This is a genomic window from Janthinobacterium sp. MP5059B, from assembly GCF_001758645.1.
Lineage (GTDB): Bacteria > Pseudomonadota > Gammaproteobacteria > Burkholderiales > Burkholderiaceae_D > Janthinobacterium > Janthinobacterium lividum.
The window spans coordinates 1-57,372 of record NZ_LRHX01000001.1 but is presented as its reverse complement, the minus strand read 5'-3'; the positions used below and the strand labels follow the sequence as shown (position 1 = coordinate 57,372).

Here is a 57,372-nt window from a genome sequence, read left to right as displayed (position 1 = left end):
GGAAGTGAGCAAGGCCCCTGCAGCCAAATAAACGCTCCTTACGCGGCCGGGGCATCCCGTCCTGGCCCACCTCGTATCCCTTCCGGATTTGCGCTGCGTCAAATGCAGCGCGCTCCCCGCCCCCGCCAGCACCGCGCCTGTGCAAGTCCGGTGAACCTGTAGCGGCCCACCTACTCTAAACCTTGCAAGCGATGCCAGCCTTGTTCCAGATACGCAATCTGGCGAGGCATGCGTTTCCACGACAGTCTTACACTGAAAAGGAACAATCATGACGGCTCCACTCCTGACTACCAGCAAGCTCGTCCTCGGCAGCGCCATCGTCTGCGCGCTGCTGGGCGGTTGCAACAAACGCAATGACACCAGTACCACCGCCACGCCCGCCGCCACCGAGCCGGCAACGCCGCCCGCCACCAGCGGCACGTCCGGCACCACGGGCACGACCAACCCGGACGCCACCACGCCAGCCACGCCAGGCATGACACCGGGCACCACCACCAACCCCGATGGCACGACCACGCCGCCATCCACCACACCGCCCCCCAACGGCACGACACCGGGAACAGGCACGGGCACAGGGACCACGCCGCCGCCACGCAACAGTTAGCACTCTGGCCAGACGAGCAGGCAAAAAAAAGAGCCTTCCGCGGAAGGCTCTTGAAATACCACGGCGCAGCGCAAGCTGCGCCTTGGCCCGGTATTACTTTTGCAGGCTGACCGATGTCGCCTTCGGCGTGCGGCGTCCCATCAGGAACAGCACGGCCTTTTTCAGCATGCGGTAGATGAAGCGCACCAGCAGCAAGGTCAGCACGCATTCGAGCAAGGTCAATATCATGGCCACAGCTACGGGCATGCGCGCGGCGCGGCGGTGGAACTTGGCCACGGCGCCATCGCGGGCGATCTCGATGCTGTCATAGAAGGTCGGCACGACCAGCAGGGTCAAAATCGTCGAGGTGATGGTGCCGCCGATGATGGCGATCGCCAATGGACGGTAGAACTCGCCACCCTCGCCCAGGCCCAGCGCCACAGGGAACATGCCGGCGATCAGCGCGAACGTCGTCATCAGGATGGGACGCAGACGCATGCGGCCCGCATACATCAGCGCGTCTTCGCGGCCATGGCCCTCTTCCTCGCGCTTGCGCGCCGCGTCCAGCAGCAGGATGGCGTTCTTGGCGACCAGGCCCATCAGCATGATGATGCCGATAAAGCTCATCAGGTTGAGGGTGTTGTTCGTGATTACCAGCGCCACCACCACGCCGATCAGACTCAGCGGCAAGGACATCATCACGGCCACCGGCGCCGTAAATGAACCAAACTGCATGACCAGGATCAAATACATCAGGCCGATACCCATCACCAGCGCGATCAGCATTTCCGTGAACAGTTCCTGCTGGTCCTGGCCAGCGCCACCGAGCGCCAGGCCGTAGCCGGGCGGGAAGTCGATGGAGTTGGCCAGCTTCATGGCATCGCTCGTCACTTCGCCATTTGAGCGGCCTTGCGCATTGGCCGACACGGTGATCGTGCGCTTGCCATTCTTGTGCTCGATGCCGGACGGGCCCTTGCCCATGGTAATGGTGGCGATCTGGTCGAGCGGCACCATTTGCGACGTGCCCGTCACGCTGATCGGCAGGCGCTCGATGTTTTCCGATGCCACGCGGTCATCGGGATGCAGGCGCACGGCCACGTCGCGCGTCTCGCCCGTCGGATCGACCCAGTCGCCCACTTCCACGCCGGCGAATGCCACGCGCAACGATTGCGCCGCATCATTGACGGAAATGCCCATCGAGTTGGCCAGGCCGCGGTTGAGCTCGATCTGCAGCTCGTTCTTCGGATCTTGCTCGGACAGGCCCACATCGACGGCGCCGGGAATCGCGCGCAGCTTGTCCATGTAGGCGTTCGTGATCTCCATGAGTTTGCGCGAATCCGGGCCCGTGAATTCCACCTGGATCGGCTTTTGCGAACCATTGCTCAAGTCATCCTGCACCACGTATTCGGCGCCCACCAGGCGCGACATCTTCTCGCGCAGCTCGACGGCGATTTCCTTGGCCGAACGCTTGCGGGTATTGCGCTTGCCGATGTCGACATATACCCGTCCACCGCCGGCATTGATGGAGCTGTTGGTATCCTTGGTTTCAGGCAAGGTACGCGCCAGCACGGCCGCCGCTTCCAGCTTCAAGCGCGAATACTCGATGCTGCTCGACGATGGCGTGCGCACATTGATCATCAGATTGCCCGAATCGGATGCCGGCAAGAAACTCGTGCCGCCATGCGTGGAGTGCAGGACGATGGCGCCCACCAGGCTGCCGAAGGCGATGACGGCCATCCAGCGGCGGTGATGCAGTGCCCAGGCGATCACGCGGCCATAGCGGTCGGCCTGATGGTCGAACCAGTGGTTGAATTTTTCCAGCACGCGGCCGATGCCCTTTTTCGGCGCCGAGTGTTCCTCGACCGGGTCGCCCCAGTAGGCCGACAGCATCGGGTCGAGCGTAAACGAGATGCCCAGGCTGACGAGCACCGAGCACGTCACCGTCAAGGCAAACGGGCGGAACCATTCGCCAGAGATGCCTGGCATGAAGGCCACGGGAATGAAGACGGCGATGATGGAGAAGGTCGTGGCAGCCACGGCCATGCCGATCTCGGCCGTGCCTTCCAGCGCGGCCGTGCGGCGGTCCTTGCCCATCTGCATGTGGCGCACGATATTTTCGCGCACGACGATGGCGTCATCGATCAGCACGCCGATGGCCAGCGACAGGCCCAGCAAGGTCATGAAGTTCAGGGTAAAGCCGCACAGCCACACGGCAATGAAGGCGGCAATCACGGACGTCGGCAGGCTCAGCGCCGTGATCAGGGTCGAACGCCACGAATTCAGGAAGGCGTAGACGACGAAAATCGTCAGCACGGCGCCCAGCACCAGCGATTCGATCACGTTGTTCAGGCTATGCTGGGCGTTTTCGCCGCCATCGCGCGTCACTTGCAGGATCGTGCCTTTCGGCAAGGTCTTGTTGATTTCCGCCACCATGTCGCGGATCTTGTTGGCCACGCTGACGGTGGACGCGTCGCGCACGCGGGTGATCGAAATGCCCACGTTCGGCTTGCCGCTGCGCATGCTCAGGCTATTGACTTCGGCAAAGCCATCTTCGATGGTGGCCACTTGCGCCAGGCGCACGATTTCCTCGCCGCGACGCTTGATCACCACTTTCTCGAAGTCGCTTGGCGATTCGATGCGGCCCACCAGACGGATGCTTTTCTCGTCCAGGGTGCCGCGCACCTTGCCCACGGGCGCATTCGTGTTCTGGTTACGCAAGGCGGTGACGACATCGCTGACGGACACATTGTATTCACGCAATTTTTCCGCCCGCAGCAGCACGGACAGCTCGCGTTTCAGCGAACCGCCCACATTGACCAGCGCCACGCCATCGACGGTGCGGAAGCGGTCCGACAGCACGTCTTCGGCCAGGCGCGAAATTTCCGCATGGCTTTGCGTATTCGACGACAGCGCCAGTTGCATGATCGGTTCGGCAGCCGGGTCGATGCGCTGCAAGATAGGCTCGCGCATTTCCGTCGGCAACTTGTAGCGCACGGCGGCAATCGCATTGCGGATATTGTCGGATGCTTCGATCAGGTTGGTATTGAAGGAAAACTTCAAGAAGATGCTGGCCGAACCTTCATTCGAATCGCTGTTGACTTCGGTCACGCCGGAAATGCTTTGCAAGGACTTTTCCAAGCGGTTCACCACTTCGCGCTCGACCGTGTCGGGCGATGCGCCAGGGTAAGGAATGCTGACGACGATGAAGGGCACTTCGACGTCCGGGTTCTGGTTGACGCGCAATTTCTTGAGCGCCAGCAAGCCAACGCACATCATGGCCAGGATCAGGACGATGGTGGCGGTGGGCCGCTTGATACTGAAATCGGAAAGGAACATGGCTTAGTTTCCTTTACCGGCAACGGCGGTGCTGCTGCTGGCCACGGCGGCGGCTGGCACGGCCTTGGCGGCCGTCAATTCCACTTTCTGACCATCCTTGAAGGTCGAGCCCGGCGTGCGCAGCACGGTATCGCCGCTGGCCAGGCCGCTTTGCACTTCCCACTGGCCCGTGCGCACGTCGCGCGCGCCGATGCGCAAGTTGACTTTATGCAAAGCCTTGTCCTTGACCTTCCACGTGTAGGTCACGTCGCCCGCCTTCACCAGGGCCGAATCGGGGATCATCAGCGCACTGACGGTTTCCGTCTCGATGCGCCCTTCCGCGTACAGGCCGGCCACGCGCGGTTGTTCCTTGTCATTGAAATCGACCAGCACGGCCACCTGGCGCGTGACGGCATTGGCGGCAGGATCGACGCGGCGCACCTTGCCCGCGAAATCCTGGCCCGGATACCCATTGATGCGGAACAGCACGGGCTGGCCCACCTTGACGACGCCGATCTTGTCGGCCGACACCAGGCCTTCGAGGCGCATGCTGGTTGGATCGATGACCTTGATCAATTCCTTGCCGATTTGCGCCGTATCGCCATTCGAGACCTTGCGCTCGCTCACGATGCCGTCGAACGGCGCGCGCACGAGGGTGCGCTGCAACTGCTGGCGGGCTTGCACGGCGCGGCTTTTCGCGGCGGACAGGTCGCTTTGCGCATTGTTGCGGCGGATTTCCGCGTCTTCCAGCGCCTGCGTCGACGTCATGCCCGAGGCGCGCAGGGTTTTCATGCGCTGGAACATGCGTTCGGACTGCTCCAGCACCTGGCTGGCGGCGCGGCTGGCTTCCTCGGCCGAATTGAGGCCGTCGCGGATGGACGTTTCGTCCAGGCGCACCAGCACGTCGCCCCGTTTGACGACTTCGCCATTTTCCTTCATGACCTGGATCACCACGGCTGACACTTCGGCGCGCAAGTCCGCATTGCGCTCAGGCTGCACGGAACCGGTGATGACAGGCCCCGATGCCAGCGCATTGCTCTGGATGGTCAGCAGGTCTTCCGGAGATACCAGCAGATTGACGGCAGCGCCCGCCTGTTCCTTGCCCCCCTTGCCAGCGCCTTTGCCAGGATCTTTGGACTCTTTGCCGCAGGCGGCCAGGGCGGAAGCGATTGCCAGAACAAACAGGGTTTTGCGCAACATGGGTAATTCTCCGGATAGATAGCACCACTACCGTTGCTGCGGCCCGGATAGGGCTGCAAGCGATAGCAAGCATAATATTTTTATTAAAACCACAAGCGCCAAAGTATCCATGAGCGTGTCCGGGCATGTCAATCGGCGGCTTCCTGTAATGCTTTAATGAATGGATGAAACGTAGTTTTTACGCCCTGAAACGCAAAACCCCGCCTTCAGGCGGGGTTTTGCGTTTCAGGGAAAGCGAACTTAGCGGGCAAAAACGGTGTTGATCAGGAAACCGATCGCCACGCCCGTGCACAGGCCGCCGGCGATTTCCACCAGGGTATGCCCCATGCGCTCGCGCAGCCAGGTGTGCGCCGGGCTGGCCGCTTCCTTGGCCAGGCGGTTGATGGCCGCCGCCTGCTTGCCCACGTGCTGGCGCAGGCTGTTGGCGTCGATGATGACGATGAAGGCCAAGGTCACTGCCACGCCGAAGGCGGGATGGGCTATGCCTTCGCGCAAGGCGATCAGGGTGGCCATGCTGGAAACAACGGCGCTATGGTTGCTGGGAAAGCCGCCATTGCCGACCAGACCGAACGCCCATTGCCGCGTGCGGACACTGTTGATCAGGAATTTGATCGGTCCGACCAGGATCCAGGTGATCAGGGGCGTGACGAGGTAAGCGATATCCACGGGGTATTCCTTCTTATATATATGTCTGTCAAGTGTGCGAGGGGCTGCGGCAGCCCGACGGGCGCGCCGCAATTATCGCAGATCATCCGCGCCAGCAGAACTGTCTATCGTCAGCCTATAAAACGCAGCCCCCGGCGGCAACTAATATAAAATCATGGCATATACAACAATTGACGTATATCAACACTGAGTGCGGCGCACACAGCGGCGCGGATAATCAAACGTCTTTCACACTTGCAACGGGGTCCTCATGCGGCATTTCAGAATTTCCTTTTTAGTCACTTTTATCCTGATGGCAGTGTCAGGCTGGTGGGGGTACAGCCATGGCGGCATGTCAGGCATGATCCAGGCGCTGTGGATCACGGGCGTGCTGGGCATCATGGAAGTGTCGCTGTCGTTCGACAATGCCGTGGTGAATGCCTCGGTCTTGCGTCACTGGAATGAGTTCTGGCAAAAACTGTTCTTGACGGTCGGTATCCTCGTGGCCGTCTTCGGCATGCGGCTGCTGTTTCCGTTGGTCATCGTTTCCGTCGCCACGGGCCTGGGTCTGGTCGACGTGTGGACCATGGCCACCACGACGCCGGACGTGTATGCCAAGCACCTGACGGACAACCATGCGCAAGTGGCGGCCTTCGGCGGCGCCTTCCTGCTGCTGGTGTTCCTGAACTTCCTGTTCGACGATGAGAAGGAGTTGCACTGGCTGGGCTGGGCCGAGGAAAAAGTCAATGCGCTGGGCACCGAAAGCCTGGCCGTGCTGATCACCATGGGCGCCGTGGCCGCCTGCGTGGCGATGGGCCCTGTGGATGCAAAATACAGCGTGCTCGCTTCGGGCATCGTCGGCATCGCCGTCTACATCGGCGTGAACTGGATCAGCGGCTTGCTGGAAGAAGGCGAACCGGACTTGCAGGATGACGCAGAAGAAGGCGCCGCGCCAGCCAGGAACGGCAATGGCGACCTGGTAAAAACGGTGGCGCGCGGCAGTATCGGCGGCTTCCTGTACCTGGAAGTGCTGGACGCCTCGTTCAGCTTTGATGGCGTGATCGGCGCGTTCGCCATCACCAACGATGTCGTCATCATCATGCTGGGCCTGGCCATCGGCGCCATGTTCGTGCGCTCGATGACGGTGTACCTGGTGCACAAGGGTACCCTGGACGAATTCGTCTATCTGGAGCACGGCGCCCATTATGCGATCGGCATCCTGGCCTTGATCATGCTGGCGTCCGTCAAGTACCATATTCCGGAGTGGTTCACGGGCCTGTCGGGCGTGGCCTTCATCCTGGTCTCGCTGTGGTCATCCTTGCGCTATCGCAAACGGCACGCGGCACAAGCTTGAAATCGGGGGTTCCGCCCCCAATTGAGGAAGTAATGGCACGAGCGCTTTGCGCTCATCCCATGCAGGTATGTTTAAGTAAATTACTGAAAAGGAGCACCACATGGCAATCAGTTTGCAAAAAGGCGGCAACGTCAACCTGAGCAAGGAAGCACCGAACCTGAAGAAGATCATCGTCGGCCTCGGCTGGGATCCTCGTTCGACGGACGGCGCCACCTTCGACCTTGACGGCAGCGCTTTCCTCCTGAAAAGCGACGGCAAAGTCCGTGGCGACTCTGACTTCATCTTCTACAACAACCTGAAGTCGACCGACGGTTCCGTCGTCCACACGGGCGACAACACCACGGGCGAAGGCGAAGGCGACGATGAGCGCATCGAAATCGACCTGTCGCGCGTGCCGGCCGACATCGACCGCATCAGCATCACCGTCACCATTCACGATGCCGACGCGCGCCGCCAGAACTTCGGTATGGTCTCGAAAGCCTTCATCCGCTGCCTGAACGCGGAAGGCGAAAAAGAAATCGCCCGCTACGACCTGTCCGAAGACAGCTCGACGGAAACGGCGATGATCTTTGGCGAAATCTACCGCTACAACGGCGAATGGAAGTTCAAGGCTATCGGCCAGGGCTTTAACGGCGGCCTGGGCCCACTGGCCCGCTCGTTCGGCGTCAATGCCTAAAATTCACACGCAGAAAGCCTGCCTGGCTTTCTGCGGTGAATTGGACTAGTGTCGTATCATCACTGCCGCCTGCACAGTTCAGGCGGCTTTTTTTTGGAGATTTATCATGCCAGTATTTAGTGTCACGGGCGACGTCGATCCTTTCCTCCACGTCAGCATGAAACAGGGCGAAACCATCTATTGCGAATCCGACGCGATGGTGATGATGGAAACGGCGCTGGACTTGAAAGGCAAGATGACGGGCGGCCTGGGCAGCGCCATCATGCGCCGCTTCGCGAATGGCGAATCGTTCTTCCAGCAGCATATCGAAGCGGTGCGCGGCAGCGGCGATTGCCTGCTCTCGCCCACCCTGCCGGGCGCCATCGAAGTGGTCGACGTGGGCGCGCGCCAGTACCTGCTCAACGACGGCGCCTTTGTCGCCGCCACCTCGGGCACGGAAATGAAGGTGCGCACGCAAAGCATCGGCAACGCGCTGTTCGCCCAGTCGGGCGGCTTCTTCGTCATGGAGACGGCCGGCACGGGACAAGTGGTGGTGTCGGGCTTCGGCTCCATGTTCCAGCTCGACGTCGAGCCGGGCAAGGATGTCGTGATCGACAATTCCCACGTCGTGTGCTGGGATAACAGCCTGAGATACGAGATTTCCGTGACCACGGGCGGCGGCGCCAGCGGCGGCGGCATCGGCGGCTTCCTCGGCAATATCGTCAATAGCGTCACCAGCGGCGAAGGCATCGTGCTGCGCTTTTCCGGCTCGGGCAAGGTGTTCATCTGCTCGCGCAACCGCGACGCGTTCCTCAAATGGACAGCCAGCGGCAAGGCTGGCTAGAGGCACCTGACCAAACCTGCTGCGCGTCGGCATAGGCAGCCTGCGATGCTCACCGTACTTGAGTACGGTTGCGCTTCTCGGCCACCTCTTCCTTCCGCTCGCTACGGTTTTGTCAGGCGCTGTTAGTTTGTTGCTCAACGTTGTAGTTCAAAAAAATTCTAAGGCCAGGTTAAGCCTGGCTGGTTAGACTCCCCGCGCGCGCACCTGCGCGCGGCTTTCCCTTTCTTTACCCGGTCCCCGTACATGCAAAGAGTCTGGTTCAACAAAACATTTTCCTCGGTCGGCACGGCCATGCGCCTGATCCGCGAGGCCGATATGGCCGCGACAAGCGGCGCGCCCCGCTATCACATCGTGTGCAGCAATACGAGCGCGCACGCGGCCGCCTTTTTGTCGGCCCACGAATACGCGGTCGAACCGTCGGGACTGACGGGCCTCAATTATGTCGAGTGGTGCCTGGAATTTTGCCGCGAGCGGGGCATCACGATTTTCTGGCCGGGCAAGGAAGCGGGCCTGATCGGCAGCGCCAGCGCGCGCTTCGCCGCCATCGGCACGCGCGTGCTCAGCGTGGCAAGCGAAGACACCCTGAATTTAATGCACGACAAGGCGCGCTTCTGCGACGGACTCGATCTGCCCATGGCGCGCCCGGCCGACTACCGCGCCGTCACCACGATCGCAGAATACGACGCCGCCTACGCCGAACTGCGCCCGCTGCATCGCAAGCTGTGCATCAAGCCGTCCGAATCCGTGTATGCCCTGGGCTTTGCCATTCTCGATGAAGAGCGCACCAGCGCCCAGCTGCTGCTGGCCGGCGCCGCCTACCAGATCAATGCGCAAGAGCTGCGCAGCGGCCTGGCGCAGATGGCATCGTTCAAGACCCTGCTGCTGATGGAATACCTCGATGGCCACGAATACAGCGCCGACTGCGTCGCCGACCAGGGCAAGCTCGTTTGCGCCGTGCCGCGCAAGAAGCTGCACGGGGGCGGCAGCGGCCAGCTGATCGAACTGCGCGACGACTTGCTGGCAGCCTGCGACAAACTCGCGCGCGACTACCGCCTGAATGGCGTCTTCAACATCCAGTTCCGCGAAGGCGCGAATGGCCTGGCGCTGCTGGAAATCAACCCGCGCATGTCGGGCGGCATCGGCATGGCGTGCGCTGCCGGCCCGAACCTGCCCTACCTGGCGCTGGCCGGTTTCGACCAGGGCTTTGACAAGCTCACCGTGCCCGCCATCCACGAAGGCATGCGCGTGGGCGAAGCCGCCTACGCCGTGGAGCTGCCATGAACATCGTCAAGCAGCAGATGCCCACGGGCGAGCTGACCTTGAAAGTGGACGAGGCGCGCTTTCCGCTGGACTGGCTGATCGGCTTTGCCGCGCGCGCCAACGCCAAGCGGGGCTTTTTGTTCCTGTCCAAGGTGCTGGGCAAGCACTGGCCCGTCACGCCGCGCGCCATGCAAGCCATCCACGACGACCTGGCCGCGCAGATCCCCCCCAGCCTGCCCGGCCCCGTGGTCTTCATCGCCATGGCGGAAACGGCCGTCGGCCTGGGCCAGGGCGTGTTCGAGGCATGGCTGCGCGCCAACCCGCATGGAAAAGCCCTGTTTTTGCACAGCTCGCGCTACCGCGTGGGCACGGTGCCCTTCTTCGAATTCGAGGAGTCGCACAGCCACGCGCCGCGCCAGTTCCTGCATTTATCGGACGCCGCCAGCGCGCTGTTTTCCACAGCCCGCAGCCTGGTGCTGATCGACGATGAAGCGTCGACCGGCAACACCTTCGCCAACCTGGTGCAAGTGTGTCGCGCGCGCTATCCGCAGCTGGAAAAGCTGCACCTGGGCGTGATCACCAATTTCATGGGCCAGACCGCCAACGCGGGCTTGAGTGAGCGTTTCGGCCTGCCCACCAGCATCGGCGCGGCGCTCTCCGGCCAGTACGCCTTCCAGGCAGGCGATGCGCCTGCTCCGGTAGCGGCCAGCGCGCAGCGCTTCGAGGCGAATGCGGAACGGGGCGCCAGCCCCGCGTTTGGCCGCATCGGCGTGGGACGCGCCCTGGCGCCGCCGCAAGGCCTGGCGGTGCAGCTGGCGCAGGAAATCGGCGCCGGCGACTCCGTGCTGGTGCTGGGCACGGGCGAATTCATGCACCCGTCGTTCTTGCTGGCGCGCGAGCTGGAAGCGCTGGGCAAGAACGTGGTAGTGCAATCGACCACGCGCTCGCCCATCCTGTCGTGGGGCTCCGTCGGCCACATCGTCAACTGCGACGACAACTACGGCGAAGGCATCGCCAATTACCTGTACAACGTGGCACCTGGCCAGTACCAGCACGTTTTCATCTGTCATGAAACCCCAGCCAGCCCGGCCCTCATGCAACTCGCCGGCCAGTTGAATGGCCGCCTGTTCCACTTTCAGTCAGAGACCAAAATTGAAGAAATTCCTGTTTGTTGATCTGGACGACACACTGTTCCAGACCCCGAAAAAATGCCCGGGCGAGACCGACCTGCAACCGGCCGCCTATCTGAAAAATGGCGACGCCTGCTCGTTTACGACGGCGCGCCAGCGCGCCTTCTTTGAATTCGCGCACAGCGGCATGACCCTGATTCCCGCCACGGCGAGAAATGGCGACGCCTTCCGCAGGGTCGACCTGCCGTTTACCAGCTACAGCGTGCTCGATTACGGCGGCATCGTGCTGCAGCCGGGCGGCGCGCTCGACGCGGGCTGGCTGGCCCTGATGCAGGACGACATGCAGACGGCCTTGCCCGGCCTGCGGGAAGCCATGCGCATCATCGACGATTTCCAGGCCAAGACGGGCATGCCTTCGCGCGCGCGCCTGATCGAGGACTACAACACGCCGTTCTACATCGTCGTCAAGGACCACGAAGCGCGCGGCGAACGCCTGGCCGATATCGAAGAGCAGGTGCTGCAGCAGTGGATCGCCACCGAAGGCACAGACTACTTCATCCACCGCAACGGCAACAACCTGGCCGTGCTGCCGAAGACCTTGAACAAGGCGCGCGCCGTGGCCTACCTGCGCGCGGAGCTGGAAGCCGAACATGGCCCCATCGTCAGCTTCGGCATGGGCGACAGCCGTTCGGACGCCCGCTTCATGGCCGCCTGCGACTACGCCATCATCCCCAACGGCACCCAGCTGGCGGCACTCACGGTGGCGGCGCTATGACCGACGGCACGCAGCATTTCAGCGGCAGCTACCGCCAGGAAGACGTGGAGTTTCTGCTCACGCCCATGGCGCTCGAGCCTATCCTCGACCTGGCCGAAAAAGAGCGCTTGATCCAGTCGGGCCAGCGCCACTACAGCGAAATGCTGTCGCCCGAATCCCTGCCCTCGCCCGCCTACCTGGCCCTGTTCCGGAGCGCGTTCGCGGCCAACCGCCTGCAGATGGCGCGCGACTGCCTGCGCCTGGCCGCCCTGATCGCGGCGCGGCGCATGGGTCCCATCACGCTGGTCTCGCTGGCGCGCGCCGGCACGCCCGTGGGCGTCATCCTGGGGCACTTGCTGCGCCAGGTGTTCCAGCGCGAATGCAGCCATTATTCCGTCTCCATCATCCGCGACCGCGGCATCGATGCGAACGCCCTGCAGCATATCCTGGCGCAGGGCCACGGTGACGCTTCCATCGTCTTCGTCGACGGCTGGACGGGCAAGGGCGTGATTTCGCGCGAACTGCGCCAGACCGTCAACGATTTCAACGCGGCGCATGGCACGGCCATCGACGGCGGCCTGTTCGTGCTGTCCGACCTGGCCGGCACGGCCGCCTGCGCCGCATCGGCCAGCGACTACCTGATCCCGTCAAGCATTCTGAATGCCACGGTCTCGGGCCTGGTCAGCCGCTCCGTGTTGAATGATGCCATCGGCCCGGACGACTTCCATGGCTGCGTTTACTACGCGCAGTTCGAAGCGCATGACCAGTCGCGCGATTTCGCCGACGGCCTGGTGGCCGACGCCGTGGCGATTGCCGCCAGCAGCGGCATCCCGCTGGCCGAAGCGAGCGATGCGCCAGCCATGGCGGCCCGCTCGCAGGCCTACATGGCCACGGTGCAGCAGCAATACGGCATCAGCGACATCAACCTGATCAAGCCAGGCATCGGCGAAGCGACGCGCGTGCTGCTGCGCCGCGTGCCCGAGCGCCTGATCGTGCGCGACACGAATGCGCCGGACGTGGCACATTTGCTGCTTCTGGCACAGGAAAAAGCCATACCCGTCACAGTAGAACCGGCGCTGCCCTACCAGGCGGTTGCCCTTATCAGGAGCGCAGTCGATGGATAACAACTCCCTACACCCGCAAAGCGAGCATAAAGCGGCGCTGGGCGCCTCCATGTATGTGCCGACCACGCACAAGGACTTGCTGGCGATCGCGAATGGCGACAAATTCAGCCATTTGCGTTCGGTCATACTTTGCACCGAAGACGCCATCGCGGAACGCGACCTCAGTTACGCGATGTTCAACCTGTCGCTGGCGCTGCAAAACATGTGCGACGAATCGGATACCTTGCGCTTCGTGCGCGTGCGCAACCTCGACGTGCTGGCGCGCGTGCTGGCCATGCCCGGCGCCGACAAATTGAGCGGCTTCGTGCTGCCCAAGTCCACGCGCCACAATTTCGCCGCCTACTTCGAGCTGGTGCGCCACACGCACCATCTGCTGATGCCGACCCTGGAAACGGCGGAAGTGTTCGACGACGAGGAAATGAAGCAGTTCCGCATCATCCTGTCGGCGCCGGAAGTGCGGCGCCGCATCCTGGCGCTACGCATCGGCGGCAACGATCTGTTGGCCCTGCTGGGATTGCGCCGCCCCACCAGCGGCACCATTTATTCAACGCCGCTGGGCCAGGTCATCGGCCGCCTGGTCACCATCTTCAAGCCACACGGCTTCCAGCTGACGGCGCCCGTCTTCGAGCACCTGTCGCAGGGCAGCTGGCTCGATGCCGAAGTGGCGCAGGACATGGCGCACGGCATGATCGCCAAGACGGCCATCCACCCGGACCAGGTGCCGCAGATCGAACGCCACTACCAGGTGGCGCAGTCGGACATCGAACTAGCGCTGCGCATCATCGATCCGGACAGCCCGGCCGTGTTCCGCATGCAGGAATCGATGTGCGAAGTGGCCACGCACAGCAGCTGGGCACTGCGCATCATCGAGCAGGCGCGCCTGTTCGGCATCCGCCATGCGGCCGATGGCGCCGCGGCGCCCGCCCCCCATTTGCACCACTCCTTGAATACTCAACTCTCCAGCGACGAAGGGACTGCACGACCATGACCAATTTCACACGCGGACAAAAAGGCAAACTGGCTGACCTGGGCTTGAATGGCCCGTTTGCCGTCACGCTCGATATCGTTTCGGGCTCGATGGAAGTGGACGTCAGCTGCTTCGGCGTCGATGCGGCCGGCAAGCTGTCGGACGACCGCTACATGGTGTTCTTCAACCAGAAAAGCGCGCCGGACAACGCCATCACGGTGGACTTGAACGGCCCCCGCTCCACCTTCCAGGTCGACCTTTCCCGCCTGCCCGCCTCGATCGACAAGCTGGTGTTCACGGCGGCGACGGAACAGGGCAGCATGCGCGCGCTGGGCAATTCCAGCATGGCGCTGGGCCAGGCGGCCACGTTTGCCTTCACGGGCAATGACTTCCAGGATGAAAAAGCCGTCATCATCGGCGAACTGTATCGCCGCGACGGAAGCTGGCGCTTCGGCGCCGTGGGCCAGGGTTTCGCGGGCGGCCTGGCGGCCCTGCTGAAGCACTTTGGCGGCAGCGAAGCGGGGGCATCCTCCCCGGCGCCGGCGCCGGCTTCCGTGCCCACGCCGGCGGCCCCGCCGCCGGCGAATAAAATCTCGCTGTCGAAGATCCGCCTGGAAAAACGCGGCGACAAGATCTCGCTCGACAAGCGCGACAGCGGCGGCTATGGCCGCATCCGGGTCAACCTGAACTGGAACCAGAACGCGTCGCAAGGCCAGGCGCCCGCTTCGAAGCTGGATACGGGCTTCCTCGGCAAGCTGTTCAACAAACCGGCCGGCCGTGCGGGCGGCATCGACCTCGACATCGGCTGCCTGTTCGAAATGAGCAATGGCAGCAAAAGCGCCGTGCAGGCGCTGGGCAACAGCTGGGGCGCCTACGACCGTCCGCCGTACATCCACCTGGAAGGCGACGACCGCACGGGCAGCATCAGCAGCGGCGAAAACATCTTCATCAACGGCACCCATTTCGACCAGATCAAGCGCGTGCTCGTGTACGCCTTCATCTACGAAGGCGTGCCGAACTGGGCCGCCACCGATGGCGTCGTGATGATCGAGATTCCCGGCCAGCCGACGGTGGAAGTGCGCCTCGACAGCGACAGCCAGCACGCCATGTGCGCCATCGCCATGCTGGAAAACCACGGCGGCAACCTGCAGGTGACAAAGTTGGTGGAATACTTCGGCGGCCAAGGTAAAATCACAGCGCACCAGGCCATGGACGAGCGATACAATTTCGGACTGAACTGGAAAGCCGGCCGCAAGGACTGATCCTTTTACCTAAACAACCCTACCATGACCCCTACGACCAAAAAAGTCACCTTCGCCTTCGCCATCTTCCTCGTGGCCGGCTTCCTGCTGCTGGCCGCCTACACGTGGATGGCCCTCAGCTTCTCGTACTCGGAAGGCGAACGGGCGGGCTACCTGCAAAAATTCTCCAAGCGGGGCTGGATCTGCAAGACATGGGAAGGTGAATTGCTGTTGACGGCACTGCCCGGCACCATCCCGGAAAAATTCCAGTTCAGCGTGCGCGATGAAGACGTGGCCAAGCAATTGACGGCGGCCGCCGGCAAGCGCATTCTCGTCACCTACAGCCAGCACAAGGGCGTGCCCACGCAATGCTTCGGCGAGACGGAATATTTTGCCGATAAAGCCGTATTGAGCCAGTAATAAGACAGCAATACGACCGCAAGTCCAGCAGTCCCGCGCCGGCCAGCCCCTTCAGGCCGGCGCCTCTCCTCCCGCCCGCCACCGATGCATTCTTAATAAGAAAACATTGGCACGCATCACGCATTCCCGCTTTCTTATACACTTGTGACAAGTCCTGGCTAAACAGTTTACAAATGTAGTCAATGTGCAAGATTCTTGCGCAATCGCATGGCATTTCGCCAGCCTATCGTTAGCGTGTATTCACCCATCAATGGAAACGTCATGCGCATGCCATTCACCGTCTTGGCCCTGCTGGCCGCCTCGCTCCCCCTGTCCATCCACGCACAGGACTTGGCCGGCATGGCCGGTTCCCTGAAAGTCAACTCGACCAACGAGCGCACCTTTGTCGGCGCCATCAGCTACACGCAGCCGGTGGGCAATTACAATGCGGTGAGCCTGTCGTATATCAACGAGGGGCATCCGGAAGACCATCACCGCGACGGCATGGCGGGCCAGGTGTGGCTGCGCACGAAAAATGTGGAACAGGGCCTGATGCTGGGCGCCGGCATCGGCCGCTACTTCTTCTTCGACACGGCCAAGACGGACGAGGCACCGCACAATTTCGACAATGACCATGGCTGGGGCTCCATCGCCAGCCTGCAGGCGCGCTGGCAATTCGACAACCGCTGGTATGCCTTGGCCCAGGTCAACCGCATCCGCCCCAGCGGCAAGGACACTACCACGCACCTGCTGATCGGCGCCGGCTACCGCTATGACGGCGTGCCGGGCGCCAAGCTGCACTTGCAGAACTGGGCGCACGACGACACCTTGACCTTATCGACAGGCCACACCATCGTCAACAGCTTCCGCTCCGAGTCCTCGCGCCCGTTCACCGTGGAATACCGGCGCGCGGCGGGAAAATACGTGGACTGGAGCGCCACGCTCATCGCCGAAGGCAGCACGGCGCTGGCGTACCGGCGCGGCGCGGCCGCCCAGTTGTGGCTGATCCGCTCGCTCAACGAAAAAGTGGAATTCGGCATGGGCGCCGGCCCGTACGTGGCGTGGGACGGCCGCGACACGCAAGGCCACGGCACGCGCCTGACAGGCTTGCTGTCAGCCGTAGGCCGCTACCACGTCAACCGCCGCTGGGTGGCGCAAGCGGCGTGGAACCGGGTGGTGACGGATTACCACCGCGATGCGGATGTGCTGCTGGTTGGGGTGGGACGGAAGTTTTGAGCGAGATGCAAACGTAACCCAAACCTAGGACTGGGGTCGGTCGCTGCGCGATTGGAACGCAGTCCATTGGACTGCGTTTCCCCATTAAGGTCCGACCCCGGGTGTTATCGGGTTTTCAGGCCTTCAACGTGAGCGCCAGACGGCGCCTGCGGATTCATTCGGCTGCGTCAGGCGCTCGATAACCTCGCGCGTCAAACTGGCCGAGCTGACCTGTTCTGCTTTCGCGCGGGCGGCGGTCAGGGAACTGGAAAACGCGCTTTGCGGCTGCTCCAGGCTGGCGCGCAAGGCGGCCAGTTCACGCTCTTGCTGCTGCGCGCGCGCCGTTTCCAGGTCCAGCAATTGTTGCTTGGCGATGGCCATCGCGCGTGTCGTCTCGGCCGCCTTGCGCTGCAGGGCGGCATGGGCCTGGGCACTGGCCAGCAAGGCTTGCTGCGCGGCGAGCTTCTCGCTGGCCGCCTGCTGCGCGGCCAGTTCCAGCTGCTCGCGCTGGCGCATGGCTTCCAGCGCCTGCTGCTCCAAGGCGGCGCGCGCTTCGGCGACCGCCGTCGCCTGCTTTTCCGCTTCCAGGCGGCCGGCAATGGCTTGCGAGGCGCGCTCTTCGGCGCTGCTGGTCTGGCGCTGCTGCACCAGCTTCTGCGCGATCAGGGCCAGCGACTCGCGCTCGGCCGCGACGAAATCGCGCTCGGACGCCAGCAGCGCATCGGCCGCTTGCGCCTTGTCTTCTTCCACGCGGGCGCGCTCGGCATGCACTTGTCCCAGTTCCACGGCCAGGCGCGCCTGCGCCTGCACGGCTTGCGCGGCAGCGGCTTTCTGTTCGCCTTCGACCAGGGCCTGATCCATCAAAATACGGATGGCGTCCGCTTCTTTTTGCGCCGCTTCCGTCAAGGCCAGTTCGGCCGCCTGCTGGCCGCGCAGCAGTTCCGCTTGCGCGCCTTCGGCGGCGATGCGTTCCTGCGCCGCGTTGAACGCCAGCGCTTCCGCTTCCAGTTTTTCTTTCAAGGCGGCGATGGCGGCTTGTTCGGCGGCCAGGCGCTCCTGCTCCGCCTGCAGCAGCTGCTCTGCCTGCTGCGCTTTTTCCTGTGCCAGTTGCGACGCCTGTTCCTGCGCGGCCAATGTCGCCCGGCCGGCATCGACCTCGGCCTGCTCGGCTTCGTTCTGGCTGGCGGCCAGTTCCGCGGTCTGGCGCGCCAGTTCGGCCCGTTCGTGCGCCAGGCTGGCGGCGCGCTGCTGCTCTTCCAGTTCGCGGGCTGCCGCCACGGCGGCGGCCTGCTCGGCCGCTTCGCGTGCCTTGGTTTCTTCGAGGGCCGCCGTTTCCGCTTCCAGCTTGGCGTGGCCGGCGATTTCCGCATCCTGTTCGGCGGCGACGCGGGCCAGCGCCACGGCGCGCAGCTGGCGGTCTACCTCGATGCGCGCTTCGGTGGCGGCCAGGATGCGCACGTCCGCATCACGTCGCGCCTGCGCGCTGGCCACGGCGACCATTTCCAGGCGCTCGCGGTGGATGGCCGCGTCGCGCAATTCCTTTTCCGTCTGCAGGCGCAAACGCAGCGATTGCGCCGCATGGCGTTCCGATTCCGCCTGCGCCAGGGCGATGGCTTCGCGTTCCTGTTCCAGGTGCGCCAGCGCGCGCGCTTCTTCCAGGGCGCGCACTTCGGCGGCGGCCCGATTGAAGGCCGATTCCAGCGCGATCTGGTCGGCGCGCTCGCGCTGCACCGTCAAGTCCAGCGCTTCGCTTTCCGCTTCGGCCAGCATCTGCGCCGTCTGGCGCGCACCGTGCGCATGGCGCTCGCGTTCACGCGCCAGCACGGCGACTCTTGCATCGGCCGAGGCGATGCCCACCATTTCTTCCTTGGCTGCCTGTACGGCAGCGACGCGCTCGACGGCCTGCAGGCGCGCCTGCTCCGTCTGCACCTGCAATTCTTCGGCGGCGCGGGCGGCCTGTTCGGCCAGTTCCGACTGCACGGCCACCTGCTCGCTGGCGCGCAAGCGGCTTTCCTGTTCCGCGCGCGAACGCTGTTCGGCGGCCAGGCGGATTTCATTGTCCGACTCCACGCGGGCGCGCAGTTCCGCCGTCTCCTGCTTGACGGCTTCCAGGCGGGCCACGCTGGCTTGCGCGGCAGCGCGCATGGTGTCGAGACGTTCGCGGTTGGCGGCAATCGCTTCTTCGGCTGCCTGTGCATTTTGCTGTGCGGCGGCGGCGGCGGCGGCGTCGATGGCGGCGCGGTCCTCGGCCAGCGAGCGCACGCGCGCCTCGGCCAGCGCGCGGCTTTCGGCGGCGCAGGTGGCCTTCGCTTCCGCTTCCACGCGGGCAATCGCCTCGTGGATGGCTTTCAATTCCATTTTCTGGCGTTCGGCGGCCGGTGCCTTGCCATCAACGTCGGCTGCCGGCTCGGCTTGCGGCTCGGGCATCGCGGCGACGGGAGCGGCAGGGGCAGGCGCTGGCGCATCGGCCTTGCGCTCCAGGTCCTTGAAATCATGCAGCGAGACCATGCTGTCCTGGTCGAACTCGTCGTCGGCGGAATACGCGACGGTGAGGGAGGCGGCCTGGCGCTGATTTTGCTGTGCTTGCATGATTTCTCGCTTATTCGGGTGAATTCCGTTGCTTATGGGAATTTATTAGCACCATTATCGAACAGGCATGCGCAAATCAGCGCGGCAAGAAGAGGGGCGTTTACCGCCCTTTTCCCGCGTTTAGGTCAAACAGGCCACAATGGCGCCTCATCCATCAGGGCAACCTGCTCCCTGAGTTCCAGGATGCGGTCCTGCCAGTAGCGCTGCGTGTTAAACCACGGGAAGGCGACGGGGAAGGCGGGATCGTCCCAGCGGCGCGCCAGCCAGGCCGAATAATGGATCAGGCGCAGGGTGCGCAGCGCTTCGACCAGGTACAGCTGGCGCGGGTCGAAGTCGCAAAAGTCTTCATAGCCGGCCAGGATGTCGCTCATCTGGCGCACCATGTCGCCCCGTTCGCCCGACAGCATCATCCACAGGTCCTGGATGGCAGGTCCCATGCGGCTATCGTCGAAATCGACGAAATGGGGGCCGGCATCCGTCCACAGCACGTTGCCGCCATGGCAGTCGCCATGCGTGCGCAGCATGGCCACGTCGCCCGCGCGGTCATAGCAGCGCTTGACGCCGTCGAGCGCCTGCTGCGCCACGCTGGAATAGGCGGCCAGCAGTTCGGGCGGCAGGAAATTGCCCTCCAGCAGGAACTCGCGCGGCTCGATGCCGAACGTCTGGTGGTCGAGCGCCGGACGCTCCTTGTACGTGGACAGCGCGCCGACGGCGTGGATGCGGCCGATGAAGCGCCCTATCCATTCCAGCGTCGCCGGGTCGTCCAGCTCGGGCGCGCGGCCGCCGTGGCGGGGGAAGACGGCAAAGCGGAAGCCCTGGTACTGGTGCAGGGTGCTGCCATGGATTTCCAGCGCCGGCACCACCTGGATTTCGCGCTCGACCAGCTCGGACACGAACGCGTGCTCTTCCAGGATGGCCGTATCGCTCCAACGCTCGGGACGGTAGAACTTGGCCACCAGGGGCGCGCTGTCTTCGATGCCCACCTGGTAGACGCGGTTTTCATAGCTGTTCAGGGCCAGCAGACGGCCATCGCCGCGCAGCCCCACACTGTCGAAGGCGTCGAGCACGCAATCGGGGCTCAGGGCGGAAAAGGGATGGACGGGCCGGTCGTCCTCGTGCGGCTGGTTTTCATTGTGCATAAGCGACATTGTAAGGCGCGCGCGAGCCGCCGGTGCAAACACTTAGGTGAGGAAGCGCCGCTAGGCGTATACTGTCTGCTTACATTCAATAAAGAGCAAGCCATGCAACTCGAACAGCCATTATCAGAAAAAGAATTCGACGAATTAGACCAATTCCTGTTGTCGGAGCGCTGCTCCGAAGACGCGATGACCATGGATATGCTGCACGGCTATCTGACGGCCGTCGCCATCGGCCCGGAACCGATCATGCCGGCCGAGTGGTTGCCGCGCGTATGGGGCGAAGATGCCGAAGATGCGCCGAAATTCAAGAACAGCAAGGAAGAAGAGCGCATCGTCAACCTGATCATGCGCTTCATGAACGAAGTGCTGGTGACGTTTGAAGTGGCGCCGAAGGAATTCGAAGCCCTGTTCGTCGAACACGACTACGAAGGCCAGACCCTGATCGACGCCGAAGCCTGGTGCTGGGGCTTCTGGGACGGCATGGAGCTGCGTCCTGGCTCGTGGAACGAAATCTGGGATTCCGAAGTGGCCGAGCTGATGCAGCCGATCTACCTGCTGGGCGCCGACGAAATCAAGGAAGAAGAGCTGAAACTGGTGGAAGACCCGGTCAAGGCGCACAAGCTGGCGCAGGAACTGGAAGCGAACCTGCCGGCCATCCACCGTTTCTGGGTCCCGCGCCGCAAGGCTCCCGTGCAGACCATGAAGCGCGAAGAGCCGAAAGTGGGCCGCAACGACGACTGCCCTTGCGGCAGCGGCAAGAAGTTCAAGAAATGCTGCGGCGCCGAACCGGCAGCCGAGTAATCCCGCAGTAGCATCACTGTCTGCGCCGGCGTCCTGCCGGCGCAGCGCTGGCGCTGGCCCCCGGGCTATAATCGCCGCATGAAACTCCCTGACCTGAACCTGCTCGTCGCCCTCGACATCCTGCTCGAGGAAGGCAGCGCCGTGGCCGCCGCGCGGCGCATGAATTTGAGCGCGCCGGCCATGAGCCGCACCCTGGCGCGCATCCGCGACGCCATCGGCGACCCCGTCTTCGTGCGCTCCGGGCGCGGTCTGGCGCCCACACCGCGCGCGCTGGAATTGCGCGAGCAGGTGCGCGGCGTGGTGGAACAGGCGCACGCCATCTTCACGTCGGGCCGCGAAGTGGACTTGCGCACGCTGGAACGCACGTTCAGCCTGTGCGCCAACGACGTGTTTGTCGGTTCCTACGGCGGCAAGCTGCGCGACCTGCTGGCCCGCCATGCGCCGCACACGGTGCTGCGCTTCGTGCCAGAGGGCGATGGCGCCACGGAAAACGACGCCCTGCACGCTGGCCGCATCGACCTGTACATCAGCGCGCGGCGCGCCTTCGCGCCCGACATCAAGCTGCAGCAGCTGTTTACCACCGGCTTTGTCGGCATCGCCCGCAGCGACCACCCGATCTTCGACGGCCCCATCAACCTCGACAGCTTTACCGAATACGAACATATCAGCGTCTCGCGGCGCGGCCTGGCGCGCGGTCCCTTCGACACCATCCTGGCCGAGCGGGGCTACACGCGCCGGGTCTCGCTGATCAGCCCCAACTTCCAGTCCGCCATCTTCGCCGTGGCCGATTCGCGCCTGCTGCTGCCGCTGATGCCCACGCCCCTGCTGGCCATCGTCGAGCGCCTGGGCTTGAAGCTGCGCACCTTCCAGCTGCCCATCCCCGTCGACAGCGTGGAAGTCTTCCAGGCCTGGCACCCGCGCCTCGACCACGACCATGCGCACCGCTGGCTGCGCCGCATGATCAAGGAGCTGTGCGACGGCACGCCACCCGACGCTTAGGGTCTGAGCCCACAATCATTGCGTCAGACGCAATTCAGAATTCATTAATTATCAATTTTCACAAGATTGACGGCTACCTATACTGCGTGGACTGATCCTCATCCACGGAGTTCCCTGTGTCTGCTGTACCCCTTCCTGGCGCCGCCCCTGTGGCCGCGCCGCCCGCGCCTCCCATCTTCGGACTGCGCCTGGCCACGGGCCTGGCTGGCGTGCTGCTGGCCGTGCTGGTATCCGGCCTGAATGAAAACATCACCAAGGTCGCGCTGGCCGACATCCGCGGCGCCATGGGCATCGCGCGCGACGACGCCAGCTGGCTCGTCGCCCTGTATGCGGCCGCCTCGGTCTCGGCCATGGCGTTCGCGCCGTGGTGCTCCGTCACCTTTTCGCTGCGCCGGCTGACGGCCACCGCCATCATCGTCTGCATGGCCGCCGGCGTGCTGTGCCCATTCGCGCCGAACCTGTCCGTGCTGATGGTCCTGCGCGTGGTGCAGGGCGCGGCCGGCGGCGCCCTGCCGCCCATGCTGATGACGGTGGCGCTGCGCTTCCTGCCGCCGAACATCAAGCTGTATGGCCTGGGCGGCTATGCGCTGAGCGCTACCTTCGGTCCCAGCCTGGGCACGCCGCTGGCCGCCTTCTGGACCGAGTACCTGGGCTGGCAATGGGCCTTCTGGCAAGTCGTCCCGGGCAGCATCGTCGCCCTGCTGATGGTGTCCTGGGGCTTGCCGCAAGACCCGCTGCGCCTGGAGCGCTTGCGCCAGTTCGACTGGCGCGGCCTGCTGCTTGGCCTGCCCGCCATCAGCATGCTGGTGGTGGGATTGCTGCAGGGTGAACGCCTGGCGTGGTTCGCCTCGCCGCTGATCTGCGTGCTGCTGGGCGGCGGTCTGTTGCTGCTGGTGCTGTTCTTCATCAACGAGTGGTCGCACCCGCTGCCGTTCTTCAAGCTGCAGCTGCTGTCGCGGCGCAATCTCAGCCATGCCCTGCTGACCCTGGGCGGCGTGCTGTTCGTGCTGCTGGCCGTGATCCTGATTCCCTCGTCCTACCTGGCGCAGGTGCACGCTTACCGCCCGCTGCAAACGGCGCCCGTGATGCTGATGGTGGCGCTGCCGCAGTTGATCGCCCTGCCGCTGGTGGCCGCCCTGTGCAACATCCGCGCCGTCGACTGCCGCTGGGTGCTGGCTATCGGCCTGGCCCTGCTGGCCCTGTCCTGCGTGCTGGGCGCGCGCATGTCGCCGGACTGGATACGCACGCATTTCTACCTTCTGCAAGCGGTGCAGATCTTCGCGCAACCGATGGCCGTGATTCCCTTGCTGCTGCTGGCCACCACGGGCCTGGCGCCGCAGGATGGCCCGTTCGCCTCGGCCTGGTTCAACACCATCAAGGGCATGTCGGCCGTCGTCGCCACCGGCGTGCTCGATGCGCTGATCACGCGCCGCAACCATTTTCATTCGACGGTGCTCAGCGAACGCCTGGGCAACCTGCCGGCCGGCGTGGACATGGCGGGAATTGCGCAGCGCATGCATGCGCAAGTCGTCACCCTGACCTCGTCCGACCTGTACCTCACCGTGGCCGCCATCGCGCTGGCCATGATTGTGATCATTCCCATCCTGCCGACGCGCGTATTCCCTCCGCGCGCCGCCTGATTTCTATTTTTACGAAAGAGCTTCACCATGCAAACACCCATACTGCGCTCGCGCGCATTTCTTCTCGGCCTGGCCCTGCTGGCCTGCGCCCTCGCCTTTTGTGCCTGGCAACTGCTGTTCGCCCGTGGCGACGAACAAGCCACCGACGACGCCTTTGTCAGCGCCGACTACACCGTGCTTTCCCCCAAGGTGGGCGGCATCGTGCGGGAAGTGCTGGTGGAAGACAACCAGACTGTCAAGGCGGGTCAGCTGCTGGCGCGCATCGACGACCGCGACTACCAGGCCGCCGCCGCCTCGGCCCGTGCCGAGGTAGCCGGCGCCGAAGCGCAACTGGCGAATGCCCGCGCCACCTTGCAGCGCCAGCAATCGGTGATCGAACAAGCCAGCACCCTGGTCGACGCCAACCAGGCGGAAGACAAACTGGCGCAGCAGGAACTGGCCCGCTCGCAGCACCTGGCTGGCCAGGGCGCGGGCAGCGTGCAGAACGCGCAGCAGGCGCAATCGCGCTTCGACGTGAGCCGCGCGCGCCTGGCGCAAAACCGCGCCGCCCTCGTCGCCACCCGCAAGCAGACGGAAATTTTGCAAGCGCAGCAAGGCGCGGCCGAAGCGGCCTTGCTGCGCGCCAGCGCCAGCCTGCAACGGGCCGAACTGGATCTGTCGCATACGCAGCTGCGCGCCCCCATAGACGGCATCGTCGGACGCCGCATCGTGCGCGTCGGCGCCCTGGTGGCTCCCGGTGCCAGCCTGATGGCCGTGGTGCCCCTGAACCGCAGCTTTGTCGTCGCCAACCTGCAGGAAACCCAGCTGACCCACGTGCGCCAGGGCCAGCGCGCCAGCATCGCCGTCGACGCCTATCCGGGCGTGCTCCTGCACGGCACGGTACACAGTATCGCGCCCGCCACGGGCGTGACCTTCGCCGCCATCGCGCCGGAAAACGCCACCGGCAACTTCACCAAGGTGGTACAGCGCATCCCCGTCAGGATCGCGCTCGATCCGGGCCAGGATGGCGACGCCCGCCTGCGCGTGGGCATGTCGGCCGAAGTGCGCATCGATACGGCCATGCGCCGTCAACATCTGCAACAGGTGAGCGCGCGATGAAAGCATGGATAATCTTCACGGCCCTGGGCCTGGCCGGCTGCGGCAGCGTCGGCAGCGATTTCCAGCGCCCGCACCATGATCTGGGACAGCAATGGCGTCAGGCGCGGGATGCCCGCTTCGCCGCACAGCAGGATGGCGCCATCGAGCAGCGCTGGTGGGACAGCTTTGGCGATACCACCCTGTCGTCACTGCTGCAGCGTGCCGCCGGCGCCAACCTCGACGTGCTGGCGGCCGCCAGCCGGCTGGAACAAAGCCGCGCCGCGCGCGGAGTCATCGGCGCCGCGCAAGGCCCGTCGCTGGGTGCGAATGGCGGCTACAGCCGCGCGCGCAACAGCGAACAGGGCTTGAGCGACCCGTCGCGCAACAATGGCCAGTCCGCCTACAACCTGTGGCAAAGCAACCTTGACGCAGCCTGGGAACTGGACCTGTGGGGCCGCGTGCGGCGCGAAGTGGAAGCGGCCGATGCGCGCGTCGACGTGGCAGTGGAAACGCAGCGCGGCGTGCTGCTGGCCGTGCTGGCCGAAACGGCGCGCGACTACATCGAGCTGCGCGGCGCGCAGCAGACGGTGGCCATCACGCAGCAGCTGCTCGATATCGCCCGCCATACCTTGAACCTGACCCGCATCCGCCTGCGCGAAGGCGCGGCGACGCAGCTCGACGAGGCCGAGGCGGCGGCCCATGTCGCCACCATCGAAGCGCGCCTTCCGCCGCTGCAGCAGCGCGAAGCGCGCCTGGGCAATGCCCTCGCCCTCCTGCTGGCGCTGCCGCCGCAAGGCTTGCGGGCGGAACTGGCGGCGGGCAAGGACATTCCCGCCATGACCATGCAGGTGCAGCTGGGCGTGCCGAGCAGCCTGGCCGAACGGCGGCCCGACATCCGCCGCGCCGAAGCGCAGCTGCACGCGGCCACGGCCGCCATCGGCGTGGCGCAGGGCGATTTTTATCCGCGCATTACGCTCTCGGGCAGCGTCGGCCTGCAAGCGATGCAGCTGTCCGACATCGGCTGGGACGCCAGGCGCTTTGCCTTCGGCCCCGGCTTCAGCGTGCCCCTGTTCGATGGCGGCCGCCTGCGCGGCAACCTGCAATTGCGCGAGGCGCAGCAGCAGGAAGCGGCCATCGCCTACCGCCAGACGGTGCTGGCCGCCTGGCACGAGGTGGAGGATGCGCTATCTGGCTACCAGGCCAACGCCCGCCGCCAGGCCAGCCTCGATGAAGCCGTCAAGCAGGGACGGCGGGCGCTGGGCAGCGCGGAACTGCAGTACCGCCAGGGCGGCACGGACCTGATCAACGTGCTGCATGTGCAAAACACCTTATTGAACAACGAAGCGGCGCTGGTCGACAGCCGTGCCACCGCGTCGCTGTCGCTGGTCCAGGTCTACAAGGCGCTGGGCGGCGGCTGGCAAGCATTTTCAACCACCTCGCAAGGAAGCACGCCATGAAACCGAATCCCGCACATTTCTCCATCCACGACGTCAGCGACTTTCCCGTCGTGCGCTTTCGCCCTGAAACGGCCGTTACCGGCTATGCCCCGCTGTGGGAAAACGACATGGACGCCCTGCTGCGCCATGGCGAACCGTTCGTCATGCTGTTCGAAGAAGAACGCAGCGATGAAGCGCACATCGACCGCAAGCGGCGCGGCCTTTGGCTCAAGCACAACAAGGTAGCGCTGGCCGCCATTTGCCGGGGCCTGGTATCGGTCGAGGCGGACGCGGAACAGCGCGCGCGCCTGCAGGCGATGGCGGCCGGCGCCATGAAAGCCTTCGGTATCCTGCAGGAGGTGGCGGCCACGCGCGAACAGGCCGAGGCCCTGATGGTATGGCTGCTGGGCAGCGGCCAGATGGCGCGGCCGCGCACGGCGGACGTGTGGTGAGTGAATGGGTCAGGCGACCCTGCGGACGGCGCTTCTGGCAGGGATGACGCACACGTCGCCATCGCTGCTGGTCGCCGTCGTCAGGGCGATGCCGTACAGCGCGGCCAGGGCCGGCACGGCGCCGGCATCGCTGGCGATATCGGCCACCAGCTGGCCCGAACGCACCAGCAGCAATCGCTCGAAGCCCAGCAAGGCGTGATTGATGTCGTGCAGGATGGCGATGACGGCGTGGCCGCGCGCGGCGCAAAACTGCTGCAGGCTATCGAGCAAATCGAACTGCAGGCCCGGATCAAGCGCCGCCAGCGGTTCGTCGACGAGTATCAAGCCATCCCGTACGTCCCACATCTGCGCGAAGATGCGCGCCAGCTGCACCCTGGCCTGCTCGCCGCCGGACAGGGTATCCAGGCGGCGGCCCAGCAAATGCCCGGCGTGCGCCAGGGTAGCCGCGTCCTGCACGATCCGCCCCAGCTGCGGGTCGACCAGGCGCGCCACCCGTCCCAGGCCGATCACCAGCTCGCACTGCAGTCCGAAGGCCACGTTCGAGCCCTGCGGCAGGACGGCGCGGCGCCGCGCCAGGTCGGCCAGCGGCCACTGCGCCAGCGGTCGGCCCGCGAACGCCACCTGGCCCGCCTGCGGGTGCAGTTCGCGCGCCATCAATTTGAGCAGGGTCGACTTGCCCGCGCCGCTGGGGCCCAGGATGGTGACGCGCTCGCCGGCCGCGATCCGCAGATTGAACGGGCCGAAATACTGCTGGCCCAGTTGCGTGGTGGCGAAGGAGAGTTCCAGCAGGGGCATCATGTTCACCTCTAGGCTGTGCCGTGGCGGAAGCGCCGCAACAGCATCAGGAAAAATGGCCCACCCAGCAAGGCCGTGAAAATGCCGACGGGGACTTCCGCGGGAATGGCGACCGTGCGCGCCAGCGTGTCGGCCAACAGCAGCAGCAAGCCCCCCATCAGCATCGCCAGAGGAAGTACCTTGCGCTGGTCGGCGCCCAGCCAGGTGCGCACCAGGTGCGGCGCGATCAGGCCGATGAAGCCGATGCCGCCGCACCAGGCGACGGCAAAGCCCGTCAGCACGGCCACCAGCACGATGACCTGCGTGCGCAGCCGGCCCACATCGATACCCACGTGCAGCGCCTGCGCCTCGCCCAGCGCCAGCGCATTCAATGAGCGCATCAGGAAGCGCGTGGCCCACAGCGCGCCGGCCAGCACAATCAGCAAAGCCGCCACCTGGCGCCAGCTGCCGGCCGACAGCGAACCGAGGGTCCAGAAAGTCAGGGTGCGCAACTGGTCGTCGCTGGCCAGGTAGATGCACAAGCCCATGACGGCCACCGTGATGGCGTTCAGCGCCACGCCCGTCAGCAGCAAGCCGACGATGGAGCCGGGGGTGGCCCAGCGCGCAACCCTGTCAAGCAGCACGCAGATCAGCATGGCGCCGGCGAACGCGGCGGCCGGCAGCAGCCACACGCGCAGCTCGGGCGCCACGTGCAGGCAGGCCGCGAAGACGATGGTGGCCGCGCCCGCGCAGGCGGCGCCGCTGCTCACGCCCAGCAGTCCCGGATCGGCCAGCGGATTGCGGAACAGCCCTTGCGTCAGGCCGCCGGCCAGCGCCAGCGCGGCGCCGATCAGGATGGCAAACAGGGCGCGCGGCAAACGGATATGCCATAGCACATACGCGCCGCCGGACAGCGTCTCCTCGCCAGATTGAAACGGTGCCAGCCAATCGGCCAAGGTCACCGGCACGGCGCCCGCCTGCACGGCGATGACCAAGCCGGCAAACAGCGCCACGGCCAACAGCCCGCCAGCGCCCCAGCGCGGCCAGCGCCACGGGGCGACAGACGCCAGGGAAGCCACGTTCATGCCGTCATGGCTTTGGCGAAGGCGGCGTCGAGTTCGCCCAGCGCCTGCGGCATGCGCGGGCCAAAGCCCAGCAGCAGCATGGCTTCCAGCGACACGATGCGGTGCTTGCGCCCGGCCGGCGTCTGCGCCAGGCCTGGCAGTTTCAAGATGCCGTCCACGCCGCCCGAGGCCTTCAGCCCCTGGTCCGTGACGAGCACGATGTCGGGCCGCGCGGCGATCACGGCTTCCGGCGTGAGCGGCTTGTAGCCGGCAAAACCGGCCGGTCCCCCCATCACGTTGACGGCGCCCGCATACGCGAGCATGGCGTCGGCGCCCGTCTCGCGCCCGCCCACCATCACCTGGTTGGGCGCATGGGCGAGGATGAACAGCACGCGCACAGGCGCGTGGCTGCGCAGGCGCACCTTGCCCAGGGCGCCGTCCCACTGCTGCTGCAAGGCTTGCGCCAGGCGCGCGGCGGGGTCGGCACGTCCCGTGATCTGGCCCACCTGTTTCACCCGTTCGAGCAAGCCTTCGAATCTGTTATTCGCGTTCAGCACCGCCACCGGCACGCCTGCGTCGCGCACCTGGCGCAGCACCGTTTGCGGTCCCGCTTCCTCGGTGGCGATCAGCTGCGTGGGCGCCAGCGACAGCACGCCCTCGGCCGACAATGTGCGCGCATAGCCCACCTGCGGCAGCTGTTGCGCCACGGCCGGATACAGCGAGGTGGTATCGACGCCCACCAGTTCTCCCTGCGCCTCGAGCGCATAGACGATTTCCGTCAAGGCGCCGCCCACGCTGACGATGCGCCGCGCCTTGACTATCGGCTTGGCCGCGTCGCTGACGGCGGCCAGCACCTGCATCGGCGCGGCCAGCGCCAGCGCTCCCGCCCCCATTTTTTTCAGCGCGATGCGGCGCGCCACGCTGGCGGCGATCATGCGGCGCATAGTTCGCCCTCCTGCAGCACGCGCTCGACGACATTGCGCCATTCGCACAATTCGTGCACGCCCGGCTTGCGTTCGCCAAAGAACATGACGATGGTGTCGCCCTTGGCGTCGAACAGCTCCACCGATGTCACCAGGCCATCGACGGTCGGCTTTTTCACCACCCAGGCGCTGGCGATATGGTCTTCGCGCAAATGCAGGTTGAAGCGCGTGTCGAGAACATTGATCCACGGCCCCATCACGGCGATCTTGTGCACGGGCCCCGAATGGATCTGGATCATGCCGGCATTGCCGACGAAGGCCATGATGGCCACCTTTTCGAGGGCGGCATTATTGAGCAGGTCGAGCACGCAGGATTTGTCGAGCTGCTGCACGAAACGCGCCTCGGCCAGGCGCAGGCCTTGCAGGCGCGAGACCGAATATTTTTTCAGCACGGTGAAAAATTCATGCGTATCGCGCAAGTCGGCCCAGGCGGCGCGAAAGCCGGCCACGTCGATCTGCGCGTCGGGCAGTTCCGCCGGCGGCGGCGCCGGCGCCGTCACGGCAATGCCGGCCGCCTGATCCGCATCGGCGAAGCGCGCCACCAGCGCGTCATAGGCGGCCAGGTCGCTTTGCGGCTTGAGGAAAATCTTGTGCACGGCATGGCCGGCCGCATCGAAAAATTGCAGGCTGCGCTGCACTTCCTTTTCGCCCATCTCGCGAACGGCAAAACCATGCGCCCACTGGCGGTAAAACACGCGCAGGTCGATATCGCCACCGAGCACCAGGCCCACGTGATTGTTGTGGCTGGCTTTTCGATACACACCCGTCTTTTCATGCACGCACGAGGCGTTGCGCGTCAGCGCCATGACTTCGCCCAGCGGTTCCAGGGCGGCGATGATGGCGGGCCAGTCGGCCTGCAGGCGCTCGGCGCCCAGCAAGGCGCCATCGGCCAGCGACAGGCCGGCGTGCGCGGCGATCAGCTCGCCTTCGGAAATGGCCAGTTCCTCGGCGATATCGCGGTGGCGGGCTTTCTTTTCGCGACGCAGGCGGGCAAATTCGCCGGCGACCAGCTCGGTATTGCAAATAGGGGGCATGCTCGTCACGGTGTCTCCTTTCAAGGCGAACACTGGCTGGCATGGGCTGGCTGGTGGTGGGGGAATCTTGAAATCAATTATAAATGAGAATCATTCGCAATCAAGTGTTATTTGTGCGCGACCAAAAAAAAGCGCCGCGGCAGGAAACCCGTCGCGGCGCAAAGGAGACCGATCGGTATTGCCGATCAGTTCAGGAAAAAAGTTCAGGCGCTGGCTTGCACGCCAGGCATGGAGACCGGCTTGGCACTGGGCCGCTGTGCCAGCAAGACCACGGCGGCCAGCACCATGGCACCGCCCAGCAATTGCGTGCCGCTGACGGATTCCTTCAGCAAGGTCACGCCGAACGCCATCGTGATGACGGGTTCAAACGTGGAAATGATGGATGCCTTGGCCGCGCCGATCTGCGCCACGCCGGCAAAGAAGGCGGCAATCGCGATGGCCGTCGAGAACAGGGCGATGGCACTGACGGCCAGCCAACCCGTCGCCGTGCCCGGCAAGGACACGCCTTGCCACAAAGCAATCGCGCTATTCGACAGGCCGGCCGTGCCCAGGATCACCACACAGGCGGCCAATGGATGAATATTCTCGCGGCTTTTCGACAGGCTGTTGCCAAACAGGATGTACACGGCGTACACGCCGGCGGCCATCAATGCCAGCGCGATGCCGATGGGCTGGCCCTGCAGTTTGCCACCCAGGGTGATGGCCATGCCGGCAATGGCCAGCGCCATCAGCACCAGCATGCGCCGGTCCAGCTTTTCCCAGCCCAGCGCCAGCGCGAGGATGGTGACCAGCATGGGATACACGTACAGCAGCATGCCGCACAGGCCGCTGCTGGCATACATGAGCGCATTGAAATAGCCTTGCGACTGGGCCGTGTACATCAGGCCCATCAGCATGTAGCCGGCCAGCAGGCGGCCGCGCGGCAAGCGCCAGCCACCGAGCCACACGAGCGGCAGCAACAGCATGGCGGCGATGACGAAACGCAAGGCCAGCATGGTCGACGGGTTGACCCCGGACGCATATGCCGCCTTGGCAAACACTGCGGAACTGCCGAATCCGGCGGCCGACAGCAACACCAGCGCAACAGCGCGGCGATCAGACATGACTAACCTCTTTGAGTACACCTGGGCAAACCTGCTGCGCATCGCGACGGTTTTCCCTGGCGTTGTAAATATAAATGCCAAGCAAGGCTGGTAGATGATTCATGCGTGAATCCTATTGCGGGTCACCTCACGCAGTGACGGCATCATATTCGCTTGCGCAAAATGAAACAAACCAATATTCTTCACGGATAGGCCAAATAATACTGAGGCTCAATTCTCTTGAGAATGCCATGTCACGTCCCCTGCCCCCACTTGCCGCCCTGCACGCCTTCGAGGCGGCCGCCCGCCACGAAGGCTTCCAGCGCGCGGGCGAAGAATTGCACGTCTCGGCCGGCGCCATCGGCCATCATGTGAAACAGCTGGAAGCGTGGCTGGGCATCGTGCTGTTCCAGCGCCTGCCGCGCGGCGTGGTGCTCACCAGCGCCGGCCAGCGCTATGCGGCCTCGCTGGGGCCGATACTCAACCAGCTGGCCGATGTATCCGAGCAGGCGCGGCGCCAGGGCGATGACAAGGTGGTGACGGTGACGGCCACCAGCTCGCTCGTCTCGCGCTGGCTGATGCCGCGCCTGGGACGCTTGCGCGACCGCTATCCGCAGATCGAACTGCGCGTGCTGGCCTCGATGCACCCGGTCGACCTGGCGCGCGATGGCGTGGACGTGGCCATCCGCCTGGGACCGGGCCGCTATCCGGGCCTGAAAGTGGATTTATTGATGGAAGAATGGTTTTCCGCCGTCTGCAGCCCCGATTTCCGCGCCAACGCGGCCAGCCTGCGCCAGCCCGCCGACCTGCTGCGCTACCCGCTGCTGCACGACGAGCCGGAAGTGCACCTGCCCGGCGAAATCGACTGGACGCGCTGGCTGCACAGCTGCGGCGTACATTACAGCGGCAATAGCGGCAACAGCGGCGCGCGCTTTTCGCACACGTATCTGTGCCTGGACGCGGCCGCCAGCGGCCAAGGCGTGGCCATCGCCGCCAGCCCCCTGATCGGCGACGATCTGCGCTCGGGCCGCCTGGTGCGCGTGTTCGAACACGCCGTGCGCGGCCCCCACTGCTATTATCTGCTGCGTTCGCCCCAGGCGGAAACGCGCCCCCTCGTGCACGCCTTCTGCGAATGGCTGATCGCCGAGGCGCGCGCCGACCAGGAAACCGTCTGGCCCACCGTGGAGACAGCATGACGAGCAGGGAACTGGCGCGCAGCGCCCAATATATTGTCCAGCATGAATATGAACACGCCAAGGTGACGGCGGCCGATGGCCGGCAAGCCAGCCTGGGCGAGTTCTATGGCGACCCGGCCGTGGGCTTGATCGATGTCCATGAGCAATGGTGCGCCGTGGCGGGCGAGGGATTGGTGCTGTGCCGGCTGGAGCAACCGTTCGGGCAGTGCGTGGCGTATTTTCGCGAACCTGGCGAGACAGTGTGGATCACGGACTTGCGGCAAACGGGACCGTTTGCGCTGGAGTGGCAGGGTGAGGATGGCGAATGGCACGGCCTGGTCTTCGCGGCCCCGGATGCGTCGGCTTACGCGCCAGGGCGCTAAGCCGACCTACGCCTTTGATACGATGTAACAGAACCTTCGCGACGCCTCACAAAACCGTAGCGAGCGGAAGGGAGAGGTGGCTAAGAAGCGCAACCGTACTCTGGTACGGTGAGCATCGCAGGCCGCCTATACCGACGCGCAGTAGGTTTTGTGAGGCGTTTTCAACTTACAATTTGATGAAGTGTTCGCGGTAGTACTTCAGCTCTTCGATCGACTCGAGGATATCGGCCAGCGCCGTGTGCTTCTGGTGCTTCTTGAAACCGGTGGCGATTTCCGGCTTCCAGCGCTTGCACAGCTCTTTCAGTGTCGACACGTCAACATTGCGATAGTGGAAGAATGCTTCCAGCTTCGGCATGCCGCGCACCATGAAGCGGCGGTCCTGGCCGATGGTGTTGCCGCACATGGGCGACTTGCCTGCCGGCACGTATTTCTTCAGGAAGGCGATCAATTCCGCTTCCGCCTGGGCTTCCGTTACGGTCGACGCCTTGACCTTGTCGATCAGGCCCGAGCGGCCGTGCGTGCCCTTGTTCCAGGCATCCATCTTGTTCAGGGTTTCATCCGACTGGTGAATCACGAACACGGGGCCTTCGGCCAGCAGGTTCAAGTGCATGTCCGTCACCACTACCGCCACCTCGATGATGCGGTCGGTATCGGGCTCCAGACCCGTCATTTCCATGTCGACCCAGACCAGGTTCATCTCATTTGGACGTGCGGGCACCGCGGGTGCGGGGGTGGATGCAGTTAAGTCGGTCGCTTGTGACATAATTCTCTCTTGGCCTAATCAAACTAAATAATCAGCCATTTTCTCACAGGCACAGAATGTATTCACTCGCGTTTTCGATTTTGTTTGTATCCGTCCTCGTTTTGACCCTCGCCGTGCGCTTCTGGCTCGCTTCGCGGCAGATTCGCCACGTGCTGGCGCACCGCGCCGTTGTCCCGCCCGAATTCGCGGAAAAAATCCCGCTGGCCGCGCACCAGAAGGCGGCCGACTACACGGTGGCCAAGACCAAGTTCGGCTTGCTGACCCTGCTGATCAACTATGCCGTGCTGATCGGCTTTACCTTGCTGGGCGGCCTGCAATGGCTGGCGCTGCACCTGAATGAATGGATGGGTCCAGGCTCACCCATGTTGTACCAGATCGGCTTGATCGCCGCCTTTGCCGCCATTTCCGGCCTGATCGACCTGCCCTTCGACTATTACCGCCAGTTCGTGCTGGAGCAGCGCTTCGGCTTCAACACCATGGCGCGCAAGCTGTTTTTCACGGACATGCTCAAGGGCGTTGGCCTGGGCGCCGTCATCGGCTTGCCGCTGATCTGGGTCGTGCTGACCCTGATGGCCAAGTCGGGCGACCTGTGGTGGCTGTACGCGTGGTTCGTCTGGAGCGGCTTCCAGCTGCTGATGATGGTGCTGTTCCCAACCGTCATTGCCCCCCTGTTCAACAAATTCACGCCGCTGGCCGACGAAGCGCTGAAAAGCCGCATCGAAGGCTTGATGCAGCGCGTCGGCTTCGCTTCGAAAGGCTTGTTCGTCATGGATGGCTCGAAGCGCAGCGCCCACGGCAATGCGTATTTCTCGGGCTTTGGCGCCAACAAGCGCATCGTCTTCTTCGACACCCTGCTGTCGCGCCTGGCGCCGCAGGAAATCGAAGCCGTATTGGCGCATGAACTGGGCCACTTCAAGCTCAAGCACATCGTCAAGCGCATCGCCATGATGTTCGTCATCTCGCTGGGTTTCCTCGCGCTGCTGGGCTTCCTGAAGACGCAGCCGTGGTTTTACGCGGGCCTGGGCGTCGATCCCGTGGCGCTGGCGCTGACGGGCCAGCCGACGGACGCGCTGGCGCTGCTGCTGTTCATGCTGGCCTTGCCCGTCTTCACTTTCCTGCTGGGGCCGTTGACGTCGCTCAGCTCGCGCAAGCACGAATTCGAAGCCGACGCCTTTGCCGCCACGCACACGCAGGCGGACGATTTGGTGTCGGCGCTCGTCAAAATGTATGAAGACAATGCGTCGACCCTGACGCCCGACCCGCTGCACTCGGCCTTCTATGACTCGCACCCGCCGGCCAGCGTGCGCATCCGCCACCTGAAAGGGGCTTCCGCATGAATACGCCATCGACTTCGCAAGACCTTGCCCAACTGAGCTGCACGCCGCGCCAGCAGGCGCTGGGCGACACGGATATCGCCACGCTGCACGCCCTGCTGCCCCTGTGGACGGTGCAAAACGGCAAGCTGTGCCGCGACTTCGGCTTCAAGAATTACTACCAGACCCTGGCGTTCGTGAACGCCCTGGCCTATATGACCCATACGCAAGACCACCATCCGGAGCTCATCATTACTTACAAATCCTGCGCCGTGCGCTACGACACGCATTCGGTCAACCAGGGTGCCGGCGGCCTGTCCGAAAACGACTTCATCTGCGCCGCCAAGGCAGACCTTATCTACCAGAGCAGCCAGGTGGCCCCATGAGCGAAGGCAAGTTGACGGGCGTCATCATCGCCGCCCACGGCCGCCATTACCTGGCCGACGTGGACGGCGCCAAGCTGCAATGCGTAACGCGCGGCAAGAAAACCAATGTGGCCGTGGGCGACATCGTGCACCTGACGCGCACTTCCAACGACCAGGCCGTCATCGACCGCATCGAGGAACGCAAGACCTTGCTGTACCGCTCGGACCAGTACAAGTCGAAATTGCTGGCCGCCAACCTGACGCAGCTGTTCATCGTCGTGGCGACGGAACCGGGCTTTGCCGACGACCTGATCTCGCGCTCGCTGGTGGCGGCCGACGCGGCCGGCATCGAAGCGCGCATCATCCTCAACAAGACGGATGTGACCGCTTCGCTGGAGCGTGCCCGGGAACGCCTGCTGCCGTATTCCTCGATGGGCTATCCCGTCGATGAAGTGTCGGCGCGCGCCGAACCGGAGCACGCCGTAGCCACCCTGGCACCCCTGCTGGAGGGCCAGTCGTCGATCCTCATCGGTCAGTCGGGCATGGGCAAGTCATCATTGATCAACCTGCTGGTGCCGGACGCGGACATCGCCGTGCGCGAAATCTCGGCCGCGCTCGACACGGGCAAGCACACGACCACCTTTACGCGCCTGTACAAGCTCGACGAACTGGGCGCGAACAGCTCCATCATCGATTCGCCCGGCTTCCAGGAATTCGGCCTGTACCACTTGTCCGAGGGCATGCTGGAACGGGCCTTCCGCGAATTCCAGCCCTACCTGGGCGGCTGCAAATTCTATAACTGCCGCCACCTGATCGAGCCGCAGTGCGCCATCCTGCAAGCCTTGTCCGAAGGAAAAATCTCCAAGATGCGCCACACCCTGTATGGCCAGCTGCTGCACGAATCGGCGCAAACGCTGTATTAACGCGCTTGGCGCCCGCCATCGGAGCGGGCGCCAAACCGACAAAAACATTACCAACGTGAAATAAACAGAATTAAATTCTGCCGCTCAGCCCGCTTTCCTGCATTCATTCCAAAACCATCCATCGTCCGATTTCGCGTTTCAGCGCCGAATTCCTGCGTTTCATCGCTTTGCGCTGGCATCGCGCAGGTCCGATTGCTACCTTGGCATTGTCCCCGCCAGCGAACCTGCTGGAGACAACATTGGTCTAACTCCAACCAGCATTTTGATCACAAGGTGAAATCATGAAAGCATCGTTCTCGCGTACCCTCGCCCTCGGTAGCGCCGCCCTCGTCCTCGGCCTTTCTTGCCTCAGCGCCAGCGCGCTGGAAATCGGCGACCAGGACAAGGTCCAGATCTCCGGCAAGGTGTATAAACTGGCCCCGCAGGAATTCAGCCAGTACGGCAATCGCTACCAGCTCGACACGGGCGATACCTTGCTGCTGCGCCAGCAAGTCAACCGCTACTTCACGCAAATCAAGGGACAGCCCGAAATAGAGCTGTTCGGCCGCGCGCCCGGCGTCTTTGAAACGGCCAGCGGCACCCGCATGGAATTTCGCAACGATGGCGACGTCATCGCCATTACCGGACTGAACAATATTCCGGGCGCCATCGCCAAGGCTGGCGAAACAGCCAGCACCGTGCACTTCGCCGGCCGCTAGCACAAGCAGTACGGCACAGGCGGCACGGCCATCGCCAGGCTGTCCACGGGGCGTGCATCAGCCGGCAGGGGCTGATGCACGCCCCGCCTGCTTTGCGCCGCCTGAAATGGCGCGCGCAAAAAAATACTGTCGAGTCGGCCAAACAACTGCATCCGAATGCAGCTTACAATGCGATCCAATAAGGTGTCACTGGCCGCGGGCCAACACCATCGCCTTGCGGGAGATTTCGGATGGAAATGTTCGCCCTCGAACATGACATTGCACAGTGGGAAGACACACTGCGACCATTGCGCGCCCTGGAGCGCTTGCCCTTGCTGATGTTGCTGGCATGGCATTTGCGCCAGCGTAACTGCGCACAGGCGCTGCACCATGCAGCCGAAGCGGCAACCTTGTTGCCCCAAGCCCAGCTGCCAGCCCACGCCCTGGCCATCGCGCAGGCGCGCCTGCAACTGGTGCAGGCGGAAGTGGCCTGGCTGCAAGGTGCGCTCGATGCGGCCGAAAGCCTGGCCATGGCGGCGCACGCCATCCTGTGCGCGCATGGCGACGGCGCCGCTTGCGCCGACGCGCACTGGCTGCTGTCCTCGATTGCCGTCGACCGGGGCGACCATGCCCGCTGCGATGCCGAACTGCTGGCCGCTGCCGAACAGGCGCGCAGCGCCGGCGATGCGATGCGCGCCAGCCTGGCCGACGCGGCCACGGCGCGCTGGGCCGTGCTGCGCGATGCGCCGGCCGCGCAAGCGCGCTGGGGCAGCCACTTCCAGGCCGATGGCGCCAGCGGCAAGCTGCCCGCGCCGCTGGCTGCCTGGGTGCATGATTTCCGCGGCTTGCTGGCGCACACTTCGCGCGACCTGGGCACGGCCGCCGGCCACTACATGCAAAGCTACGAAGCAGCGCTGGAAAGCGGCCAGCTGCGCGGCGCCATCACGGCCGCCATCAATATCGGCGACTGCTTCGCCAGCCTCAACGACAACGAATCGGCCCTCGAATGGATGCAGTGCGCGCTGGACCTGGCGCGCCCCACCGGCTGGCCGCGCAGCATCGGCGCCTGCCAGACGCATACGGCCGAAACCATGCGCAAGCTGGGGCGGCTGGCCGCGGCCGAAGACTTGCTGCGCCAGGCGCTGCTCATCCTGGCCCCCGTGGCGGGCGCGCGCACCTATGCCAACGCCCTATTCCACCTGGGTGAACTCAGCCTGGACAAGGGCGACTACGACACGGCGCTCGACGCCTTCAGCCGGCTGGCGCAGCGCGCCGAAGCGCTGGGCCAGGCCGATTTCCGCAGCATGGCGCAGCGCGGCAGCGCCCACGCGCTGTCCTATCTGGATCGCCCCGATGAAGCGCTGCAGGCGGCCGAACGGGCTTGCCAGCTGGCCACCGCGCAAGGCGACGCCATGCATCAGGTGGCGGCGCTGCGCGTCTTGTCCATGCTGCATGCGCGCCACGAGCTGCCGCCGCCCGCAGGCATGCTGGAACGCAATCCCGCCCTGCATTTCCTGCACCAGGCGCTGCAGGTGGCCGCCTCCATCGAAGGCTATTCGCCGCCCGGCGAACTGCTCGATGCGCTGGCGCGCGAATACGCGCATGCGGGCGACTATGCGCGCGCCTACGATATCGCCCTCGATGCGGGCATGGCGCGTGAAAAAAGCCACACCCAGCAGGCGAGCAACCGCGCTACCGCCATGCAGGTCTACCACCAGACGGAACATGCGCGCTCGGAAGGCTATCACCACCGCGAACTGGCCGCCTCCGAAGCGCGCCGCGCCGAAGTGCTGCAACAGACCAGCGATACGCTGGAACGGCTGTCGGCCATCGGCCAGGAAATCACCACCCACCTCGATGCCAGCGCCGTATTCCAGGTGCTGGACCGCCATGTGCATGCCTTGCTGCCAGTCAACACCTTCGCCGTCTACATGCTCGATCCGGCTGGCACGGCGCTACGCCGCGCGCACGGCATGGAAGCGGGCCGCCCCCTGCCCGACAACGCCATTCCACTGAGCAATCCACGCGCCTACTCCGTGCGCTGCCTGCTGGGCCGGCGCGAAGTGTATATCGACCAGGTACCGCCGCGCCGCCATGCCTACACGGTGCCCGGCACCCTGCATAACCAGAGCGTGCTGTACGTGCCGCTGATGGTGGGCGAACGCGTGCTGGGCGTGATGACGGTGCAAGCTTGCCATGCCAACGCGTATGGCGAACGCGAGCGGCTGATCTTCCGTACCCTGTGCGCGTATGGCGCCATCGCGCTCGACAACGCCAGCGCCTACCGGCAATTGCAAGATGCCCAGGCGCAACTGGTATCGCAGGAAAAACTGGCTGCCCTCGGTTCGCTGATGGCCGGCGTGGCGCATGAACTGAATACCCCGATCGGCAACAGTTTATTAATCGCCAGTACCATGCAGCAAAAGACGGAAGACGTGGAACGCATGATGAACGGCCCCGGCCTGCGCCGCTCGGACCTGGCCGCCTTCATCGACGATGCGAACAAGGCGTCGGCGCTGGTGATGCGCGGCCTGCGCAGCGCGGCCGACCTGGTCAACAGTTTCAAGCAAGTGGCCGTCGACCGCACCACCGAGCAGCGGCGCCGGTTTGACTTGCAACAAGTAAGCAATGAAATCATCGCCACCGTCATGAACCGCATCCGCAGCTCGGGCCACCGCATCGAAGTGGAGATAGCCTTCGGCATCGCCATGGACAGCTATCCTGGCCCGTTCGGCCAGGTGATCACCAACCTAATCAACAATGCCCTGCTGCACGCCTTCCCCCCCGCGCCCAACGATGGCGGCGCCGGCGCGGGCCGCATGCGTTTGTCCGCCACGATGGAGGCGGCGCGCGTGCAGATCGTCTTCGAAGACAATGGCGGCGGCATCGCCGAACAGCATTTGTCGCGCATCTTCGACCCCTTCTTTACCACCAAGCTGGGCCAGGGTGGCAGCGGCCTGGGTTTGTCGATCAGCTACAACATCGTCACAGCCCTGCTGGGCGGCACCATCCAGGTGGCCAGCAGCCCTGCCGGCACCCGCTTCACCCTGGACTTGCCCCTGGTGGCGCCCCAGCTGGACGGCGCTGCGCCCGCCAGCATCTATTAATCCACCGCCCCGTTGCCCGGGCGCAGGCTTGCCTATACAAGTACGCGCCCGGCCAGTCTTTCCAATCTAAAAGCAAAACCCTTATAATTGAACGGCTGAAGTACTTGCCATTGCATTATTTTCAACTTGGCAAACCGCATCGTACCGCGCGACAGGCGTCGCGCTGGCACCGATCAACACAGCAGCGCGCCGGGCGAGGCAGTCATCAGACGAGATGTTTTACGCTGATGCAACCCGGCGGGAAAGGCACGCCGCCGGCGGCCTGCGCATCTTCAAGTGGTCATTATGTCGACAAAAAAACCGATCAAGCACTACCTCCAGTTCTCCGATTTCACGTTGGAAGAGTACGAATATGTGATCGAACGCGCCCATCTGATCAAGCGCAAGTTCAAGAACTACGAAATCTACCATCCCCTGATCGACCGCACCCTGGTGATGGTCTTTGAAAAGAACTCGACCCGCACGCGATTGTCGTTCGAAGCCGGCATGCACCAGCTGGGCGGCGCCGCCATCTACCTGAACACGCGCGACTCCCAATTGGGCCGCGGCGAGCCGGTGGAAGACGCGGGCCAGGTCATGTCGCGCATGTGCGACATCATCATGGTGCGCACCTTCGGCCAGGAAATCATCGAGCGTTTCGCCGCCAATTCGCGCGTGCCGGTGATCAATGGCCTGACCAATGAACACCACCCGTGCCAGGTCTTTGCCGACATCTTCACCTACATCGAACACCGCGGCTCGATCGCCGGCAAGGTCGTCGCCTGGATCGGCGACGCCAACAACATGCTGTACTCGTGGCTGCAGGCGGCCGAGGTGTTCGGCTTCCACGTCAACGTGTCGACGCCGAAGGGCTACGACATCGACCTGTCGCAAGTCAAGACCGAGCGCTACACCTTCTTTGCCAACCCGTCCGACGCCTGCGAAGGCGCGCACCTGGTCAACACGGACGTGTGGACCAGCATGGGCTACGAAGCGGAAAACGCGGCCCGCATCGCCGCCTTCGACGGCTGGATCGTCGATGGCGCGAAGATGGCCCGCGCGGCGCCCGACGCGCTGTTCATGCACTGCCTGCCCGCCCACCGCGGCGAGGAAGTAGCCGCCGAAGTGATCGACGGCCCGCAATCGGTGGTGTGGGACGAAGCGGAAAACCGTTTGCACGTGCAAAAAGCGCTGATCGAATACCTGTTACTGGGTAAAATCAACTAATTCGCCTGGAACTGCAGAACTCCCGGCAGCATCGCAACACATATATCGACAACGACAACTGGAAGCAATATGAGCGACATTAAAAAAGTAGTCCTGGCCTATTCCGGCGGACTCGACACCTCCGTCATCCTGAAATGGCTGCAAGATAACTACCAGTGCGAAATCGTCACCTTCACGGCCGACCTGGGCCAGGGCGAAGAGCTGGAACCGGCGCGCGCCAAGGCCATCAAGTTCGGCATCAAGCCGGAAAACATCCATATCGAAGATGTACGCGAAGAATTCGTGCGCGATTTCGTCTTCCCGATGTTCCGCGCCAATACCGTCTACGAAGGCGAATACCTGCTGGGCACCTCGATCGCCCGTCCTTTGATCGCCAAGCGCCTGATCGAAATCGCCAACGCCACCGGCGCCGACGCCATCTCGCACGGCGCGACCGGCAAGGGCAACGACCAGGTGCGTTTCGAGCTGGGCGCCTACGCGCTGAAGCCAGGCGTGAAAATCATCGCTCCATGGCGCGAGTGGGATCTGCTGTCGCGCGAAAAACTGCTGAAGTACGCGGAAGACGCCGGCATCGAAATCGACATGAAGCACAAGAACGGCGGCGCGCCGTACTCGATGGACGCCAACTTGCTGCACATCAGCTTTGAAGGCCGCCACCTGGAAAACCCGAGCGCCGAAGCGGAAGAAACCATGTGGCGCTGGACCGTCAGCCCTGAAAAGGCCCCGGACGAAGCGGAATACCTGGACATCGAATACGAAAAAGGCGACATCGTCGCCATCAACGGCGTGCGCATGTCGCCTGCCACCGTCCTGGCCGAACTGAACAAGGTTGGCGGCAAGCATGGCGTGGGTCGCCTGGACCTGGTGGAAAACCGCTACGTCGGCATGAAATCGCGCGGCTGCTATGAAACCCCGGGCGGCACTATCATGCTGAAAGCCCACCGCGCCATCGAATCGATCACCCTGGACCGCGAAGTGGCCCACCTGAAAGATGACCTGATGCCGCGCTACGCATCGATGATCTACAACGGTTACTGGTGGGCGCCTGAGCGCGTTGCCCTGCAAACCCTGATCGACCACACGCAGGAAACCGTGAACGGCTGGGTACGCATCAAGCTGTACAAAGGCAATGTCATCGTCGTCTCGCGCGATTCGAAGACAGATTCGCTGTTCGACATGAACATCGCCACCTTCGACGAAGACGGCGGCGCCTACAACCAGGCCGACGCAGGCGGCTTCATCAAGCTGAATGCCTTGCGCATGCGCATCGCCGCCATCGCCCGCGAAAAAAAAGCGCGGGCCAGGAAGTAATTAGTTGCCGGGAGGCACTGCCTCCCGCAGCTGCCTGAGCCGCCCACGGGCGGCTTTTTTGCGTCTGGAGCGCACTCTGCCGCAAATTACGCCCCGCCACGTCCCGAGATCGCCCCCATTTTGCTGTCCGCATGGCAAAATGCTACAGTGCAATTGTGCTGACCTTCCCGCTTCCGGAGCCCTCCCATGTTCAAAGACCTGAGTATCAAGAATAAACTGTACCTGGGCTTCGGCTCCATCGTGACCATCATCCTGATCCTGCTGGGCGTGGCCTACAACAGCTTTTCGCGCCTGTCGGAAGCCAATGCATGGGACCGCCACACGATGGAAGTACTGGTCGAGATCGACAGGATTCACAATTCCATCCTACAAATCCAGGTGGAAGCACGCGGTTTCATCCTGACAGGCAACGAAGCCTCGCTGAACCCTGGAACGGACGAGATGGCGGTGCTGAGCCAGCACACGCAAAAAGCCATCGCCATGACGGTCGACAACAAGGTACAGTCGGAACGCTTCCGCAAGATCGACCAGCTGACCACCACCTGGGTGAAGGAGTGGATCAATCCCCTGATCGAGAAGCGCCGCGCGCTGGGCAACGCGCCGGGCGCCACGGAAGCGGTGGCGCGCACCATGCCGCCGACCGGCTACCCGGCCGTCGCGCAAGCGAACAAGCTGCTTGACGAAGTCGCTGCCGAAGAATCCCGCTTGCTGGTCGAACGCACGGCCACCACGACAAAATTGCAGGAAACTATGATGCTGACCCTGGCGCTGGGCGGCCTGCTGTGCGTGGTGCTGGCGCTGGGCATTTCCTACCTGCTGGGCCGTTCCATCCTCGGCCCGCTGAACAGCCTGACGGACGCCGTCGGGCGCATCGCCGGCGGCGAGCAGGGCGCGCGCGCCGCCATCATCTCGCGCGACGAGCTGGGCAAGGTGACGGAAGAATTCAACCGCATGGCGCAAACCATCCAGGACAACCAGGCCAACGAACTGGCCGCCACCAACACCTTGCGGGCCAAGGTCGATTCCCTGCTGGAAGTGGTGTCGAAGGCGGCCTCGGGCGACCTGACAGGCAAGGTCGGCATCACGGGCAACGACGCCATCGGCCAGCTGGGCAACGGCCTGGCGAAGATGTTCGAAAACCTGCGCAGCTTGCTCAACAATGTGCAAAAAGCCGGCATCCAGGTGACGACATCGGCCACGGAAATCGCCGCCTCGGCACGCCAGCAGGAAGCCACGGGCATCGAACAGGCGCAAACCAGCGTGGAAATTCTCAGCACCACCAAGGAAATCTCGGCCAACACGAGCCAGTTGCTGAAAACCATGGAAGACGCCACCGCCGTGGCCGACTACACGACGAATGCCACGGCCGAAGCACAAAACAACCTCAAGCGCATGGACTCGACCATGCAGCACATGGTCTCGGCCACCGATTCCATCAACGCCAAGCTGGCCGCCCTGTCGGAAAAAGCCAGCAATATCAATAGCGTACTGATCACCATCACGAAAGTGGCCGACCAGACCAACATCCTGTCGCTGAACGCCGCCATCGAGGCGGAAAAAGCGGGCGAGGCGGGCCGCGGCTTCTCCGTGGTGGCGACGGAAATCCGCCGCCTGGCCGACCAGACGTCCGTCTCCACCTGGGATATCGAGCAAATGCTCAAGGAAATGCAGTCAGCCGTGTCCGCCAGCGTGATGGGCATGGATAAATTCTCGGAAGAAATTCGCCGCAGCGTGGGCGAGGTGCGCCAAGTGGCGGAACAATTGTCGTCCGTGATGGACCAGGTGCAGAAACTCACGCCGCAATTCGATGCCGTTCTGCAAGGCATGCAATCGCAGGCGATCGGCGCGTCGCAGATTTCCGACACCATGATGCAGCTCAACGATGCCACGCAGCAGACGGTGGAATCGCTGAAAGCCACCAGCGAAGCGGTGCACCAGCTGCAATATGCGGCAGGCGACCTGCAGTCGAGCGTGTCGACCTTCGCCGTCACCATCTGATCCCATGAAAGTACTGCTCTTTCACATCGGACGCGACCGCTATGGCCTGCCCCTGGCCGGCATCGTGCGCGTCTTGCCGCTGCTGGAGCTGAAACAGTTGCCGCTCACGCCAGACTACGTGGCCGGCCTGATGGACTTGCACGGCACGCCCGTGCCCGTGATCGACCTGTCGCGCCTGGCCGGGCTGCCTGCCGCCGCCGCGCAGTTCGACACGCGCATCGTCATCGTCGACTACCGCGCGCCTGGCGGCGCCACGCATGCGCTGGGCTTGCTGGCCTCGCAGGTGCGCGGCATCGCCGACATCGCGGCGGACAAGCTCGAGGATAGCGGCGTGACGACGGCGCCCTTCCTGGGCCTGGTGGCCAGCGACGCCGACGGCATCGTGCAACTGGTGGAACTGGAGCACCTGCTGCCGCCCGACGTGCGCGCGCTGCTGTTTCAAGACGCGGGCGCGGCATGACGGCACAAGCCCTGCTGCGCCGCGCGACCGGCCTGTCCGTCTCCAAAGCCGTGGCCGAGCGGGCCGTCGGCCAGCGCATGGAGCAAACGGGCTTCAGCGATAGCGAAGCCTACCTGCAAGCGCTCACGCCGGCCGAAATGACGCAATTGATCGAGCTGGTGGTGGTTCCGGAATCGTGGCTGTTCCGCGACCCGCAGGCGTTCTACGCCACCGTCGAACTGGTGCAGGAACGCTGGGCACGGGGGCGCGCCACGCGCATCCTGTCGATTCCCTGCGCGGGCGGCGAGGAACCGTATTCGATGGCCATGGCGCTGCGCGACGGCGGCGTGCCGAAACAGGCGTTCAGCATCGACGCGTATGACCTGAGTCCCGGCTGCATCGAGCGTGCGCAAGCCGGCGTGTATGGCCGCAATGCCTTCCGCGCGCAGGACGTGGCCTTCCGCGACCGCTATTTCACGCACGTGGCCGACGACGCCTACCGCATCATCGACTCCCTGCGCGAACAGGTAACCTTCAAACAGGGCAATCTGCTGCAGTTCGATACCGCCACCTACAGCCGCCATTACGACGTCATCTTCTGCCGCAACCTCTTGATTTACTTCGACAAGCCGACCACGCGCGCGGCCATCCACAACCTGTCCGCCCTGCTGGCCGACGACGGCATGCTGCTGGCCGGCTATGCGGAAGTGCCGTCGTTCTGCCAGAACGGCTTTGCGCCGCTGCAGTTCCGCCAGGCCTTCGCCCTGAAGAAGGAGACGGCGGCGCCGGCCAGCCCCGTGCAAGTGGCGCCGCTGCCGGCCGCGCGCCCCCTGCGCAGCGTCCCGCTCGCGCCAAGGCGCGCCGCCGCAGCCGCCCCTGCCGCCGCGACAGCGCCGCGCACGCGCCCCGTGTCCGTGCCATCGCCGGCGCCGGCCGCGCAAGCCGATTTGCTGGCCGAGGCGCGCCTGCTGGCCGACCGTGGCCAGTTGCGCGAAGCGGGCGAAAAATGCCACGCCCACCTGGCCAGAGTGCCCGAGGCGGCGGAAGCGTATTTCATGCTGGGCATCATCAATGAACTGGCCGGCAAGATGGACCTGGCCGACGATTACTGGCGCCGCTGCATCTACCTGCAGCCCGACCATTACGAGGCGCTGTGCCACCTGTCCCTGCTGGCCGAACGCAATGGCAACCAAACAGCCGCCGCCACCCTGAAGGCGCGCGCAGCGCGCATCTACCAGCGCCGCCAGGCGTCCAACTAAGGGGCATGCATGACCAACCTCATCGCCACCGAGTCCCCCGCCGCCATCGACGACTGCTGGAACCATATCGGCGTGGTCGGCGACCAGAGCTGCCCCAAGCTGCCGGCCAACGTGCATTGCCGCAACTGCGACGTGTATGCGGGCGCCGCCCAGCGCAACCTGCAGCGGCCCGTGGATGAACACTACCAGCGCGACTGGGCCAGCCACTTCCGCCAGATCGATGCGGGCGGCGAAGTACGCGACAGCTCGGTGCTGGTGTTTCGCATCGGCCGCGAATGGCTGGCGCTGCCCACGCGCGTGTTCGACTCCGTGGCGCCGCAGGCCAAGCCGCACGTGCTGCCGCACCGCGGCGGGCGCGGCCTGGCGGGCATCGTCAATATCGGCGGCAAGCTGTATCCATGCATGTCGCTGGCCAGTTTGCTGGGCATCGACGAACAGGGCGCGCCGCCGGCCAAGGGCCGCCACACGTTCGCGCGCCTGCTGCTGATGCGCTGGGAAGAGCAGGCCTACGCCCTGCCCGTGGCCGACCTGCACGGCATCGTGCGCTATGCGTCGAGCACCGTGCAGGCGCCGGCGGCCACCATCAACAAGGGCCTGTCGCGCTATCTGTCCGGTGTCATCACCGAGGGCGACATGCGCATCGGCTGCCTCGACACGGCGCTGATCGGCTTTCAACTTGCGAGACTATTACGATGAGCCAGGATCAGCACGGCGACCTGAGTGCCTTTTCCATGCTGGACCTGTTCCGCATGGAGGCGGACAGCCAGACCCAGATTCTCACCGACGGCTTGCTGGCCATGGAGCGCCATGCGGGCGACGCGGCCGCCGTCGAAGCGATGATGCGCGCGGCGCACTCGATCAAGGGCGCGGCCGCCATCGTCGGCCTGCAGGTGGTGGTGCAGCTGGCGCACGGGATGGAGGACAGCTTTGTCGCCGCCCAGCATGGCCGCCTGAAACTCACGCCGGAGCGGGTCGACGTGCTGCTCTCGGGCGTCGACCTGATCGTGCAGCTGTCGCGCCTGGACGACGCGGGCGCCGAAGCATGGCTGGCTGCGAATGCGGCGCAGATCGACCAGACCCTGAACGCCATTGCTGGCATCGCCGAGCTGCCCGAATTGCCGGCCCTGCCCTCGGCGCCTGCGCCCATGCCGGCGCCGGCAGCGGCCACACCACAGGCTCCCGTGGCCAGCGGCCTGGCGATAGAGGAGCCGGAAGCGGCCGCGCCTGCGCCACGCACGGGAGCCGCACCAGCCAAGGCGCCGGCGCAAAACTTCGACAAATTGCTGTCGCTGGCCAGCGAATCGCGCATCAACGCGCACCAGATGCACCCGTTCATCGGCGCGCTGCAGCGCTTCAAACGCAACCAGAGCAGCCTGTTTTCCGCCATCGAGCACCTGCACGAAGCCATTGCCCGCGCGGGCGACGCGGGCCTGATGGAAAAGTCGCTGCTGGCGCTGCAAAAGACGCAGCCCCTGAAGCAGTTCATGCTCGAACACATCGCCGACATCGAAACCTATGAGCGGCGCCTGCTGGCCGTCTCGCAAGGCATGGTCGACGAAGTGCTGGCCCTGCGCATGCGCCCCTTCCGCGACGGCATCCATGCATTTCCCCGCATGGTGCGCGACCTGGCGCGCAGCCTGGGCAAGGAAGTGCAGCTGGAGATCGAGGGCGAAGACACCCTGGTCGACCGCGACATCCTGGCGAAGATCGAAAGCCCGCTGAACCACATGCTGAGGAATGCCATCGACCATGGCATGGAAGGCCCGTACGAGCGCATCGACGCGGGCAAGGAAGCGCTGGGCACGATACGCATGGAGGCGCGCCACCGCGCCGGCATGCTGAGCATCGAAATCAGCGACGACGGCCGTGGCGTCGACCTGGAAAAAATCCGCCAATCCGTCATCGAGCGCAAGATGGCCAGCCCCGTCATGGCCGCCGCGCTGTCGCCGGGCGAGCTGCTGGAATTCTTGTTCCTGCCCGCCTTCAGCCTGAAGGAAAAGGCGAACCAATTGTCCGGACGCGGCGTGGGCCTCGATATCGTGCACGAGACGATACGCCAGCAAAACGGCACGGTGCGCCTGGAATCGGAACCGGGTCGGGGCTTTCGTGCCCTGATCACCCTGCCGCTGACGCAATCGATCGTGCGCGCGCTGGTGATCGACATCCAGGGCGAAGCGTACGCCATCCCCATCGTCAAGGTGGAAAGCGTGGTGCGCGTGCCGCAGGCGGCCATCCATACCCTGGAAAACAAGCAGTTCTTTGAACTCAAGGGCGAGCATCTGGGCCTGGTCTCGGCGGCGCAGGTGCTGGAACTGGGCGAAGCGGCCAACCAGGCAGAGGACTTGCCGGTGGTGGTGATCGGGCGCGGCAAGCAAAGCTATGCCCTGGTGGTCGACGCCATCCGCGGCGAGCAAAGCCTGGCGGTGCAAGCCATCGATCCGATTTTCGGCAAGATGCGCGACATTTCCGCCGCCGCCCTGCTCGACGACGGCGAACCGGTGCTGATCCTCGACGTGCCCGATTTGCTGCTGTCGATCGACAAGCTGCTGCACGAAGGCGGCCTGCACCAGCTGGCGCAGGCGGGCCACGCGCAGCAGCGCCGCGCCAAGCGCATCCTCGTCGTCGACGATTCGCTGACGGTGCGCGAAATGGAGCGCAAGCTGCTGCTGGCGCGCGGCTTCGAAGTCGACGTGGCCATCGACGGCATCGACGGCTGGAACGTGGTGCGCAGCGGCGAGTACGACCTGGTGATCACCGACGTCGACATGCCTCGCATGGATGGCATCGAACTGGTATCACTGATCAAGAAGGACTTGCACCTGCACAAGCTGCCGGTGATGATCGTCTCGTACAAGGACCGCCCGGAAGACCGCGCGCGCGGCCTGTCCGCCGGCGCCGACTATTATCTGACCAAAGGCAGCTTCCACGACGAGACCTTGCTCGACGCGGTGGCCGACCTGATAGGAGATGCCCGCTTATGAGTTGTACTTCATGAAAATTGCCATTGCCAACGATGTCCCCATGGCCGCCGAGGCCCTGCGCCGCGTGGTGGCCAGCACGCAGGAACACCAGGTGCTGTGGATTGCCCGCACCGGACTCGAAGCCGTGCGCATGTGCGAAGGCAACCGCCCCGACCTGATCCTGATGGACCTGAACATGCCGGAGATGGATGGCGTCGAGGCGACGCGCCTGATCATGGAGCAAAGCCCGTGCGCCATCCTGGTGGTCACGGGCCGCCCGCAAGACAATGTCAACCAGGTCTTCCGCGCACTGGGCGCGGGCGCGCTCGACGTCACGGCCACCCCCGTGCTCCAGGGACAAGTGGGCGGCGACAGCGAACTGCTGGCCAAGATCAAGACCATCGGCAAGCTGATACGCCACAGCGCAGAACCTCCACCGCCGCGCCAGGCGAACGGCAATGGCGGCGAACGGGGCGATGGCCAGGTATCGACCCTGGTGGCCATCGGCGCCTCGACGGGCGGCCCTTCGGCCGTGGCCAGGGTGCTGTCCGGCTGGACGGCGCCGCCCGGCTGCGCCATCGTGGTGGTGCAGCACATCGATGAAACCTTTGCCTCGCACTTCGCGAAATGGCTCGATGACCAGCTCAGCATGCCTGTGCGCGTGATCGTCGAAGGCGACGAACTGGTGTCCGGCACGGTACTGATCGCCAAGACCAATGATCACCTGCTGCTAGATCAAAATTATCGTTTGGGTTACGATGCAGCACCACGCGAGTATGTTTACCGTCCTTCCGTCGATGTATTCTTCAACTGCGTGGCGGAGCACTGGCGCGGCGACGCCATCGGTGTATTGCTCACAGGCATGGGGCGCGACGGCGGCGATGGCTTGCTGGCCATGCGTCGCGCCGGCAAGACGACCATCGCGCAAGACCAGGCCAGCAGCGCCGTGTACGGCATGCCGCGCGCGGCGGCCGAACTCGATGCGGCGCAGCACATCCTGCCATTGGATAGAATTGGCGCCAGCCTGCGCAGCCGCCTGGGCGCCAAACTCAACAATGGGTGGGAGCCCTCCCCTAACATCTGAAAAGAATGCAATGCCAGAATTTTCCTCCAGCTTCATCCAGCAAGAACCCGCATTGACCGAATTCAAGGTCAGCGTCCTGCTGGTGGACGACCAGTTGATTATTGCTGAGGCAATCCGGCGCATGCTGAGCGATCAGCAGGATATCGAGTTTCACTATATGACCGACGCCACCCAGGCGCTGGACACGGCGCTGCGTTTGCAACCGACCGTCATCCTGCAGGATCTGGTGATGCCGGGCATCGACGGCTTCGCCTTGATCAAGCTGTACCGCGAAAACGAGGCGCTGGCGCATGTGCCGGTGATCGTGATGTCGGCCAAGGATGACCCGAAACTGAAGGCGCACAGCTTTGCCGTCGGCGCCAACGATTACGTGGTGAAACTGCCAGACCGACTGGAGTTGCTGGCGCGCATACGCTATCACTCGGCGGCCCACATCAGCCGCTTGCAGCGCGACCAGGCTTTTCGTTTCCTGCGAGAAAGTCAAAAAAACCTGGCCGACGCGAATATCGAGCTGCAGAAACTGGCCGCCCTCGATGGCTTGACGGGCATCGCCAACCGCCGCCGCTTCGATGAAACCCTGCAATTCGAATGGCAGCGTGGCCAGCGCGACAAAACACCGCTGAGCTTGCTGTTCTGCGATATTGACCATTTTAAAAGCTATAACGATCACTTTGGCCACCTGGCGGGCGACCTGGGCCTGAAAAAAGTTGCCGCCGTGCTGACGGAACATTTGAAACGCCCGGCCGACCTGGCCGCCCGTTACGGCGGCGAAGAATTCGCCTTGATCCTGCCGGAAACGAATCCGGCCGGCGCGCTGCTGATCGCCGAAGCGTGCCGGCGCCATCTGGAAGGCTTGCAGATCGAGAATCCGGCTGCAAGCACGGGCATCGTCACCATCTCGATCGGCGTGGCCACCATCGTGCCTTCGCCGGACTCGACGGTCGAGCAATTGATCAACCGCGCCGACCAGGCCCTGTACGCGGCCAAGCGCGGCGGACGCAACAGCGTGCTGAGCGCCGATGACGTCCAGGACTGATTTTTAACAGCAAGGAAAGTGAAGCATGAGCACACAACTGGACAATGTCAGCGTCGTCAAGAAGTCGAATATCTACTTTGACGGCAAATGCGTCTCGCATAACGTCATCCTGGCCGATGGCACGAAGAAAAGCGTGGGCGTGATTTTCGCGTCATCGTTGCGCTTCAACACGGGCGCGCCGGAAATCATGGAAATCGTCAGCGGCCTGTGCAAGGTACGCCTGGCCGATGCGACGGAGTGGAACAGCTATGCCTCGGGCACGCAATTCAAGGTGCCGGGCAATAGCTATTTTGATATTGAAACCGTCGAGACCGTCGACTATGTCTGCCACTTCGGTTAATCCACGCAGAAAAAACGTCCATGGCTGCGTTGCACTGCCTTGCCCTGAGCATTTTTTCAAGCGCGGATTGACTATTTAGATAAACACAGGCTCGGGCGACAGGCGCACGCCATATTTCGCCTCTACATCATCCTGTATCGCTGCCGCCAGCCGGGTAATGTCCGCGCCACGAGCGCCGCCATTATTCACCAGAACCAGTGCCTGCTTGGAATACACTCCCGCGGGCCCCAGGTTTTTCCCCTTCCAGCCGCACTGATCGATCAGCCAGCCGGCCGCCAGCTTTTCCGTGCCATCGGGCTGCGCATGGTGCACGAGGGTCGGGAAACGTTCCAGCAAAGCAAGACATTGCTCGCGCGACACCACGGGATTCTTGAAGAAGCTGCCCGCATTGCCGATCACGGCCGGATCGGGCAATTTTCTCCGGCGGATCGCCATCACCGTCTCGGCTACCTGTTGTGCTGTTGGCTCGGCAAGATTGCGCTCGGCCACGGCCTGTGCCAGTTCCGCATAGCGCAAGTTCGGCTGCCACTCGGCCGGCAAGGCAAACGTGACTTCCAGCACGATCAGTTCGCGCCCGTCCGCCTGCTTGAAGATGCTGTCGCGGTAAGCGAAGCGGCAAGCATCGCGGTCCATGTCGAAGACGATGCCGCTGGCGCTGTGCATGACGCTCACGCTATGCAGATAATCCTTGATTTCAACGCCATACGCGCCAATATTCTGGATAGGCGCCGCGCCTACCGTGCCGGGAATCAGGGACAGGTTTTCCAGCCCGCCCACGCCTTGCGCCAGGGTCCACTGCACGAAATCGTGCCAGTTTTCACCGGCCGCGGCCGTGACGAGTACCGTCTCGAAATCCGCCTGCGCCAGGCGCATGCCGCGCGTGGCCATGTGCAGCACGGCGCCGGGAAAGTCGCCCGTCAGCACGATGTTGCTGCCGCCGCCCAGTATCAGGCGCGGCATGGCGGACAGGGCCGGATCTTGCAGCGCGGCGTGCAATTCGGCCTGCGAGGTGATGCGTACGTAGGCGGCCGCGTTGGCCGTGATGCCGAAGGTATTCAGGCGCTGGAGGGAGTAATTGTGTTCGATGGTGAGCTCTGCAGACATGGGATAGGGAAATTTTGCTCGATTATAGAGCGAAAGCGACAAAAAACCACCTCAGGACAAGGGCGACTTGCCCGTTGTCCGTTAAAATGTCGCATCTTTAACAGGGCCGTCCCATGGCGCAGAATCAGCCGCCAAGGCCCAGCGCGCCGAGCGTGCGCTCGCTTTAACAAGAAAAGGAACAGACCATGCCGTCATTTGATGTAGTCTCCGAAGCCGATATGATCGAAGTCAAGAATGCAGTCGAACAATCCAACAAGGAAATCACGACCCGCTTCGACTTCAAGGGCAGCGACGCCCGCGTCGAGCACAAGGAAAACGAATTGACCGCGTTTGCGGACTCGGAATTCCAGCTCAGCCAGGTGCGCGACGTGCTGACCAACAAATTGACCAAACGCAAGGTCGATGTGCGCTTCCTCGACGAAGGTGACATCAAGAAGATCGGCGGCGACAAGGTCAAGCAGATCATCAAGATCAAGAATGGCATCGAATCGGATGATGCGAAGAAAATCGTGCGTGTCATCAAGGACAGCAAGATGAAGGTGCAAGCGAGCATCCAGGGTGAAGCCGTGCGCGTCACGGGCGCCAAGCGCGACGACCTGCAGGCGGCCATGGCCATGCTGCGCAAGGACGTGCCCGACATGCCGCTGGAATTTAACAATTTCCGCGATTAATTTCGATGATGCGCACGCTCCGGCCTGCGCTTGCACCGGCATGGCGGCAAGCTGCCTCGGAGCGCCTGCCCGCTTGGGGTAGAATTGAAGCTGCGCGCAGCTACATGCGCCCGCGCGCCTGACCGGCGGCGGGCTTGACCGTACATCTGGCTCAGTGATAACCACGGTAGTCTAAGGATAGCAATGAAACGTGTTGATGATTTCCGCCTGCGATTTGGCAAAAAAGAATATGTGCCCATCATGATAGGCGGAATGGGTGTGGATATTTCCACGTCGGAGCTGGCCCTGGAAGCGGCCCGGCTGAACGGTATCGGGCATATCTCCGATGCCATGGTGGAAGACGTGTCGGATCGCCGTTTCGACACCACCTTCGTCAAAGACAAGACGAAACTGTACAAGTTCAACATCAATAACAGCGACAAGGCCGTGGTGCAATTCGACCTGGGCCGTCTGGCGGAAGCGCAGCGCCTGCATATCGGCCGCACCATGGAAGCAAAAAAAGGCGATGGTTTGATCTTCGTCAATTGCATGGAAAAGCTGACCATGAATGGCCCGCGTGAAACCTTGCGCGTGCGTCTGAATGCGGCGCTGGACGCAGGCATCGACGGCATCACCCTGTCCGCCGGTTTGCACTTCGGCTCGTTCGCCCTGATGGCCGACCATCCGCGTTTCCGTGATGCCAAACTGGGCATCATCGTCTCGTCCGTACGCGCCCTGCAGATTTTCCTGCGCAAGAACGCCAAGCTCGACCGTTTGCCCGACTTTATCATCGTCGAGGGGCCATTGGCCGGCGGCCACCTTGGTTTCGGCATGGACTGGGCCAATTACGACCTGCACACGATCACGGCGGAACTGCTGGCCTACCTGAAGGCAGAACAGCTGGATATCCCGCTGATCGCCGCTGGCGGCATCTTCACGGGCAGCGACGCCGTTTCCTTCCTGGAAGCGGGCGCGGCTGGCGTGCAAGTGGCGACGCGCTTTACCGTCACCAAGGAATGCGGCTTGCCAAACAAGGTCAAGCAGGAATATTACAAGGCCTCGGAAGAAGACATCATCGTCAATGGCGTCTCGCCGACGGGCTACCCGATGCGCATGCTGAAGAACACGCCCGCCATCGGCGCCGGCATCCGCCCAGGCTGCGAATCGTATGGCTACCTGCTCGACGCGACGGGCAACTGCGCGTACATCAACTCGTACAACCGCGAAGTGGCGGCCCATCCGGAACAAAAAACCGTCGTCGTGATGGACAAGACGTGCCTGTGCACCCACATGCGCAACTTCAACTGCTGGACCTGCGGCCATTACACGTATCGCCTGAAGGACACCACGCATAAGCTCGACAACGGCGAATACCAGATCCTGACGGCCGAACACGTCTTCAAGGATTACCAGTTCAGCGTCGACAACCAGATCGCCCTGCCGGAAAAAGAAATCCTGGTGGCAAGCTGAATCTTGCCAGCCTGAAATGAAAATGGCGCAGCCTGCGAAGGCTGCGCCATTTTTTTATGCGGGGAGCATGTCCCGCAAGGCCCGTTCGATCACATTAAAGCTGGGCCGCTGCAATGCTTCTTCCTGCAGGCAAGCGTCCATCATGACTTGCAGGGCCGGCAAAGGCGTCGCACAATGCGCGATCAGTTCACCCAGCAGCACGCCAAAGGCACGCGCCTCTATGCCCTGCAGCAAGTCCCCGCGCGGCGAGCCCGGCACAAACATGGACGCCGCGCCAAAGTCGCCCAGCAGGGAGGTACCAGCGTCCGCATGCAGGATATTGTGTGCATACAAGTCGCCATGCACGATGCCGCGCGCGTGCAGCTGGCACACGGCCGAAGCGATGCCATGGGCAATGGCCAGCGCTTGCGGAGGGGTAAAGCGCGCGTCATCGGCATACACGTCGCGCGTGCACGATTCCAGGCTCGGCGGTCCCGCCAGGTTGCGAAAGGCCGCGTCGATGAGCGGCATGACGAGTCCCATTGCCCCTTGCGGATGCGCATCGAGCGTCCCGAGGATGGGAATCAGGCCCGGGTGCGCACCGGCGCCGACGCAGGCGGCCATTTCACTGCGCGGCAAGCCGTCGCTGGTCATGGCCCCCTTGAACACTTTGACGGCGACATCATCCACGCCATCCAGACAGGCACGGTAAATCACCCCCGATGCGCCCTCGCCCAGCTGCTGCGCCAGTTCCAGGCGCTGCCATGCCACGCCTGCCGCAGCTGTACCGGCCAGGGCCGCCAGTTCCCGCGCTTCCGTGCAGGGATTGCCCGCATACGCGAGCCAGCTCAGGCGTGGTAGGGACAGTAGGCAGTCGGGCAGCGCCGTAAAACGGTTGGCGGCGATACGCACCAGTTCCAGACGGCGGCAATTCGTCAACGAAGCGGGCAAGCTGTCCAGGCGATTTCCTGCCAACATGAGTTTCTGCAGCTCACTGCAATTGCCCAATTCGTCCGGCAAGGCTTCGATGGCATTGTCGGTCAGGGTCAGCCAGCGCAGCCTGGACGGCAAGGCTGCGGCTGGCACGTGACGGATCCGGTTCGCCTTGAAACCGATCATTTCCAACGCGGGACAGGAACCAAGCACGGCCGGCAAGGTGGTGAACAGGTTGTCCGAGCAAAAAATGATGCGCAGCTTGTGCAGGCGCGGCAGATCGTCAGGTAAAGTGGACAGCGCGTTGCCCGAGAGGTCGAGGATTTCCAGGCTGTCGGCCAGGTCGAAGATTTCGCGGGGGAAGTCCGTCAAGCCGCAGGACAGCTTCAGGCGGCGCAGGCCGGCCAGTTGGCCAGCACGTAATTGCTCCATTGTATGCACAGCAGACAAGATATCCCTTTCAAAAACCCGGCAATCGCTGGTGCAGTTAAAACCAGCGGACGTAAAAAAACCCCAACCGGATCACCGGAAGGGGTTTTTCGAATAACAAGCCTGACGATAACCTACTTTCACACTGGTTGCAGCACTATCATCGGCGCAAAGTTGTTTCACGGTCCTGTTCGGGATGGGAAGGGGTGGGACCAACTTGCTATGGTCATCAGGCATAACTTGTACTGGCGTTTGTCTCCTGTAGGACGACAAAGCCTGAATCTGGAAGAAGCAAAGATTGGGGTAATGACTGGTAGTATCAACACACACGCAACGTTGTACCGTCTTATCCTCTGTACCTGCTAAGGTTATAGGGACAAGCCGTACGGGCAATTAGTACTGGTTAGCTTAATGCATTACTGCACTTCCACACCCAGCCTATCAACGTCCTGGTCTCGAACGACCCTTCAAAGAGCTCAAGGCTCTGGGAAATCTCATCTCAAGGCAAGTTTCCCGCTTAGATGCTTTCAGCGGTTATCTCTTCCGAACTTAGCTACCCGGCAATGCCACTGGCGTGACAACCGGTACACCAGAGGTTCGTCCACTCCGGTCCTCTCGTACTAGGAGCAGCCCCCTTCAAATTTCCAACGCCCACGGCAGATAGGGACCAAACTGTCTCACGACGTTTTAAACCCAGCTCACGTACCACTTT

General features: G+C 63.7%; 51 protein-coding genes and 2 rRNA genes (1 of these 53 only partly in view). 38 read left to right on the top strand and 15 right to left on the bottom strand.

Going from position 1 to position 57,372, the window contains the following annotated elements:
• Both JAB1_RS00265 and JAB1_RS00260 read left to right on the top strand, forming a co-directional pair.
• Positions 1-31 carry the 3' portion of an S-adenosyl-l-methionine hydroxide adenosyltransferase family protein gene (locus JAB1_RS00265; protein WP_083299500.1) on the top strand. The gene continues 893 nt to the left of window position 1, outside the view, so only the last 31 of its 924 coding nucleotides appear in the window; the start codon falls outside the window, past its left edge; its stop codon occupies positions 29-31.
• Positions 32-268: 237 nt separating this feature from the next.
• Complete coding sequence (locus tag JAB1_RS00260) at positions 269-604, top strand: hypothetical protein (RefSeq protein WP_070278004.1); 336 nt, start codon at positions 269-271, stop codon at positions 602-604.
• 93 nt (positions 605-697) lie between these two features.
• Here the strand turns inward: JAB1_RS00260 and JAB1_RS00255 are convergent, their stop codons facing one another.
• From JAB1_RS00255 to JAB1_RS00245, 3 genes are all read right to left on the bottom strand, one after another.
• Positions 698-3,919, bottom strand: coding sequence for an efflux RND transporter permease subunit (locus JAB1_RS00255; protein ID WP_070278002.1), 3,222 nt, complete (start codon positions 3,917-3,919; stop codon positions 698-700).
• A gap of 3 nt (positions 3,920-3,922) precedes the next feature.
• The gene (locus JAB1_RS00250; protein WP_034785107.1) at positions 3,923-5,098 is read right to left on the bottom strand and encodes an efflux RND transporter periplasmic adaptor subunit; all 1,176 of its coding nucleotides are present in this window, start codon (positions 5,096-5,098) and stop codon (positions 3,923-3,925) included.
• 240 nt (positions 5,099-5,338) lie between these two features.
• Positions 5,339-5,764: a divergent PAP2 family protein gene (locus JAB1_RS00245; RefSeq protein ID WP_034785408.1), complete on the bottom strand. Its 426-nt coding sequence runs from the start codon at positions 5,762-5,764 to the stop codon at positions 5,339-5,341.
• Positions 5,765-6,014: 250 nt separating this feature from the next.
• Here JAB1_RS00245 and JAB1_RS00240 point away from each other — a divergent pair, with 250 nt between their 5' ends.
• The 11 genes from JAB1_RS00240 (at position 6,015) to JAB1_RS00190 (ending at position 16,707) form a co-directional block, all read left to right on the top strand.
• Positions 6,015-7,097 (top strand): DUF475 domain-containing protein, encoded by a 1,083-nt coding sequence (locus JAB1_RS00240; RefSeq protein ID WP_070277994.1) that lies wholly within the window; start codon positions 6,015-6,017, stop codon positions 7,095-7,097.
• Between the two features lie 100 nt (positions 7,098-7,197).
• Positions 7,198-7,773, top strand: a complete 576-nt coding sequence (locus JAB1_RS00235; RefSeq protein ID WP_034785104.1) for a TerD family protein — start codon at positions 7,198-7,200, stop codon at positions 7,771-7,773.
• Positions 7,774-7,879: 106 nt separating this feature from the next.
• Positions 7,880-8,596, top strand: coding sequence for a TIGR00266 family protein (locus JAB1_RS00230; RefSeq protein ID WP_070277992.1), 717 nt, complete (start codon positions 7,880-7,882; stop codon positions 8,594-8,596).
• Positions 8,597-8,839: 243 nt separating this feature from the next.
• Positions 8,840-9,877 (top strand): ATP-grasp domain-containing protein, encoded by a 1,038-nt coding sequence (locus JAB1_RS00225; protein ID WP_070277990.1) that lies wholly within the window; start codon positions 8,840-8,842, stop codon positions 9,875-9,877.
• Positions 9,874-11,031 (top strand): phosphoribosyltransferase domain-containing protein, encoded by a 1,158-nt coding sequence (locus JAB1_RS00220; protein ID WP_070277988.1) that lies wholly within the window; start codon positions 9,874-9,876, stop codon positions 11,029-11,031. Before JAB1_RS00225 ends, JAB1_RS00220 begins: the two co-directional genes overlap by 4 nt.
• Complete coding sequence (locus JAB1_RS00215) at positions 11,009-11,761, top strand: HAD family hydrolase (protein WP_034785099.1); 753 nt, start codon at positions 11,009-11,011, stop codon at positions 11,759-11,761. The genes JAB1_RS00220 and JAB1_RS00215 overlap by 23 nt, the downstream gene beginning before the upstream one ends.
• Positions 11,758-12,864 carry a cysteine protease StiP family protein gene (locus JAB1_RS00210; protein ID WP_070277986.1) on the top strand — a complete coding sequence of 369 codons (1,107 nt, stop codon included), beginning with the start codon at positions 11,758-11,760 and terminating at the stop codon, positions 12,862-12,864. The genes JAB1_RS00215 and JAB1_RS00210 overlap by 4 nt, the downstream gene beginning before the upstream one ends.
• Positions 12,857-13,852 (top strand): HpcH/HpaI aldolase/citrate lyase family protein, encoded by a 996-nt coding sequence (locus tag JAB1_RS00205; protein WP_034785095.1) that lies wholly within the window; start codon positions 12,857-12,859, stop codon positions 13,850-13,852. The genes JAB1_RS00210 and JAB1_RS00205 overlap by 8 nt, the downstream gene beginning before the upstream one ends.
• Positions 13,849-15,093 (top strand): TerD family protein, encoded by a 1,245-nt coding sequence (locus JAB1_RS00200; protein ID WP_070277985.1) that lies wholly within the window; start codon positions 13,849-13,851, stop codon positions 15,091-15,093. The genes JAB1_RS00205 and JAB1_RS00200 overlap by 4 nt, the downstream gene beginning before the upstream one ends.
• Positions 15,094-15,117: 24 nt before the next feature.
• Positions 15,118-15,492: a hypothetical protein gene (locus tag JAB1_RS00195; RefSeq protein ID WP_070277983.1), complete on the top strand. Its 375-nt coding sequence runs from the start codon at positions 15,118-15,120 to the stop codon at positions 15,490-15,492.
• A gap of 261 nt (positions 15,493-15,753) precedes the next feature.
• Positions 15,754-16,707 (top strand): hypothetical protein, encoded by a 954-nt coding sequence (locus JAB1_RS00190; RefSeq protein WP_070277982.1) that lies wholly within the window; start codon positions 15,754-15,756, stop codon positions 16,705-16,707.
• Positions 16,708-16,830: 123 nt separating this feature from the next.
• Here JAB1_RS00190 and JAB1_RS00185 read toward each other — a convergent pair whose 3' ends face one another.
• Complete coding sequence (locus JAB1_RS00185; protein ID WP_070277980.1) at positions 16,831-19,275, bottom strand: hypothetical protein; 2,445 nt, start codon at positions 19,273-19,275, stop codon at positions 16,831-16,833.
• Between the two features lie 125 nt (positions 19,276-19,400).
• Entirely contained in the window at positions 19,401-20,414 is a 1,014-nt protein-coding gene (locus JAB1_RS00180; RefSeq protein ID WP_070277978.1) for a serine/threonine protein kinase, read from the bottom strand.
• 102 nt (positions 20,415-20,516) lie between these two features.
• Between JAB1_RS00180 and JAB1_RS00175 the strand changes: the two genes are divergently transcribed.
• From JAB1_RS00175 to JAB1_RS00150, 6 genes are all read left to right on the top strand, one after another.
• Positions 20,517-21,215: a UPF0149 family protein gene (locus tag JAB1_RS00175; RefSeq protein WP_034785080.1), complete on the top strand. Its 699-nt coding sequence runs from the start codon at positions 20,517-20,519 to the stop codon at positions 21,213-21,215.
• 78 nt (positions 21,216-21,293) lie between these two features.
• The gene (locus JAB1_RS00170; RefSeq protein WP_034785078.1) at positions 21,294-22,214 is read left to right on the top strand and encodes a LysR family transcriptional regulator; all 921 of its coding nucleotides are present in this window, start codon (positions 21,294-21,296) and stop codon (positions 22,212-22,214) included.
• Positions 22,215-22,330: 116 nt separating this feature from the next.
• Positions 22,331-23,854, top strand: coding sequence for an MFS transporter (locus tag JAB1_RS00165; RefSeq protein WP_070277976.1), 1,524 nt, complete (start codon positions 22,331-22,333; stop codon positions 23,852-23,854).
• Between the two features lie 27 nt (positions 23,855-23,881).
• Complete coding sequence (locus JAB1_RS00160) at positions 23,882-24,952, top strand: HlyD family secretion protein (RefSeq protein WP_034785075.1); 1,071 nt, start codon at positions 23,882-23,884, stop codon at positions 24,950-24,952.
• The gene (locus JAB1_RS00155; protein ID WP_070277974.1) at positions 24,949-26,388 is read left to right on the top strand and encodes an efflux transporter outer membrane subunit; all 1,440 of its coding nucleotides are present in this window, start codon (positions 24,949-24,951) and stop codon (positions 26,386-26,388) included. The genes JAB1_RS00160 and JAB1_RS00155 overlap by 4 nt, the downstream gene beginning before the upstream one ends.
• A complete protein-coding gene (locus tag JAB1_RS00150; RefSeq protein ID WP_070277972.1) occupies positions 26,385-26,819 on the top strand; it encodes a hypothetical protein in 435 nt (144 codons plus the stop codon). Before JAB1_RS00155 ends, JAB1_RS00150 begins: the two co-directional genes overlap by 4 nt.
• Positions 26,820-26,828: 9 nt before the next feature.
• Here the strand turns inward: JAB1_RS00150 and JAB1_RS00145 are convergent, their stop codons facing one another.
• The 5 genes from JAB1_RS00145 to JAB1_RS00125 form a co-directional block, all read right to left on the bottom strand.
• A complete protein-coding gene (locus JAB1_RS00145) occupies positions 26,829-27,617 on the bottom strand; it encodes an ATP-binding cassette domain-containing protein (protein WP_070278083.1) in 789 nt (262 codons plus the stop codon).
• Positions 27,618-27,625: 8 nt separating this feature from the next.
• On the bottom strand, positions 27,626-28,678 hold the full coding sequence (locus JAB1_RS00140) for an iron ABC transporter permease (RefSeq protein WP_070277970.1): 1,053 nt from the start codon (positions 28,676-28,678) through the stop codon (positions 27,626-27,628).
• Entirely contained in the window at positions 28,675-29,601 is a 927-nt protein-coding gene (locus tag JAB1_RS00135; protein ID WP_070277968.1) for an ABC transporter substrate-binding protein, read from the bottom strand. The genes JAB1_RS00140 and JAB1_RS00135 overlap by 4 nt, the downstream gene beginning before the upstream one ends.
• Positions 29,589-30,674: a ChuX/HutX family heme-like substrate-binding protein gene (locus tag JAB1_RS00130; protein WP_070277965.1), complete on the bottom strand. Its 1,086-nt coding sequence runs from the start codon at positions 30,672-30,674 to the stop codon at positions 29,589-29,591. Before JAB1_RS00130 ends, JAB1_RS00135 begins: the two co-directional genes overlap by 13 nt.
• Before the next feature lie 203 nt (positions 30,675-30,877).
• Positions 30,878-31,777, bottom strand: coding sequence for a DMT family transporter (locus tag JAB1_RS00125; RefSeq protein ID WP_070277963.1), 900 nt, complete (start codon positions 31,775-31,777; stop codon positions 30,878-30,880).
• A 230-nt stretch (positions 31,778-32,007) separates the two neighbouring features.
• Between JAB1_RS00125 and gcvA the strand changes: the two genes are divergently transcribed.
• Both gcvA and JAB1_RS00115 read left to right on the top strand, forming a co-directional pair.
• Complete coding sequence (gene gcvA, locus JAB1_RS00120; RefSeq protein WP_034759349.1) at positions 32,008-32,952, top strand: transcriptional regulator GcvA; 945 nt, start codon at positions 32,008-32,010, stop codon at positions 32,950-32,952.
• Positions 32,949-33,314, top strand: a complete 366-nt coding sequence (locus JAB1_RS00115; RefSeq protein WP_070277961.1) for a hypothetical protein — start codon at positions 32,949-32,951, stop codon at positions 33,312-33,314. Before gcvA ends, JAB1_RS00115 begins: the two co-directional genes overlap by 4 nt.
• A gap of 166 nt (positions 33,315-33,480) precedes the next feature.
• Here JAB1_RS00115 and orn read toward each other — a convergent pair whose 3' ends face one another.
• Positions 33,481-34,077, bottom strand: a complete 597-nt coding sequence (gene orn / locus JAB1_RS00110; protein ID WP_170846480.1) for an oligoribonuclease — start codon at positions 34,075-34,077, stop codon at positions 33,481-33,483.
• Between the two features lie 56 nt (positions 34,078-34,133).
• Between orn and JAB1_RS00105 the strand changes: the two genes are divergently transcribed.
• From JAB1_RS00105 to JAB1_RS00035, 15 genes are all read left to right on the top strand, one after another.
• A complete protein-coding gene (locus JAB1_RS00105) occupies positions 34,134-35,414 on the top strand; it encodes a M48 family metallopeptidase (protein WP_034785061.1) in 1,281 nt (426 codons plus the stop codon).
• On the top strand, positions 35,411-35,776 hold the full coding sequence (locus tag JAB1_RS00100) for a 4a-hydroxytetrahydrobiopterin dehydratase (protein ID WP_070277959.1): 366 nt from the start codon (positions 35,411-35,413) through the stop codon (positions 35,774-35,776). The genes JAB1_RS00105 and JAB1_RS00100 overlap by 4 nt, the downstream gene beginning before the upstream one ends.
• Positions 35,773-36,678, top strand: coding sequence for a ribosome small subunit-dependent GTPase A (rsgA, locus tag JAB1_RS00095; RefSeq protein ID WP_070277957.1), 906 nt, complete (start codon positions 35,773-35,775; stop codon positions 36,676-36,678). Before JAB1_RS00100 ends, rsgA begins: the two co-directional genes overlap by 4 nt.
• Positions 36,679-36,959: 281 nt before the next feature.
• Entirely contained in the window at positions 36,960-37,376 is a 417-nt protein-coding gene (locus tag JAB1_RS00090; protein ID WP_070259691.1) for a hypothetical protein, read from the top strand.
• A gap of 230 nt (positions 37,377-37,606) precedes the next feature.
• Positions 37,607-40,462: an ATP-binding protein gene (locus JAB1_RS00085; RefSeq protein ID WP_070277955.1), complete on the top strand. Its 2,856-nt coding sequence runs from the start codon at positions 37,607-37,609 to the stop codon at positions 40,460-40,462.
• 285 nt (positions 40,463-40,747) lie between these two features.
• Positions 40,748-41,668: an ornithine carbamoyltransferase gene (argF, locus tag JAB1_RS00080; protein WP_034785055.1), complete on the top strand. Its 921-nt coding sequence runs from the start codon at positions 40,748-40,750 to the stop codon at positions 41,666-41,668.
• Between the two features lie 69 nt (positions 41,669-41,737).
• Positions 41,738-42,979: an argininosuccinate synthase gene (locus JAB1_RS00075; protein WP_070277953.1), complete on the top strand. Its 1,242-nt coding sequence runs from the start codon at positions 41,738-41,740 to the stop codon at positions 42,977-42,979.
• 186 nt (positions 42,980-43,165) lie between these two features.
• The gene (locus JAB1_RS00070; RefSeq protein ID WP_070277951.1) at positions 43,166-44,977 is read left to right on the top strand and encodes a methyl-accepting chemotaxis protein; all 1,812 of its coding nucleotides are present in this window, start codon (positions 43,166-43,168) and stop codon (positions 44,975-44,977) included.
• 4 nt (positions 44,978-44,981) lie between these two features.
• Positions 44,982-45,437 carry a chemotaxis protein CheW gene (locus tag JAB1_RS00065; protein WP_070277949.1) on the top strand — a complete coding sequence of 152 codons (456 nt, stop codon included), beginning with the start codon at positions 44,982-44,984 and terminating at the stop codon, positions 45,435-45,437.
• The gene (locus JAB1_RS00060) at positions 45,434-46,675 is read left to right on the top strand and encodes a protein-glutamate O-methyltransferase CheR (RefSeq protein ID WP_070277947.1); all 1,242 of its coding nucleotides are present in this window, start codon (positions 45,434-45,436) and stop codon (positions 46,673-46,675) included. The genes JAB1_RS00065 and JAB1_RS00060 overlap by 4 nt, the downstream gene beginning before the upstream one ends.
• Positions 46,676-46,684: 9 nt before the next feature.
• Complete coding sequence (locus JAB1_RS00055) at positions 46,685-47,371, top strand: chemotaxis protein CheW (RefSeq protein WP_070277945.1); 687 nt, start codon at positions 46,685-46,687, stop codon at positions 47,369-47,371.
• On the top strand, positions 47,368-49,656 hold the full coding sequence (locus JAB1_RS00050) for a hybrid sensor histidine kinase/response regulator (protein ID WP_070277943.1): 2,289 nt from the start codon (positions 47,368-47,370) through the stop codon (positions 49,654-49,656). Before JAB1_RS00055 ends, JAB1_RS00050 begins: the two co-directional genes overlap by 4 nt.
• A 10-nt stretch (positions 49,657-49,666) precedes the next feature.
• Positions 49,667-50,719: a chemotaxis-specific protein-glutamate methyltransferase CheB gene (gene cheB, locus JAB1_RS00045; protein ID WP_070278081.1), complete on the top strand. Its 1,053-nt coding sequence runs from the start codon at positions 49,667-49,669 to the stop codon at positions 50,717-50,719.
• A 10-nt stretch (positions 50,720-50,729) separates the two neighbouring features.
• A complete protein-coding gene (locus tag JAB1_RS00040; RefSeq protein WP_070277941.1) occupies positions 50,730-51,755 on the top strand; it encodes a diguanylate cyclase in 1,026 nt (341 codons plus the stop codon).
• Positions 51,756-51,780: 25 nt separating this feature from the next.
• Positions 51,781-52,095: a pyrimidine/purine nucleoside phosphorylase gene (locus tag JAB1_RS00035; protein WP_070277939.1), complete on the top strand. Its 315-nt coding sequence runs from the start codon at positions 51,781-51,783 to the stop codon at positions 52,093-52,095.
• 75 nt (positions 52,096-52,170) lie between these two features.
• Here JAB1_RS00035 and murB read toward each other — a convergent pair whose 3' ends face one another.
• Positions 52,171-53,199 (bottom strand): UDP-N-acetylmuramate dehydrogenase, encoded by a 1,029-nt coding sequence (murB, locus tag JAB1_RS00030; protein ID WP_070277937.1) that lies wholly within the window; start codon positions 53,197-53,199, stop codon positions 52,171-52,173.
• 185 nt (positions 53,200-53,384) lie between these two features.
• Here murB and JAB1_RS00025 point away from each other — a divergent pair, with 185 nt between their 5' ends.
• Positions 53,385-53,870, top strand: a complete 486-nt coding sequence (locus tag JAB1_RS00025) for a YajQ family cyclic di-GMP-binding protein (protein WP_034759416.1) — start codon at positions 53,385-53,387, stop codon at positions 53,868-53,870.
• A gap of 183 nt (positions 53,871-54,053) precedes the next feature.
• Complete coding sequence (locus JAB1_RS00020) at positions 54,054-55,319, top strand: nitronate monooxygenase (protein WP_070277935.1); 1,266 nt, start codon at positions 54,054-54,056, stop codon at positions 55,317-55,319.
• Positions 55,320-55,373: 54 nt separating this feature from the next.
• Here the strand turns inward: JAB1_RS00020 and JAB1_RS00015 are convergent, their stop codons facing one another.
• The 3 genes from JAB1_RS00015 to JAB1_RS00005 form a co-directional block, all read right to left on the bottom strand.
• Positions 55,374-56,663, bottom strand: coding sequence for a leucine-rich repeat-containing protein kinase family protein (locus JAB1_RS00015; RefSeq protein WP_070277934.1), 1,290 nt, complete (start codon positions 56,661-56,663; stop codon positions 55,374-55,376).
• 118 nt (positions 56,664-56,781) lie between these two features.
• Positions 56,782-56,894: ribosomal RNA gene (gene rrf, locus JAB1_RS00010) — 5S ribosomal RNA — on the bottom strand.
• Positions 56,895-57,032: 138 nt separating this feature from the next.
• Positions 57,033-57,372, bottom strand: a 23S ribosomal RNA gene (locus JAB1_RS00005); the annotation flags it as partial.

Bases quoted from the DNA above. Each gene is read 5' to 3' on its own strand.
- JAB1_RS00260 (WP_070278004.1), top strand. From the start codon at position 269: ATGACGGCTCCACTCCTGACTACCAGCAAGCTCGTCCTCGGCAGCGCC.
- JAB1_RS00255 (WP_070278002.1), bottom strand. From the start codon at position 3,919: ATGTTCCTTTCCGATTTCAGTATCAAGCGGCCCACCGCCACCATCGTC.
- JAB1_RS00250 (WP_034785107.1), bottom strand. From the start codon at position 5,098: ATGTTGCGCAAAACCCTGTTTGTTCTGGCAATCGCTTCCGCCCTGGCC.
- JAB1_RS00240 (WP_070277994.1), top strand. From the start codon at position 6,015: ATGCGGCATTTCAGAATTTCCTTTTTAGTCACTTTTATCCTGATGGCA.
- JAB1_RS00235 (WP_034785104.1), top strand. From the start codon at position 7,198: ATGGCAATCAGTTTGCAAAAAGGCGGCAACGTCAACCTGAGCAAGGAA.
- JAB1_RS00230 (WP_070277992.1), top strand. From the start codon at position 7,880: ATGCCAGTATTTAGTGTCACGGGCGACGTCGATCCTTTCCTCCACGTC.
- JAB1_RS00225 (WP_070277990.1), top strand. From the start codon at position 8,840: ATGCAAAGAGTCTGGTTCAACAAAACATTTTCCTCGGTCGGCACGGCC.
- JAB1_RS00220 (WP_070277988.1), top strand. From the start codon at position 9,874: ATGAACATCGTCAAGCAGCAGATGCCCACGGGCGAGCTGACCTTGAAA.
- JAB1_RS00210 (WP_070277986.1), top strand. From the start codon at position 11,758: ATGACCGACGGCACGCAGCATTTCAGCGGCAGCTACCGCCAGGAAGAC.
- JAB1_RS00205 (WP_034785095.1), top strand. From the start codon at position 12,857: ATGGATAACAACTCCCTACACCCGCAAAGCGAGCATAAAGCGGCGCTG.
- JAB1_RS00200 (WP_070277985.1), top strand. From the start codon at position 13,849: ATGACCAATTTCACACGCGGACAAAAAGGCAAACTGGCTGACCTGGGC.
- JAB1_RS00195 (WP_070277983.1), top strand. From the start codon at position 15,118: ATGACCCCTACGACCAAAAAAGTCACCTTCGCCTTCGCCATCTTCCTC.
- JAB1_RS00190 (WP_070277982.1), top strand. From the start codon at position 15,754: ATGCGCATGCCATTCACCGTCTTGGCCCTGCTGGCCGCCTCGCTCCCC.
- JAB1_RS00185 (WP_070277980.1), bottom strand. From the start codon at position 19,275: ATGCAAGCACAGCAAAATCAGCGCCAGGCCGCCTCCCTCACCGTCGCG.
- JAB1_RS00180 (WP_070277978.1), bottom strand. From the start codon at position 20,414: ATGCACAATGAAAACCAGCCGCACGAGGACGACCGGCCCGTCCATCCC.
- JAB1_RS00175 (WP_034785080.1), top strand. From the start codon at position 20,517: ATGCAACTCGAACAGCCATTATCAGAAAAAGAATTCGACGAATTAGAC.
- JAB1_RS00170 (WP_034785078.1), top strand. From the start codon at position 21,294: ATGAAACTCCCTGACCTGAACCTGCTCGTCGCCCTCGACATCCTGCTC.
- JAB1_RS00160 (WP_034785075.1), top strand. From the start codon at position 23,882: ATGCAAACACCCATACTGCGCTCGCGCGCATTTCTTCTCGGCCTGGCC.
- JAB1_RS00155 (WP_070277974.1), top strand. From the start codon at position 24,949: ATGAAAGCATGGATAATCTTCACGGCCCTGGGCCTGGCCGGCTGCGGC.
- JAB1_RS00150 (WP_070277972.1), top strand. From the start codon at position 26,385: ATGAAACCGAATCCCGCACATTTCTCCATCCACGACGTCAGCGACTTT.
- JAB1_RS00145 (WP_070278083.1), bottom strand. From the start codon at position 27,617: ATGATGCCCCTGCTGGAACTCTCCTTCGCCACCACGCAACTGGGCCAG.
- JAB1_RS00140 (WP_070277970.1), bottom strand. From the start codon at position 28,678: ATGAACGTGGCTTCCCTGGCGTCTGTCGCCCCGTGGCGCTGGCCGCGC.
- JAB1_RS00135 (WP_070277968.1), bottom strand. From the start codon at position 29,601: ATGCGCCGCATGATCGCCGCCAGCGTGGCGCGCCGCATCGCGCTGAAA.
- JAB1_RS00130 (WP_070277965.1), bottom strand. From the start codon at position 30,674: ATGCCCCCTATTTGCAATACCGAGCTGGTCGCCGGCGAATTTGCCCGC.
- JAB1_RS00125 (WP_070277963.1), bottom strand. From the start codon at position 31,777: ATGTCTGATCGCCGCGCTGTTGCGCTGGTGTTGCTGTCGGCCGCCGGA.
- gcvA (WP_034759349.1), top strand. From the start codon at position 32,008: ATGTCACGTCCCCTGCCCCCACTTGCCGCCCTGCACGCCTTCGAGGCG.
- JAB1_RS00115 (WP_070277961.1), top strand. From the start codon at position 32,949: ATGACGAGCAGGGAACTGGCGCGCAGCGCCCAATATATTGTCCAGCAT.
- orn (WP_170846480.1), bottom strand. From the start codon at position 34,077: ATGTCACAAGCGACCGACTTAACTGCATCCACCCCCGCACCCGCGGTG.
- JAB1_RS00105 (WP_034785061.1), top strand. From the start codon at position 34,134: ATGTATTCACTCGCGTTTTCGATTTTGTTTGTATCCGTCCTCGTTTTG.
- JAB1_RS00100 (WP_070277959.1), top strand. From the start codon at position 35,411: ATGAATACGCCATCGACTTCGCAAGACCTTGCCCAACTGAGCTGCACG.
- rsgA (WP_070277957.1), top strand. From the start codon at position 35,773: ATGAGCGAAGGCAAGTTGACGGGCGTCATCATCGCCGCCCACGGCCGC.
- JAB1_RS00090 (WP_070259691.1), top strand. From the start codon at position 36,960: ATGAAAGCATCGTTCTCGCGTACCCTCGCCCTCGGTAGCGCCGCCCTC.
- JAB1_RS00085 (WP_070277955.1), top strand. From the start codon at position 37,607: ATGGAAATGTTCGCCCTCGAACATGACATTGCACAGTGGGAAGACACA.
- argF (WP_034785055.1), top strand. From the start codon at position 40,748: ATGTCGACAAAAAAACCGATCAAGCACTACCTCCAGTTCTCCGATTTC.
- JAB1_RS00075 (WP_070277953.1), top strand. From the start codon at position 41,738: ATGAGCGACATTAAAAAAGTAGTCCTGGCCTATTCCGGCGGACTCGAC.
- JAB1_RS00070 (WP_070277951.1), top strand. From the start codon at position 43,166: ATGTTCAAAGACCTGAGTATCAAGAATAAACTGTACCTGGGCTTCGGC.
- JAB1_RS00065 (WP_070277949.1), top strand. From the start codon at position 44,982: ATGAAAGTACTGCTCTTTCACATCGGACGCGACCGCTATGGCCTGCCC.
- JAB1_RS00060 (WP_070277947.1), top strand. From the start codon at position 45,434: ATGACGGCACAAGCCCTGCTGCGCCGCGCGACCGGCCTGTCCGTCTCC.
- JAB1_RS00055 (WP_070277945.1), top strand. From the start codon at position 46,685: ATGACCAACCTCATCGCCACCGAGTCCCCCGCCGCCATCGACGACTGC.
- JAB1_RS00050 (WP_070277943.1), top strand. From the start codon at position 47,368: ATGAGCCAGGATCAGCACGGCGACCTGAGTGCCTTTTCCATGCTGGAC.
- cheB (WP_070278081.1), top strand. From the start codon at position 49,667: ATGAAAATTGCCATTGCCAACGATGTCCCCATGGCCGCCGAGGCCCTG.
- JAB1_RS00040 (WP_070277941.1), top strand. From the start codon at position 50,730: ATGCCAGAATTTTCCTCCAGCTTCATCCAGCAAGAACCCGCATTGACC.
- JAB1_RS00035 (WP_070277939.1), top strand. From the start codon at position 51,781: ATGAGCACACAACTGGACAATGTCAGCGTCGTCAAGAAGTCGAATATC.
- murB (WP_070277937.1), bottom strand. From the start codon at position 53,199: ATGTCTGCAGAGCTCACCATCGAACACAATTACTCCCTCCAGCGCCTG.
- JAB1_RS00025 (WP_034759416.1), top strand. From the start codon at position 53,385: ATGCCGTCATTTGATGTAGTCTCCGAAGCCGATATGATCGAAGTCAAG.
- JAB1_RS00020 (WP_070277935.1), top strand. From the start codon at position 54,054: ATGAAACGTGTTGATGATTTCCGCCTGCGATTTGGCAAAAAAGAATAT.
- JAB1_RS00015 (WP_070277934.1), bottom strand. From the start codon at position 56,663: ATGGAGCAATTACGTGCTGGCCAACTGGCCGGCCTGCGCCGCCTGAAG.